We start from the raw sequence: 57,671 nt of genomic DNA on the forward strand, positions 1-57,671 counted from the left end.
TGGGCACTTTTCTGAAAAGTGCCCAGGTTTAGCCAAATTGGAGCGCCTACCGTTAGGCGACTAAACGCCGCCAGGTATTCGCGTAGGCGAGAACTTCTTCGCCCTGCCGTGCGGGAGGTATCAGCGCTGGCTCCACGAACGACCACTGGCGGCTGTCCTGGCCAAGAATCGCCGTGCCTTGCGTTGTTCCTGTACTGTCGGTACTGCCATACACGTTCTGAGCATGTTCGCTTCGCAGTGTCGCTAATACGTGCATATAGATCTTGTTGCCCGCAAAAGCGCCCTCCACAATGATGTCGCCTACTTGGCCTAACAAACTCAGACAATAGTCCGTCATTAACGCGCAGTAGACCGAGGCCAAGGCTGTTTTACCCGCGCCATTCAGCCGTTCGATTGGGCCGACGATCCGGCCGGTGCGGTGGCGAAAAGGGCCGCCCTGATCAACGAACGAGGGCAACGCAAATACCTCCTGGTCCATGACACGCTTCAGATCGACCAGCTCACCGTTAGCATCTCCACGTAACGTCTCCCACTCGCGCCCTCCCATAAAGCGAATGGTGGGCACAGGGGCACCGAAAGCGCTTACGTTGATCAGCATGTCGCGGGCCTCATCCAGCCCGTTAATGGCAGCACCAACCCCGCAGATAACGGTCCAGGTGCCGCTTGAAACAACGGCAAAAGGCGCTGCACGGTTCAAAAGATGGGGCACCAGCGAAGCGTTACTATCGTGAATACCGTTCAACACCTGGCAGCTATCCGGCAAACCGAGTGACTCGGCTAGCTCAGGCCGAACCGGGCCAAGCGATGCTCCTGTCGGTAAAATCGTAGGCAGCAGTGCTCGCCAGCCAAGCCGCTCTACCAGCGACGAGTAGTCACTTTTATGGGGGTTCCAAAGATCCGTATGGCAGCCGATCGACGTGGCCTCCCCGGCTTTTATACCGGTTAACCGCCACCCCCAGTATTGGGGATACATCAAGATATCCGTGACCTGCTCAAAGTCTTCGGGCCACGCCTGTGAAAGCCAGTACAACTGACGCCCCAGGTTGAGCCCACCCGCCAAATCAGGACTGCCTGTCTCCGCGAAAGGTGGCCGCACGCCGCGGTAGTCATTATTCAGCGCCGCGCACAGGTCGCTCTCATAATCAGGGATCGGCAGCGCCAGCTCATTGCCCACCATACACGCCGCCGTAGCGCCATGAGTAGTCACGCCGATGGAAACGACATGATAGTCATGAGCCAGGTCAGCCAGGGCTGCTTTCAGCCAGTCCCAGATAGCCTCCGTATCGATATGTGGGTAGCGGCCGTTCCGACAAATCTCATTGCCCCGGCGCTTTTCCACCAACACTTTACCGCCATTTTCTCCAAGGCTGAGCGCGCAGAGTTTGATGTTGGTCTTGCCGATATCAAGTACCGCCAGTACCGCCAGTACCGATTGATGCTGTTGTTGAGTCATGGCAGGTAGAAAACCTCGGTTAGCGGCTGTGCTTCCGGCTCAACAGAGTCGCGCTGGGTTTCCATAATGTCCGCCATGTATGCCCACCACCGCTGCATTACCGGGTGCGCTTTTAGCACTGCTTCATCTAGCGGGCCTTCCGTTTCAAAGCTGGCAAACAGTTGCAGCGTTTGGGGATGTAGAAAGATGTAGTAGTTGAAGATACCGCAGGCTTTCAAATGTGCTTGAAGTTCAGGCCAGAGGGCATCGTGGCGGGCGCGATATTCGGCTTCGCAACCTTGATGTAGCTGCATAACAGAGGCGTGGATCATTTGCGTTGCTCCCGCGCTGCCTGCAACCGCCCCGCCACCAGCGGAATACTGATCACGCAAATCAACATGGCGCCGATAATAATCGTCATCACGATACCCGGCACATTGAGCAGACCAAGCCCGAAGGTCACAAGGCCCATCAAGAAGACGGCAATGACGACGCCCACCATGCTGCCAGAGCCACCTAGAATACTTACCCCACCAAGCACGACCATCGTGATGATGCTCAGCTCCCAGCCAAAGGCGATAGAAGGTCGCGTGCTTCCTAAACGCGACGTCAGCAACACCGAGGCAAGCCCCGATATAGCCCCTACCATGACAAACAGAATCAGCTTGTGCTTGTTGACCTTAATTCCGGAATAGAGAGCCGCCGTTGGGTTATTACCGATGGCGTAAGTACGGCGGCCAAAATTGGTGTGATGTAGCAACCCATAAAATATCAGCGCCATCCCCATGAAAAGGGTGAATTCAAAGGAGAACACCCAGTAAACGTAGCCCTGACCGAAGAATTCAAAACCACTGGGGTAGTTAGTGAATGCGCCATCGCCAAGAATGACGTAGGTAATACCTCGATAGAGGCTCATGGTACCAATGGTGACGACAATGGAGGGTATACCGAAGTGGGTGACCACTAAACCATTAAACAACCCGCAGATAACGCCCACTGAAACGGCCACAAACACCAGCCCGCCCGGCCCCATGCCCGCTTCGGCAGCCAGCCCCATGCTCACCGAGGAGAGCGCAATGATCGAGGCGACAGACAGGTCTATCTCCCGGCAGATAATCAACATGGCCATGGGCAAGGCGATGATGGCTTTTTCAGTAAAGTTAAAAGTAGCGTCTGAGAGGTTCCAGGGATCAAGAAAATAGGGCGTGGCAAGGCTGTTAAACAGAAACACCAATACCGTTACCAATAATAAAAAAGTTTCCCAGCGCAACAGATGACGCAGCCAATGGTTGGACAAGCGGTTAGGCACAGCCGTTTGAGTCATGGTATTTGCCATTGGTCAAGCCTCCTGATGCTGAGCGGGCGTGGCGCGTTTACTCACCGCCCGGCGCAAAATAATACGCCCCTTGCTTCGCTCAGCCATTGAGTTGGCAATGACGGCGATGATGATAACGGCGCCAGAAATAGCCATCTGCCAAAACGGTGAAACACCCAGCACCGGCAAAGCATTATTGATGACACCCAGAAACAGAGCTCCCAGCGCGCAGCCGAGTACGGTGCCGACCCCACCCATAATGCTGATACCGCCAATCACACACGCCGCAATCACCTGTAGTTCGAAACCGTTCGCGACATCCACATAGGCAACCGCGTAGCGCGACACCCAAAGGTAACCACACAGTCCCGCCAGCATTCCAGATACCACAAAGGCCTTGAATTGCACTTTGCCAACGCTCACGCCGGTGTAGAAAGCAGCGACAGGATTTCCGCCAGACGTAAAGAAGTCCCGCCCGACACGCAAATGGCGAGTAGCGAAATAGAAAGTAGCGACCACGATGATACCGATCCAACCCATCATCGGCATGCCCAACACCACCGTGCGCGGCAAGCTGATAAAGCCGGCGCTCATCTGGTGGGCGTTCACCCAGGCACCATCTGAAAGCAGAAAGATAGTGCCGCGATAGATACTCATCGTACCCAGTGTTACGACAATGGCGGGCACCCCAACTATCCAAACAAAGAACCCATTAATGGCACCAAGACAAGCGCCCATTGCCATGGCAAAAAGTATCAACAAGGGTATTGGCACGCCGGGAAAAGCGGCATTGATCATGCCCACGACCATTCCCGTTAAAGCCAGGTTGGCGGCTACCGACAAGTCGATACAGCGGGTCAGGATAACCAGCATCTGGCCCATCGCCAGAATCATCAGGATAGAGGTATCGTTGAAGGCACTGACCAGGCTGTTCGGGCTTAGAAACGAGGGCGTGATAGCGCCCACCACTAATATCAACGCCAGGATTACCAGCGCCAGAAAACGCTCACGATGTTTAAGTAACGCGGACATCATGCGGCCATTCCTCCAGTAGCTGCACCCACCACAGCTTCAGGCGTGGCAGTTGCGCGAGTAAATTCACGCACCATCAGGCCTTCGTGCATCACAATAATGCGGTCGGCCATACCGAGCACTTCAGGCAATTCTGAGCTGACCATAATGACCGCCAGGCCATCGTTAACCAGCTCTGACATAAAGTGATGCACCGCCGCTTTGGAACCGATATCAATACCTTTGGTGGGCTCATCAAGGACAATGATCTTTGGCCGTGTCGCGAGCCATTTGCCGATAACAACTTTTTGCTGGTTACCGCCTGACAAATTGCCTACTTTTTGATCCCAGCTTGAGGTCTTGACGTTAAGACGCTCGCCATAAGCCCGTGCCACGTCATATTCACGCGTCTCATTTAGTAAGCCCCAGCGGTTAAGCCGCCCAAGCTGTGGCAAGCTGATGTTTTGAAAGATGGGGAGGTCCAAAATGACGCCCTGCTGTTGGCGCTCTTCCGGCACGTAAACAAGGCCTGCCTTGATTGCGTCAGCGGGCGAGCGGATAGTCACCGCTTCGCCATTAATGTGCACATTGCCGGTTGCTGCCTTCGACAGGCCAAAAAGTGCCTGCATAATTTCAGTACGGCCAGACCCTACCAGTCCGTAAAAACACAGAATTTCACCCGCACGCACTTCAAAATCAATGTCGGCAAACTCGGTCGGGTGGTTCAAATTTTCTACCGTCATCATCGGTTCGCCGATAGCCACGGTCTGCTTGGGAAAGGTTTCGCTGACACTGCGCGCTACCATCAACTCAACCAGTTCTGCTTCAGTAACATCGCTGATCATGCCTTCGCCAGCAAAGGTGCCATCGCGATAAACGACATAGCGGTCGGCGATGGTAAAAATCTCATCAAACTTGTGCGTAATAAAAAGAATGGCCTTACCCGCCTTTTTGAGCCGCTCAACGATGCCGTATAGCTCTTTGATCTCGTGGTGTGATAATGCGGCCGTTGGTTCATCAAGAACCACCACGCGGGCATCTACCGAGAGCGCCCGGGCAATGGCCACCATGTGCTTCTGGCCAATGCTTAACCCTCTCAAGCGGGCTTTGGGATCCAGGGGGGCATCAATATCAGCGAGGATTTCGCGAGTGCGCTCATGCATGGCGGGCCAATCAAGCCGCCCCAAGCGACCGCGCGTCAGGTAGTTACCTGCGAATATGTTCTCAGTAACGGTCAGCTCGTCGAACAGCACCGTTTCTTGATGGATAGCCGTGATGCCCAACTGGCGCGCCGCTTCAGGATCATCAATGCAAACCACTTCGCCAGCGACCTGAATTTCTCCGCCATCGGGCTGATAGATGCCGGTCATGGTTTTGACCAACGTGGATTTTCCGGCGCCGTTCTCACCTACCAAGGCAGTCACCTGACCGGGATAGAGATCAAGCTTAACCCTGTCGAGAGCCGTCACGCCGGGAAACGTTTTGGTGACGTTTTTCAGCGCGAACACTGCTGTACTTTGTGTCATGGCTATTATCTTTGTTATTGGATGTATTTTTTTGGTCAGGCGCTGCCGTAACAGCGCCAGCCCGATTTCGCGATTAAAAAATATCGGCGAAATCCTGAACATTGGTAGCGTCGTAGATGAAAGGCTCTGCCATGGCGGCACTGCCGTTCTCATCAAGCTGTGCAGTACCCATACGGCCCATGTCTACACTGGTTTCTGTTGCATTATCCATCACCAGGTTATAAGCGATGGTCGTTGCGGCGTAGCCCAAATCAACAGGATTCCAAATCGCAAAGTTATGCATGGCACCGCTCTCAACGTGGCCAGCAAGCTCCGACGGCAGCCCCAAACCGGTGACATAAACCTCACCAACACGGCCTTCATCGCTCACCGCTTGCGCCGCGGCCAAAATACCGACCGTGGTTGGGGCGACGATAACGTCCAGATCAGGATGGTTACGCATTAGCGCTACCGCTTCGCGATAACTCTTGTCTGCCAAGTCGTCACCATAAACGGTGTCTACAAACTCAAGCTGGGGAAATTCCGGTAGCACCTTTTTCATCTCTTCAATCCAGACATTCTGGTTGGTCGAGGTAGGTGTCGCACTGAGAATAGCCATCTGACCCGAGCTAACGCCTTTGGCTTCTAACGCATCGGCCGCTAGCTGTACATTCATTCGGCCAATCAAATCATCACTGGAGGGACTTAAGTGCACGCTGCGGCCCTCGGGTGCGACCCCAGAGTCCCAGGAAATCACTTTGATACCGCGCTGCTGGGCGCGGCTCAGGATAGGTACCAGCGCGTCCTGGTCGTTGGCGGAAACCGCGATAGCATCGACACGCTGGGCAATCAGCGAGCTGATTACCTCAATCTGGCCTTCAGCGGTTGTCGTGGTTGGGCCGGTGTAAATGATTTCTACATTACCCAGCTCTTCGGCTGCTTCCTGGGCACCTTCATTGGCGGCCTCAAAGAAACCGATACCCATTGCCTTGACCACAAGGGCGATGCGTACATCATCTTCAGCATGGGCGGGTGCTAAGTAAGCAATCGACAGTAAAGCAATCGACATCATTGCCGTTAGGGCTGGGAAGAGTTTTTTGAACATCGTGCGCTCCAATTTTGTTGTTATGCCCCGACCCTGCTTTGAGCATCAGCCGGGGGCGGTCGTTTCAAGGCCTTGATTGACGATAATCAGCTGACAACCCGCATCTTCGATCATTTGTCGCCTTGAGGGGTCAATACCATCGTCGGTAATGACGATATCGACATGAGATAATGGGCAGACGATGAGATTACTGCGGTTTTCAAACTTACTGGAATCGACCAGTAATACTCGCTGATCGGCCTGGTCCAGAAGCTTCATTACCGCCTGAACAATCTGAGGATCTGCCTCCATCACCCCCTGAGGACCTACTCCCTGCGCCCCGATGAACAGCATCGAGGCATAAAACTGACTGGAAACATCATTCGGAAACGGACTCAAGATAATGTTCTGTTCCCGATATACGTTACCGCCTGGTAGCATCACCATGCACTTGCTGCGTTTTAATAACTGCTCGGCAATCACGAACGAATTCGTCAGCACCTGCAATTTGCATGAGCGCATGAACTCCGCCATGAAGTAGGTTGTCGTCCCGCCACTAATGGTGACTGACATCCCATCTCCCAACAGACCCACCGCTTCCTTTGCAATGGCGCGCTTGGCCTTGGCGTTAATCAGTTGATTAACCGAGTAAGGCCGCCCTACCAGGGAGGTGTTAGCAGGTGGATGCAAGGCTTCCGCTCCGCCACGTACCTTTTTCAATTTTCCCTGTCGCTGCAGTTCGTTGATGTCTCGCCGAACGGTCGCTTCCGAAGCGCCCAATAAATTTACCAAGTACCCGAGGGTAGCAATGGGCTTTTCTTCAACTTCCGCCAAGATGATTCGATGGCGTTCAACTTCATGCATTCGTTATCCTCATTCATCACTATATTTCATAATCGATCATCTGCAAGCCAATTTTGAATATTTATGATTGATATTGACAGATAAAAATCTCGGATCGATACTTTTCTACAGACTAGACTCATAACTCGTCAAAATCGATCAAAAAAGGTCGCAGCCAGACCTTTCAACACAATAGCTTTCACAATAATAAGCACTCAACGCTATCAGTCCGGCTGCCGCTGCCCAATCACATCATAACAATACCCGAGGTATCTCATGCCCCAACAGCCCGCCAACCAGATCAATAATCGCTGGGATGACCGCCTGGCAGCCTCCATGAGCGAAGCCGAACAGCTGCATTACCGCTCCAATCTGCTCGGTGCCGACAAGCGTGTCACCAACTATGGCGGCGGCAATACCTCTGCCAAAATCATCCAGGCAGACCCGCTAACCGGTGAAAATATTCGGGTGCTTTGGGTTAAAGGCTCAGGTGGTGACATCGGCAGTATGGGGCTTGATGGCTTTGCAACCCTTTATCAGGACAAGCTTGAAACGCTTAAACAATTTTATAAAGGTGAGGCGCATGAAGATGAGATGGTGGGCGCACTTCTCCACTGCACCTTTAACCTGAACAGCCGCGCAGCCAGTATCGATACCCCGCTACACGCCTACTTGCCCTATACCCATGTTGACCACTTACATCCAGACGCTGTTATCGCCATTGCTGCGTCAAAGAATAGCCGTGAGCTCACCCAGGTTATCTACGGCGGCGACATTGGTTGGCTGCCTTGGCGCAGGCCGGGCTTCCAATTGGGCCTTGAGCTTGAAAAGATCGCCCGAGAGCAGCCGAATCTAAAAGGTGTGCTGCTTGAAGCGCACGGCCTGTTCACCTGGGGTGAAACAGCCAAAGAGTGCTACCAAACCTCGCTGGATATTATTAACAAGGCCCAGAGCTGGCTGGACGAACAGCTCAAGGACAAGGCAGCCTTTTCCGGCCCTCGCGTTACCAGCCTAAGTGCCGATAAACGCAAGGCCATCGCCGCTAAACTAATGCCGATTATTCGCGGTAAAACCAGTGACCATCAGCGTCAAGTCGGCCATTTTAACGACGCCCCTGAAGTTCTCGAATTCGTCAATTCCAATGACCTTGAAGCCTTGGCGGAGCTAGGCACTTCCTGCCCGGATCATTTTCTTCGCACCAAAATTAAGCCACTAATCGTTGGCTACGACCCCGAAACCGACAACCTTGATGCTGTTATCGCTGGCCTGGATGAACAGTTAGCCGACTACAACCGCGACTACGCGGCCTACTATGAGCGTTGCAAGCGGCCAGACAGCCCCGCAATGCGTGACTCCAACCCCGTCGTTTATCTGCTACCGGGCGTGGGCATGATCACCTTCGCCAAGGACAAAGCGACTGCACGCATCGCCAGTGAGTTTTATCTCAACGCCATTAACGTTATGCGGGGTGCGTCCGGGGTTAGCGAATACATGGGCTTGCCCGACCAGGAAGCCTTTGATATTGAGTACTGGCTACTTGAAGAGGCCAAGCTGCAACGGATGCCTAAACCAAAGGCACTGGCTGGACGCATCGCGTTAGTGACCGGAGGTGCCGGTGGCATAGGCCAGGCCACCGCGGCTAGAATGGCCAACGAAGGTGCCTGTGTGATGCTGCTCGATATTGACGCAGAAGGCCTGGAAACGGCGCAACAAGCGCTCGCTGACACGTTCAGTGCCGACATTGTTTCCACCTGCCTGATGGATGTCACCGACGAGCATCAGGTCGAGGCGGCTATCGCCCAGGCCTGCGTTGCCTTCGGCGGGGTCGACATTTTAGTCTCTAACGCAGGCATCGCCTCCTCAGCACCCATTGATGAGACAAGCCTGGAGCTTTGGAACCGTAACCAGGCAATTCTTTCGACAGGTTACTTTCTGGTCACGCGTGAAACGTTCAAAGTGCTCAAGCAGCAAAAAACGGGCGGTAATATTGTCTTCGTTGCCAGTAAAAATGGCCTGGTGGCTTCTGCTAATGCAAGCGCTTACTGCACCGCCAAAGCGGCAGAGATTCATTTGGCACGCAGTGTAGCACTGGAAGGTGCCCCGCTTGGCATTCGCGCCAATGTGGTTAACCCGGACGCCGTACTACGCGGCTCGAAAATCTGGACTGGCAAATGGAAAGAAGAGCGTGCCAGCGCCTACGACCTGGACACGGATGAGCTTGAGGATCATTACCGCCAACGCAGCCTGCTAAAGCTCAGCGTACTGCCTGAAGACATCGCTGAAGCTATCTACTTTTTTGTTAGCGACGCCTCAGCCAAATCAACCGGTAACATTCTTAATGTGGATGCGGGACACGCCCCTTCCTTTACACGCTGAGCCCCGCTTTAACTAACGCATAACTGGTGAAAGTATGACAAAAACAATGATCAATGCTGACCGCATCCATAGTGATAACGAGCAGCGAGCGGCCGACCTTGACCGCGACTATCAGTACCTTGGCGAAAGGCTTGCCCGTACCGACATTAGCATCGATACATTAACCAAACAGGCGCGCGGTCTGGAAATTGCCCTGCCCTCCTGGGGCGTGGGCACCGGTGGCACGCGTTTCGCGCGCTTTCCCGGTGAAGGCGAGCCACGTAATATTTTTGAAAAACTGGACGACTGCGCCGTCATCCAGCAGCTGGCTACCATGACACCGCGCGTCTCGCTGCATATCCCTTGGGATAGACCTTCTGATCCCAGCGAGCTTCGAGACTACGCTCTTGAGCGTGGGCTAGGCTTTGATGCCATGAACTCTAATACCTTTCAGGATGAGGCGGGTCAGAAGCTCTCCTATAAATACGGCAGCCTTACGCATACCGATGAAGCGACGCGCCGCCAGGCCATCGAGCACAACATTGAAGTGATCGAACTAGGTAAGCAGCTAGGCTCGAAAGCGCTTTCAGTCTGGATTGGCGATGGCTCCAATTTTCCCGGTCAACAGCATTTTTCCGACAGCTTCGCACGCTACCTGGACAGCGCCAAAGCGATCTATTCAGCGCTGCCCAACGATTGGAACATGCTAATCGAGCACAAGGTCTTTGAGCCCGCTTTTTACTCGACTGTGATTCAGGACTGGGGCTCGAACTACCTGGCCGCCAAGGAAACCGGCGAGCGCTGTCTCTGCCTGGTCGATTTGGGGCACCACGCGCCCAACGTCAACATTGAGATGATCGTTGCTCGTCTAGCCCAATTCGGAAAGCTGGGTGGGTTCCACTTCAACGACAGCAAGTATGGCGATGATGACCTGGACGCGGGTTCCATCGATCCTTATCAGCTATTTCTGGTGTTTAACGAGTTGGTTGATGTCCAGCGTAGAAACTCGCAGTTCGCGCCTTTCCACATGCTTGACCAATCGCACAATGTTACCGACCCCATTGAAAGCCTCATCTACAGCGCCGGGGAAGTACGACGCGCCTTCGTCAAGTCACTGCTGGTCGACCGCGAAGCCTTGGCACACCACCAACAGAACAACGATGCACTGATGGCCCAAGCAACGCTTAAAGCCGCGTTCAACCAGGATGTTGAGCCTATCCTGCAACAAGCGCGGCGCCTGGATGGTGGGGCTATCAACCCCATCGCCAGCTACCGCGCCTCAGGCTACCGGCAAACCTGCGGCGAGCAACGCCCAGCCGATGCAAACCGGAGTGGCTCAGGCATTGTTTAACTCGTAGGAAAAGCGCCAGCGGCATAGCCTGCTGTGTTTTTATTAGTAAAAGCAGGTGCTACGTTAATAGCGGCAACGACTCGCCGCTATTAACTATTTCAGTGTGATGTTGTCGGTTATAAGCGAATAGGAAGGTTAAGGCCGTATTGATCCCTTTTATTGGCCGGTTGCCTTACACCAAGTGGCAATTTTCGTTGTCGACCTCGCCAATACGGTTATTGAGCATGCGTAGCCTCTGGTCTCTCTGAACATGCAGTTTTCTATGCTTCTCGCCCTTGTTAATTTCGGGGGAAAGGTCAGCTGCCACGCTGATGTTTAACCGCCGCCCAATCATCAGGCTGCGCCTGTCATTGCGTTTCGCCATTAGGCGCAACCAGTCGCATGGGCGTACCCAGCGCATCCGTGACGAAAGCACTAAGCACTTGGCCTTGTTGGCTATCATCAATACGCAGCATGGGCACAAAGCTGCCCGGCTCGTACACGATGGTCGAGCGCTGGCTCTCGCTTTCTTTGCGCACGATGCGGTCGCCATCCCAGCCGTAGTGGGTGGTGGCGGTGGTGCCGTCCACCTAGCGCACGGTCTTGTTGATCCGGCGGCCCAGGCCGTCGTAGCGGTAGGTGGCCTCCGTGGTATGGCCATAGGCGCTGGTGTGGGTGAGCTGTACCAGGCGGTTGGCGCCGTCGAACGGTAGCAGGTGCCGTTGAGTTGGCCGAGGCAGTTGTCGGAGAGCGCCTGCTGGCCGTCCAGGCGGTTACCGGCGGCATCGCAATCACTTGGAAGTGATCGCCTTGTGGAGCGCGAAGCTCATCCGGGCCAGGGCTGCAACTGTTTATTGAATCCAAGTTTTGAAGCTATCATAGCTTATCTATGAATCCTGAAGATTGCTGACAGTCTTCCAGACATATACTGCACAAATAATTACCATTATATAAATCAAAATTACTGAATAAGTTGTTTTTTCAAATAACAGCTCGCCATCTACCGCTCCTCCAATTAGAAATATGAAAAAAAACATCGCTGAGTAGGATAGCAAAGTTATATTTTTACCTAGTCTCCTTGTATTTTCTTTTAGCAATTTAGCTATCAAAAAAACCATGAAAGATATAATTGACAATATAACGTCTATCATCTCTGGCACTCCTTATTACTTTCCATATAATTATTAATTCCACTAAAAGTGCCCATGCCCGCAGAGCCAGCTTCAATAGTTAGACCCGTTGTTGTTGCGCTTTGATAAGCTGGAATGAAGTCTTCAGGTAATCTTCGAAATAGCTGAAAAGTCCCAGGTTTCTGTATCGGCCTTAGAAGCCCGCCAACAGAAGTACCTAAATTCGCCCCATCTATGGCTAGATTTCCCCATTGTTCGCCCAACTGCTTGACGGCTGCTTCGCGTGCAAAACCTCTCCCATTTTCAGAGAAACCTTCTTGAATATTACTAACGCCAAGACCTGCAATAGGCGCGCCCGCTACACAACCTACTACTGTCTTACAGAGAGCCCCTCCCAATAAGACTTGACCACCGCCACCAACAACGGTAGCGGTACGTGTCAACACATCCATGCCCTCGTCTCGGATGAAGCGAGGTATCATTTTAGAATGAAACTTGATGGCTTCCCAAGCATTTAACCCTAGCGGATCCACCATCCCTGCTGGATTCGCCACATATCCATACAAATTAATCCCACCCAACAACCCAATCGGATCCTGGCTGATGTACCTGCCTTGCTGCGGATCGTAATATCGGTGGCGGTTGTAATAGAGCCCGCTTTCTTCATCGTGCCACTGTCCCTGAAAGCGGATCGGCTGCGCTGTGCTGCCGCGCTGATGTTTCACCGCCGCCCAATCATCGGGCTGCGCCTGCCATTTCGTTTCACCGTTGGGTGCCACCAGTTGTATAGGCGTACCCAATGCATCCGTGACGAAAGCGCTAAGCACCCGACCTTGCTGCGTATCATCAATACGCAGCATGGGCACGAAGCTGCCCGGCTCGTAGACAATGGTTGAGCGTTGATTTTCGGACTCTTCGCGCACGATGCGGTCACCGTCCCAGCCGTAGTGGATGGTGGCGGTGGTACCGTTGGTGTGGCGGACGGTCTTGTTGATCCGGCGGCCCAGGCCATCGTAGCGGTAGGCGGCCTCCGTGGTATGGCCGTAGGCGCTGGTGTGGGTGAGCTGTACCAGACGGTTGGCACCATCGTAGCCCATCGTCAGGCGCTCACCGTTGGGCTGTTGCCGTTCGATCATATTGCCCGCGCCATCGTAGCGGTAGCGGGTGCCGTTGAGTTGGCCCAGGCGGTTGTCGGAGAGGGCCTGTTGGCCATCCAGGCGGTTACCGGCGGCATCCACGGCGTAGCGGTGGGCCTGGTCGCCGTGCTGGCTGCCGGTCAGGCGCCCAGCGGCATCATAGCTGTACGCAATCACTTTGGAGTGCTCGCCTTGCAGGGCGCGGAAGCTCATGCGACCCAGAGCATCGTACTGGTACTGCTGGCCGCCGTTGGCCTGCGCGCCGCGCAGGGTGAGATGATCCAACTGGCCGAGGTTCGTATAGCCACGCTCCAGAATCAGCGGTTGGGTCTGGTCGCCACTGCCGAGGCTGACGCGGCGCTGAGTCTCGCGGTGCAGGGCATCCGGTATCAGGTCGATGTCAAGGTTCAGGTCCGGCGCGCTCAGGCCGTGCAGGTGGCCACTGCCGTAGGTGTGCCAGTTGAGCGCGGGCAGCTCGCCGAACTGGCTCTGCTGCGGGGCACCGTTGGCGGTGAGGGTGTGGTGCTGCTGCCACTGCCAGCCGCTGTTTCCCTCCATACCGGCATGCCGCTGCTGTTCGCCGGTTAGTCGCTGGGCGTGGTCGTAGCTGAATGTGACTTCGCCGTGGCTGTTAGTCACGCTGGCCAGTTGACCATTGGCGCCCCAGCGGTAGTGTTCGCTGCTGGCCGGGGCGTGTTCGGTGGCCGGTAGATGGCGAGCGGTCAGGCGGCCAGCAGTGTCGTAGTCGTAGCGCGTAGCCAGCGGCTGGCCGTCCGGGCCTGATCGGTTGGTTTCAATACGCTCGGTCAACTGGCCCGCGTCGTCGTAGCGATACTGCTGCTCGCGGCCGTCCGGGCCGGTCTCGCTGGCCAGGCGGTCCATCTCATCATAGGCAAAGCGGTAGACCGCGCCGTTGCCCAGCGTGAGTTCGTTCAGGCGGCCGATGTCATCAAACGCTGTGGTCTGGTGGCTGCCGTCAGCCTCGATACGCTGCACCGGGCGGCCGTGGTCGTCAAAGAAGAACTGCTGGCGAAAGCCTTGCGGGCCTTCCAGCTCGACCAGCCGGCCCTGCGGGTCATAGTGGTGGTGCCAGTGGGTGCCATCGGGCTGTTGAGTGGCAATACGGCGCCCTAACTCATCGTGCTGGGTGCGCGTGGTTTCCCCCAGGGCGTTGGTGACACTGGCGAGAAAACCGTGACGATCATAGTCGTACGCGGTGCGCTGCTGCGAACAGTCGACCTGGGCGGTGACCTGGCCCAGAGCGCTCCATTCGCGCTGGTGGGTCGCGCCCACCGCATCGGTGACCGTGGTGGGGCGGTCAGGCAGCTGCGCATTGTCATAGGCGAAGGCGATGGTGCCTTCCGGCCCGGTGACCTCCAACGGCTGGCCGCGTTCGTTGCGTGTAATTTGCCAGCGCTGGTGCTTGGGGCCTTCTACGCTGGTCGTATCGCCCATGGCGTCGCGCTTAAGGGTCCAGCGCTGACCATCCGGTGTGACCTGACCGATCACCTGGCCGTTCTCGTCGCGCTCGATCAGCGTCTCGCGGCCGAGCGGGTCGAGGGTGGCAACCTTGCGCCCAGAGCGGTCGTAGCGGAACTCGATGCGTGAGCCGTCAGCACGGGTGTGGGCAGTCCAGCGCTGGCCGGGGCCACTGCCCACGAAGTAGTACTGCTCTTCACGGCCCAGGCTGTCGGTGACCTGGGTGTGATCAACGTGATAGGTGTAGCGTCGGGCGAGGCCGCCGGCTTCCTGTTGGCCGACCACGCGGCCGTCCGGGGCATGGCGGTCCCAGGTGTAGTGGGCTTCCATACCGCCGGGCACACGGTGGGCGGTCAGCATGTGATCCTGCCACTCGAACTCGCGCACCACTTCGCCATGGCGGTGGCGCACGGCGAGCAGGTCACCGGCTGCGCTGAACGAGTAGCGCACCAGCCAGTCATCCTGCACGCTGCCGTCATGGTCCTGCACCAGCTTGACGCCGGTCAGGCGCTGGCCAGCATCGTCGGCCTGCCTGGGCAGCAGGGCATCGTAGACGAACTGATAATGACGCCCGGCGCTGTCGATGGCGCGTACCAACACGCCATTGTCCCACTGGTACGCCGTGGTATAGCCGTTGCGGTCGCGCTCTTCGATTAGCGGCCAGCGTGTGCTGGCCGCCTCGGGGCGGGCAAACACGTAGTAAAGACCGCTGGTATCGCTGAGCACGATGCGTTCGGGGTCGTCGCGCAGCGTCTCGTCCAGTGCTTGCCAGCGGATGTCTTCATCCACCACGTTGTCTTGAGGCGCTGATGCCCCTCCGCGGCGTATCCACAGCTGTTCGGTAGGCGAGAAGCGCGCCTGCCCCGGTGCGAGTGATCCAAAGGTAATTTGTCGCCCTTGGGCGTCGTGGATAACGCAGGCGTCATCTTCCAGGGTAATGGCCAGACTTTCGCCGGGCAGTGACCAGCCCTGGCCGAGTACGCCGATCCGCGCGTTGCTGGAAAGGTAGCCCCGGCTGAACACAAAGGGACGCGGTGCGGGCAGCGCAAAATCGGTCTCGGCGGGGAGCAACTTGGCGCCCAGCAGCGGGTTCACCGGGCTGCCGACGGCGGGTTCACAGGCGCTACAGTCGTCGGCCAGGCCATCGGTGATGTCGATGTCCTCCAGCGCCAGAGGCGTGGCCGCGGCAATGTCGCTGCTCAGCAGTGGCGTCTGGTGCGGCTCGAGGGTAACGTCTTCGCTCTCTTCCGGCTCCGCTTCGCCCGGCAGGTTAGGCAGCACGATCGCCTGCCCCTGGCCACGGCCCGGGCTGCCGCCGGAGTTGATTTTTACCTGCGAACCCACAATGGTCACACCGCTCGGGTCGAGTTTTACAAAACTGCCGCCGGCCTTGAGGGTGATCTCCGCGCCGGCCTCAATCACGACCTGAGAACCTGCCTTGTAGTGTACCTCGCGGCCGGCTTCCAACAGCTGCGAATCGCCGTAGAACTCGTGGCGGGTCTGATCCACCTGAAGATGAGCATCGCCCTTGATGTGGGTAAAGCGGTCGTTATGTACCGTCAGGTGGTCGTCGTTGTGAATCTCGGTCAAACGATTGCGGTGCAGTTTCAGATGGCTGTCGTTCTGGATCTCTTCGGTACGGTCGTTGAGCGTTAACAGCTCCAGGTCTTTCTGGGCGTGGAGCCAGATCTGCTCTTCGCCCGCTTCATCTTCAAAGCGCAGTTCGTTGAAGCCATCGGCCTTGTGGCTCTGGGTGCGAATGACCGTACGCGTCTTGTGTTCGGGCAGCGGGTACGGGGCGGTGTTGACGGCGTGATAGGTACGCCCGGTGACCAGCGGCTGGTCCGGATCGCCTTCGAGGAAGGAAACGATCACCTCGTGGCCGATGCGCGGTATGGCAATGCTGCCGTAGCCACCACCCGCCCAGCCCTGAGCCACGCGCACCCAGCAGCTGGCGGTTTCATTGGGTTCGGCGTAGCGGTCCCAGAGGAACTGAACCTTCACCCGGCCGTGCTCATCGCAGTAAATTTCCTCGCCTTCCGGGCCGACCACAAACGCCACCTGGGGGCCATCGACTCGCGGTTTGGGGTTGGGCGTAGCGCGCCAGGGGGCGTCGCCGGGTATGAGGGTGACCTGGTTGGCGTAGCGTGTCATGCCGCCCGATTCGCTACTGCTGATGCTGTCCTCTTCCAGCGCCTGGGGCTGCTCGCCCGTGTGGTGTACGGCCACCACCTGCCAGTCGCGGTTGAGGCTTTGCGTGTCGTGGTCGGTCAGGCTAAAGCGCACGCCGGGGGCAAGTTCGGGCAGGTCGCTTTCGGCATTCGCGGTGATCGCTTCGCGGCGCAGCTCTTCCAGGCGGATGCGGGTAAACGGCTGGCCGGAGGCGTCCTGCTTGTAGCGGCCGGGGTAATCGAAGTGCTCGTAATCCGTCTGCTGGCCGTGGGTTTCCACGTCGCGGCCCAGGTGTTCGTGCAGTTGGGCGTAGGCCGGGTTCTTGAAGCTGTAGTCTTTCAGGGTGGCAGTGGCCGCTGCCACACGGGCGGTGTGGCTGAGCTTGCGCACATGGCGGGTGGGCGCGGTGCCGCCGGCGCGGCTGTGGTAAGTGCGCTCGCCTACATTCGCCAGCACTTGAGGGTCATCGGCGAATACCAGCCGGTGGGCGCTCTCTTCAAATTCATGGAAGTAGAACAGCCCTTCTTCGGCAGCCAGGCGCTCGATAAATGCCAGGTCGGTCTCGCGGTACTGCACGCAGTATTCGCGCTCGGGCAGCTCGCGGGTGACGGCGAAGGCCACGTCGGTAATGCCACGTTCATCGCACAAGGTATTGATGATGGTTAGCGGATCGACTTTCTGGAAAATACGCGAGTTGTGACGCAGCGAAAGCCGCCAGAGCGCTGGGCGCAGCACCAGGGAGTAGAAGGTACGGCGGTGGCCGCGGTCGCCGCGACCAAACTCGCTAACGATACCGTGCACGTGACGCAATGCTTCACCATCCTGCCAAACGGTCAGAGTGGCTTCGCGGTCCAGCAGCTCGGCGGCATCCAGGCGGCCATCGCGGCTGGCCAGGTTGAGCACCAATTCAAAAGGCTGGGAGAGCGCTTCGCGGTGGGTAAAATCGATCACCGCGATATCATCAACGCCGGGCAGCGTTAGGGTGAATTGTAGGCCCTTACCGTTTGCCATCGTGCCACTCCCTGGAACGTAATAAAAAGACAAACGTCCAGAGTAGCGGTAACTCACTGAAGAGCAACCCTTTAAGCGCGCAAAGCGACAATATCCTACAAAAAAGTAAGAGATCTCTTACAAAAGCAGGATAAAACTGACGTACTAAAGAAAAACGTGCTGCTACTTAATTAGGTAATCTCTGCACCAACCCATGGCGCACATACCAAACGTGCTCGGCACGTTCCGCTACGTCTTGGCTAAACCAGCCGTTTAAATCACGCAGGCGGCGTTGGTGGCGCTCGATGGGCACAATGCCTCGGCCGATATCGCTGGCGATAATAACCAGCGCTGTTTGCTGCGCCTTGGCAGATTGCAGAAGCTCGTTTAAATCATCGCACCATTGTGACCGCCAGCCATCGCTTCCTGCATCTGAGTCCATGGAGGCTGAGAGCCACTCCAGTACGCCATGCAGTATTAATGGTGTGCTGGGCAACATTATCCCGGCGCACTCACGTAAGCGCTGCCCAGGCGCTAACCGCCACCAGACAGCACTTGGAAAACGTGTTTTTACAAGGCTTCGCTTACCGGCACAGGCACCGCCGATGAACAGTTGCATAGCCACTCTCCTTTTCCACAATCGCCGGGGTGATACGTCAATTGCCAGCGTCTTCCCTGGGCCTGAGTCACCGCGCCATCCCAAAACTCAATCGTTTCAAAGCGGCGACGAAGCTCGCGGATAACGCCGCCATGCGTCACGACCAGAATCTTGTGATACCCATGCGCCAAGGCATCTTTCGCTACATCGGCAAGCCAAAGCGCCAAGCGCTCACGTAACTGAGCCGCGGACTCGCCACCGGGAATTTGTAGCTCGCCGACACTATCCACCCAGGCTCGATAATGCGGCAAGTCCTTAAGTTCATCGTAAACCTTGCCTTCATAATCGCCAAAATTGAGTTCTTGTAGGCGAGACTCCAAACGTAGCGGCACCCCCGGTTTGGCCGCTTGAATCCATTCAAGCGTTTGTTGACAGCGGTGAAGGTCACTTGAATAGATCGCGTCAAAACGCTCGCTTGCTAGCGCTTCGCGAAGTGCTAAAAGCCCCTCTTCAGCATCAGGAAATAACAACGGAATATCGCGCTGTCCCTGATAGCGGCGCTCTACATTCCAGGCGGTGATGCCATGGCGTACCACCACCAGCTCAACATTAACCCCATCAGCCACAACTCACCCCCTTCTATCGTCGCGCCCACCATATCACCATTAATACCCTGGAACAGTGTCATCAGCGCCCATCGGCTGGCGACTACAAATAAGCCCGTCGCAAGACACATTGCCATAATGCCCGGCCAAAAAAGCGCGAGCAGCAGCAAAGGTACCAGCGCCAGCAGTACATCACGCAGGCCAAGCGACTGTTTCCAGGCCCAGGCCAGCCCTGTTTGTTGAGCACATGGCGTGAATACCAGTAGCATCGCGCCCCCCCACCGCCCCAGCGCGGGGAGTACCACCAACCACCAGAGCGGGGCGTCGTATTGCAGCAATGCCCAAAGCAGGACGCCTTTCCAGGCAAGCAAAAAAAGCAGCGCCAAGATGCCGAAACTGCCAATGAGGGGGTCTTTCATGATTTCCCAGCGGCGCGCCAGCGGCTGATTGCTGCCCAGTGCATCGGCTAAATCCATTACCCCATCCAGGTGCAAGCCACCGCTCAAGCCCACCCATAGGCTGAGCAGCGCAAGCGCGGCAATTGGCGTGGGCGCGTTTTGAAGCAACAGCGCCAGCAGCGTTAACAAACTACCCAACAATAGCCCCACCAGGGGATAGGCACGGATAGCCCAGCGGCGGGTTTTAGGTGTCCAGGGGCAAGCAATCGGTACCGGTAAGCGGGTTAAAAACTGCAGGGCAAGCGCACCACCATAAAAAGCATTTTTCATGAAGGGTCACTCTTGGGTTTCCACTCAATGGCATGCCCAGCCACCACTTCAAGCACCGAGTTTGCCTCAGCCGCCAGCCAGCAATGCAGTGACTGTAAAAATGTCAGGAAACTCCAGAGTTCTTTATCAGGTGAAGGCAGATCCTCATTGAGGTCGTTGGAAACCAGCACCAGGTGAATGCCTCGCGAGCGCGCATCTTGTACGCTCTTTTGTAAGAGCGCCTTGCCTTGGGAGTCAGTTAAACCACCCGCGTAACGCACCTGACTGGCCCAGAGTGTCAGGCAGTCCAACAATACAGCGGCGCCATCGGGCACTTGTGCGATAGCTTGGTCAATGGCAATGGGTGCTTCCATCGTGATCCAACGCGTATCCCGTGCGCTTTGATGGCGTGCCACTCGAGCCGCCATCTCTGCGTCATAAACCTCCGCAGTAGCAATGTAGTAGCAACTGCTCCCCTTGGCGGCTTTTATTACCTGCTGCTCGGCCACTGCGCTTTTCCCCGAGCGAGCGCCGCCACTAACAAAGACAATCATTCAGTACCTTTAATAATCGTTGGTTCGCTGTTGCGCCACGCAGGGCAATGCGCACCCAATCACCGTCCAGACCTGCAAAGTTATGCGTATGACGAACCAGTATGCCGTTTCGCAACAGATGCTCAAAAAGTACGTTACTGGTAAGCCCCCTTTCACGCAAAGTGTTATTAGGCCTTACCAGAAAAAAATTCGTCGTGCTGGTGACGACATCAAGCCCTTTTGTAGGCAGAGATGCCGCCATCAGCGGATGCTGCTGGTTTAGCCAGCTGCGAGTTTGCTCAGCAAACACCGCATCCCGAAGGAGCGGCGCCACCAGCGCAGCCGCCATCTGATTTACGCTCCAGGGAGGTTGATGCACCACCAGCGTTTGAATGATCGCCGAAGACGCCAGCACGTAGCCTACGCGTAACCCCGGCAACGTATAAAACTTGGTCATCGAGCGTAGCAGTAGCAAATGCGGATACTCGGCCAACAGGGGCGTTAACGACGCTCTTTCCCCCACCTGCACGGTCATATCGACAAACGCTTCATCAACCACCACATCGCAACCTATCGCTGCCGTGCGGGCCAATAACGCCTGCATGATACTCAGTGGAATCAACGTAGCGGTAGGGTTATTGGGGCGGCATAAAAACAGTACGCTGATGCCTTTTAGTGATGCCATTAACGCGTCGAGATCAAGCTCAAACGTTGGAGCGGATAACGCAACATAAGTAATTGGCAAACGATGTGCGCGGCAGGCGCGCGCATACTCTCCAAAGCCAGGCGTCACGATGGCGGCGCGCTTGCCCGCATACCGGGCTGCCGCTAAAAAAATCGCCTCGGCGCCCCCGTTGGTCAGCAGTACCTGCTCGGGCGTAACGCCGTGGTAGGCGGCTATCGCCTCTCGAGCCACGCGATAATCAGGTGCCGGATAATGGGCAAGCGACGCAATCGACGTAGTGAGCGCGTTTGCCACCCACTCAGGCGGGCCAAGCGGATTAAGGTTGGCACTAAAGTCTTCTATCGGGTGCGCATCGGGTAGCCCAAAGCGCTTTAAAAGTGCGGCTGGCTGGCCACCATGGCTTGGCCAGTGAGAGGCGCACTGATCTGAGTTATAGCTCACCTTACCCCCACCCATAGCAACCCCATCAGCCCCATAAACAGCAGCCACCCTACATGCATTAGTTGAATGGTCGCCCCAATGTGCGTCACGTTTAGTGGCGCCAGTGGCTCGCCAAGCGTTGCGCGCCGAGAAATAGCGCCTTGATAGGTATTATGCCCACCCAACTGCACACCCAATAGCCTGGCAACCATGGCCTCTGGCCAACCGGCATTGGGGCTTGGGTGACGCAGGGCCTCTTGGCAAGTGGCACGTAGCGCGCCTCGCCAGCGTAGCGGCTTGTTGGCCACCAAGGCCAATAAAATGCCGCCTAACCAAAGGCAACACGCGGTGATTCGGGCAGGCAGCCAGTTGGCAATATCGTCCAGCTTGGCCGAGGCAAAGCCAAACTTTTCAAAGCGCTCGTTACGGTAACCTACCATGGAGTCCAGCGTATTAATCGCCTTATACGCCAGAGCTAACGGCGCCCCGCCTATCACGGCAAAAAACAGCGGTGCGGTAATACCATCCACGGTATTTTCAGCCACGGTTTCTACCGTCGCCCGAGTGATTTCAGCCTCATCGAGCGCTACCGTATCGCGCCCTACAATCATGGAAAGCGCTTGGCGTGCGCCCGGCAAATCACCGTTAGCCAGCGGTACCGCGACGGCTCGGCCTGCATCCGCCAACCCTTTAATGGCAAGCGTTGTAGCCAGCAGCCAGAGCTCTGCAACTAACCCAAGCCAAACGTTAATCGCCGTTAACAGCGCAAGCACTGACCAGCTAACACCCCATACGCCAATGACGACGGTTGCGGTGAGTAGAAATCCCCGGCGCTTTCGCTGTGAATCAGTGCCTCGATTCCAGCGTTTTTCCAAAAAGCTGATCATGCGGCCAATGAAAACGACCGGGTGCGGCAACGAGCGAGGGTCACCTATTAGTAAATCCAACCCGATAGCGAATGTAATAAGCAGTAGCAGGGTCACGCTGTTTTGTCCGCGATACCGGCGGAGGTAAACGTCGCCATTTCAGCCATCATGGCGGTAGCCGCCTGGAGCAAAGGGAAAGCCAACGCGGCACCGCTGCCTTCCCCCAAGCGCATGCCCAGCGCGAGTAACGGTGTTGCCTCCAGCGCTTCCAGCGCTGCCCCGTGGCCTGGCTCTTCAGAGCGATGACCGAATACAAGATAGCCGCTTACAGCGGGGCAAATTCGGCAGGCAGTCAGTGCGGCCACGCTCGCAATAAAACCATCGACAATGACGGGCAGGCGATAAGCGGCTGCAGCCAAATAGGCGCCGGCCATCGCGGCTATTTCAAGCCCACCCAAGGCGGTCAGTACGCTTAGCGGTTGATCCGCCTCAAAATGCCGCGCCGCAAGCGCCCGTTCAATAACATTCACCTTATGGGTTTGCTGCTGGCTGTTAAGCCCTGTGCCTGCGCCCACCACCTGAGCCACCGGCGTACCGGTCAAGGCCGCTAACATGGCGCTACTTGCGGTGGTGTTGGCAATGCCCATCTCGCCTACTATCACACTACGACAACCCGCCTGGTGAGCGCGCCTCACGGCATTAATGCCTGCCTCAATTGCTGCTTGGGCTTGCTCAGGGAGCATGGCATTTTCAATAGCAATATTTCCCGAGGCACGGCGTATCTTATTGACGACCACGCCCGGCATATCAACATCGCTTACGACCCCCACATCGACGATTTCAAGCCTGGCGTTCACCTGCCGGGCAAACACGTTGATTGCCGCACCTCCGCTGGCGAAGTTGGCGACCATCTGTGCCGTAACCGCTTGGGGAAAGGCAGAAACGCCTTCGGCGGCAACGCCATGGTCCGCGGCAAACACCACAACCCCAGGCGGCGTAAGGGTAGGCGCACGTTCACCGCTAATTTCGCTAAGCTGAATCGCTAACTGCTCTAGCATCCCAAGGCTTCCAGGCGGCTTGGTCAGCGTGTCCAGATACGCCCTTGCCCTATCACCAGCAGCGTAATCAACAGGTTGTATCTGGGCAATAAGGGAATGCATAGCGGGCTCCAGTAGCGTAAAAGAAAACAGACAGTTAAGCCTTAAATAGTAACAAACGTTGGGGCTTTAACGTTGCTCTTTCATCGCCGCGCATCTGGCTTTTTAGCCGTTACGCTGGTGCTATTGCAGTGTTGCCGGAGGATTGGCCTGCCACCCGCCGCCCAAGGCTTTAAATAACGTCGCTGCCGCCGCCAATCGTTCGCGCTGCACATCCGCACGGTCAAGCTCAGCTGAAAGCAGCGAACGATCAGCGTCGAGTCGTTCCAGCATGCTGACTTGCCCTTGCTCATGCATCAGCACCGCAAGCTCCTGCGCCCGCTCTACCGCCTCAAGCTGGTCATTGACCGCCTCGACGCGCTGCTGACTGATATCGTAGTTATACAGCGCATCGCGTACTTCGTTGAAGGCGGTCAACACGGTTAGTCGATACTGCGCATCGGCTTGTTCGACCAGCGCTTCCGCGCTTTCCACATTGGCACGGCTGCGCCCGAAATCCAGAAGCGGCCCAACAATTGATGCACCAAGCCCCCAAGAGCGTGCATTATCAGTAAACAGGTCGCTGGTATTGGCCGCCACGCTTGCTAGGGAAGCATTGAGGTTCAGCGATGGCAAACGGCCAGCTTCGGCCACGCCAACCTGGGCGTTAGCGGCGATCAGCTCAGCCTCCGCTGCCCGTAGGTCTGGCCGCCGCTGAAGCAGCTCTGAAGGGAGTAAATGCGGAATACGCGCAGGCTCAGCAATTTCGCGTAGATGCGTGTCGCCAAAATCAAGCTCGCCCATTAGTTCGCGCGGTGACATCCCCACCAGCACGGCCAAGGCGCCTCTCAGCGTCTCTACCCGCTGAGTAACCTGCGGGAGTTCAGTGCGCGCGCCCTGCCACTCAGCTTCAGCCTGGCGCACCTCAAGTTCACTGCTTTCACCCAACTCGAACCGCAGTTGTTGCAGTCGGTACGTCTCTTCGTAAGCGGCCTGCGTCTCTTCAAGTATCGCCTGCTGGTACTGGGCGCTTTTAAGGTCGAAATAAGTAGTGACAACATCCGCAATGACGCCAATTTCAGCGGCATCATGGGCAAACTGACTCTCTTCAAACATGGCGATGGCGGCCTCGCGTTGGCGCGCCAACCGTCCCCAAAGGTCAAATTCATACTCAAGGCTACCCGCGAGGGAGTATTGATTACTGGTCGAGGTGAGCAAGTCTTGCACCGGCTCAATATCGATGGGTATGGAAGCCCCGGGCATGCGTTCGCGGTTAGCTTCAGCCTGGTAACCAACGCTTGGGAATAGCTCGGCATCGGCCAACCCCAACTGTGCTCGGGCCTCTTGAATACGGCCCAGTTGAACGGCCAATTCGAGATTATCTTGCGTGGCACGGGCAACCAGCGCATTTAAGGCGGGATCATTGAACTGCTTCCACCAATCGCGCCATTCGCTGCGCTCTGCCTGGCTGAGCGTAATACGCTCAGGCCAGGTATCCGGTAGCGCTATTTCAGGACGCTGATAATCAGGCCCTACCGTACAGCCACTTAATAAAGCGACAAGCGCCACCCCTAACCAACGGCGTTTGACGTTCCCCTTGTACATCTGCACTCCTTTGCATTCTTCTACAGTGTTTGCCACCGTTGAGCTATTCATCCACTCAGATAATTATCTCAGGATAAAATTAAACAACCGTTCGTCGCACTCCCCGCTAACTACTATAGTTCTAACAGCTATGGCTCTAACGACGATGGTTCTAACGACTATGATTCTAACGACTATAGTTGCTAGCTTGCATAACGACACCCTGGTTATAAAGATACCCTGGTGATAATAATACGTTAGTTAAAAATGGATTTGACCGCTTGCATGGAGGCAGCTAATGAGGCCGGGCTTTTTATGGATTTTTTTGGTGCTCACCCCCTTATTAACCGTGGGTTGTGGCAACGATGATGAAACGCAACCTAACCCGACCCAAGTTGTGAAGCTCTATGAAACAAGCCAGCAAGAGGTCTACCCAAGCCGCAGATTTGTAGGCCGCGTGGATGCACTGAGCACGGTGAACCTGGCCTTTCAGGTAGGCGGGCGCATTGAGGCGCTTCCCGCCGTTCAAGGTGCAACGATTCCACGCGGCGAGTTAATCGCCCGGCTCGACCAGACCGACTATGCCTTACAGGTTCGCAGCGCCGAAGCCGAGTACGAGCAAGCTCGCCGCCACTTGGTAAGACAGCGCAACCTGCGGGCCCATGACGCCGTTTCCCAATCCGCATTGGATAGCGCCCAAACGGAGGCCGAGCTTGCCGAAACCCAGCTTGAGAGCGCGCGTCAGGAACTTGCCTACACCACCCTTAATGCGCCGTTCGATGCGCTCGTATCCCGGCGTTTAGTCGAGAATCATACAACGGTCCCACCCAATACAGAGGTGGTGCGCATTCAGGATATCTCCGAGCTGCGGGTACGCTTTAACGTGCCCCAAGCGTTAATGCAGCACCTTGAAAGAGACCATCACTTTAAGGTCGAGGCCGAGATTGCCACCCTACCGGGGCAGCGCTTCTCGCTTGAGTATCGGGAACATGCCACCGAACCTGACGAAATCGCCCAGACCTATGAAGTAGAGTATGCCCCAACCCCGGACGTCCCGTTGATCGCCCTCCCCGGCACGACCGCCAGCGTTTTTATCGCGTTTAAAAACACCCTTGAGACACCGCTGATCATGGTGCCCAGCAGCGCCTTGGACAACGATGAACAAGGCGAATTTCAGGTGTGGATTTACGACGGCGATGAAGGCACGGTATCGCCGCAACGCGTTACCCCCGGCGACATCGTCGGTGACCAGGTGATTATTACAGCGGGCCTTGAAGACGGTGCGTCTATTGTTGCAGCGGGTGTTCATTTGCTACGTGATGGCATGCAGGTCAAACCGCTTGAAGCATCGCTATAAGGGGCGTGGTCATGAATATTGCGAAGCTTTCAATCGAGCGGCCCATCAACACCTGGCTGATTGTTGTACTTTGTCTGTTTGGGGGTATTTGGGGGTTTAATGCGGTGGGCAAGTTGGAGGATCCATCGTTCACCATTCCCTACGCGATCATCAACACTCCCTACCCTGGCGCCACTGCTGAAGAGGTTGAGGAAGAGGTTACCGAGCGCTTGGAACGCGCCATTCAGGAAATGCCGCAAATAGACGTGCTTGATTCCAAATCGGTGCCCAACCGCTCAGAAATCCAGGTAGAAGTACGCTCTACTTATGGTAGTGACGAACTGCCACAAATCTGGGATGAGTTGCGCCGCAAGGTTAATGACACCCAAGCCGACCTGCCGCAAGGCGCCCAACCTTCTCAGGTCAACGACGACTTCGGTGAAGTATATGGGCTGTTTTATGCCGTCACCGCCGACGGTTTTTCTACCCGTGAGATTCGCGATATTTCAACTTTTCTTCAGCGCGAACTACTGGCGGTACCGGGTGTTGCCCGCGTCACTAGCGCAGGCGAACGCGAAGAGACGATTTATCTCGATATTTCCAATGAGCGGCTAACCACGCTCGGCATTCCCATCGAGCAGGTAATCAATACTATTCAAACCGAAAACGCCGTCGAAGACGCCGGAGTACTGCGGGTGGGTGATCGACAGGTACGCCTTGTCGCGCGCTCGAACATCGACAGCACCGCGCTACTGGAATCGATCCGCATTGGTGCGCCAGGCACAACCGACCAGGTAGCGCTGGCCGATATCGCAACGATTTATCGACAGCCCACTGAAATCCCCGACCAGGTCATCCGTTATAACGGTCAAACCGCGTTTACGCTGGGTATCTCGGGCATCGAAACCGAGAATATCATTGAGGTCGGTGACGCTGTTGAAGCGCGTATGGAGCAGCTGCAAAGCCGTATTCCGCTCGGTGTTGAACTTCACCCGCTTTATGAGCAGCACGATGTCGTTAACGACGCCATCAATGACTTCCTGATTAATTTGCTGATGTCGGTGAGTATCGTTATCGGCGTACTGTGCCTGGTCATGGGCTGGCGGATTGGCGTGGTCGTAGGCAGCACGTTGCTGCTGACCGTACTCGGCACGCTGATGTTTATGGCCATTTTCAATATCGAGATGGAGCGCATTTCACTCGGCGCGCTGATTATCGCCATGGGCATGCTGGTGGATAACTCCATCGTGGTGGCAGAAGGCATGGTCACCAATATAAAGCGCGGTATGAAGGCCAAGGAGGCGGCCAGCGCATCCGCACAACGCACTCAGATACCGCTATTAGGTGCCACTATTATCGGCATTATGGCGTTTGCAGGCATTGGCCTTTCCGATGATGTAACCGGTGAGTTCATGTTCTCGCTGTTTATCGTCATTCTGGTGTCGTTAATGTTGAGCTGGCTGCTGGCCCTCACCGTTACCCCGCTGTTCGGCTTCTACCTGCTGCGCAAGAAAGGTGAAGAGGATGAAGAAGAGAATAATCAGGATGACGAAGAGGATTTATACGGCGGCCTGATGTATCGCAGCTACCGCAAGGTGCTCTTGATGGCGCTTAAGCTGCGCATTATTACCGTCGCGGCGCTGGTGGTGATTACTGGAGCCTGCATGTGGGCTTTTACGCTAGTGCCTCAATCCTTCTTCCCTGATTCAAATACACCTATATTCTTTATCAACTACGAGCTCCCTCAAGGCACCGACATTCGCGCCACGCTACGCGATGTCGAAGAGATAGAAGCTTACCTTCTCGAACAGGACGATGTGGTATCGGTGGCAAGTTTTGTGGGCAGTGGGGCAACGCGCTTTATGCTGACCTACTCACCCGAGCAGCCCAATACCGCTTACGCACAATTCATCGTGCGTACGGCAGAGCTCGACGCTATTCCCGCGCTGGACCGACAGTTTTACCGCGATTTAAATGAACACTTCCCTAATGCCCAAATACGTACCCAGCGCCTGCAGTTTGGGCCCGGCGACGGCGCTGATATAGAGGCACGTTTTCAGGGCGCCTCCGCCAGCGTGCTGCGTGGGTTAGCCGCTGAAGCCGAAGCACGTATGGCGACCAATTCCTTTCTCATTGACGAGCGCACCGACTGGCGCCAACAGGAGCTGATCGTCGCACCAGTGATTAATGAGGAGCGCGCGCGTATTGCCGGCGTCACACGCGATGATATTACTCAGGCACTTCAGTTTGCCACGTCAGGCATTCAAGCGGGCACCTATCGTGAAGGCGAGCATTTGGTGCCTATTGTGGCTCGAGCGCCTCAAGCGGAGCGAGATGACGTGGCGCTGCTGCCTGATCGGCAGGTATGGAGTGAAGCGCAAGAGCAGTTCATCCCTATTACGCAGGTGGTGGATGCCTTTGAGACGCGCAGTGAAGAGGCCTTGATTCAGCGGCGTAACCGCGTGCGTACACTCACCGTGGGCGCCGAGCCAGGAGCAGGCTACACGGCGGCCCAGGCCTTCGAGGAGATCCGCGCTGAGATTGAAGCCATCCCGCTACCGCCGGGCTATACGTTGGAATGGGGCGGCGAGCACGAAGACTCCGGCGACGCTCAAGCATCACTGGCGCAGCAGCTGCCTATCAGTTTCTTAATCATGGTACTGACGACCATTCTGCTTTTCGGAAAACTCAGGCAACCGTTAATTATCTGGCTGGTGGTCCCCATGTCGGTATGCGGTGTCGTTATAGGCCTGCTGGCGACCGGCCTGGCCTTCTCGTTTACTGCCCTGCTCGGCATGTTAAGCCTTTCTGGCATGCTGATGAAAAATGCCATTGTGTTGGTCGATGAAATTGATGAGCAGATTCGTCAGGGCACGGCACGTTTCCAGGCACTGCTTGAGGCCAGCATTAGCCGCCTGCGCCCGGTGCTCTTGGCGGCAGGCACCACCATTCTGGGCATGATCCCGCTGCTGACCGATGCGTTCTTCAACAGCATGGCGGTCACTATTATGGGCGGGCTAGCATTCGCTTCGCTTCTCACTCTGGTCGCGGTACCCACGCTTTATGCGCTGTTCTTCAGTATTAAACGGGACGAGGTTGAAAACGAGTAATTATCGAGCGCCCCATCCGCTACGACAGGCGACGTTCGGTACGGGCCAATTGAATTATACTAGGCTTGTGTCTATGAGCCTCTGAGCGGCTTTAGCGCTGCATGGAGGCAAGGAAGCAAAAGACGCAAGACCTTGGATATAGTAATAAAACCAAATGAATAACCTGTTTTATTATTTATTTACTTTAAATAGTATAAAAATATGTAAAATAACTACACAAACCGTGCCGTTTCTATCATGCAGAGGTCATTATGCCGAGCCCAACACCTGCTACGTTAAATCCTACCGTTGCCAAGGTTACTCAACGTATCCGTGAACGTTCTCGGCAGCGGCGTGCGCTCTACGAAGCGCATATGGCGGACCAACATAAGCAAGGCGTTCATCGTGGCGAGCTTTCCTGCGGGAACCTGGCGCACGGCTTTGCCGGCTGCGATGTGCCTGTCGACAAGGGACGACTCAAGTTAACCAATAGCGCCAACGTGGGCATCGTATCGTCCTATAACGATATGCTTTCTGCTCACCGGCCTTTCGAAGACTACCCTGCGGTTATTAAAGAAGCCGCGCGGGGCATGGGTTCAACCGCACAGTTCGCAGGTGGCGTACCCGCCATGTGCGACGGCGTGACCCAGGGGCAGCCCGGCATGGAGCTGTCGCTGTTCTCCCGCGATGTGATTGCCATGGCGACGGCGGTCGCACTTTCTCACAACATGTTTGATGCAACGCTGTACCTGGGTATCTGCGATAAAATTGTGCCGGGGCTATTTATTGGCGCTGCACGCTTTGGCCATCTACCGGCTATGTTTGTGCCTGGTGGCCCCATGACCACCGGCCTTCCGAATGACGAAAAAGCCCGCGTTCGCCAGCTTTATGCTGAAGGCAAGGTTGGCCGAGACGAGCTGTTGGAATCCGAATCCCAGTCCTATCATAGCCCTGGCACCTGCACGTTTTACGGTACCGCCAATTCCAACCAGTTAATGATGGAAATGATGGGGCTCCATCTGCCCGGTGCCTCCTTTGTTAACCCCGGCACCCCGCTGCGTGAAGCGCTCACCCGCTACGCCACTGAACAGGCCATTCGCAATACCGAACAAAGCGGCAACTACCGCCCGTTCTATAAGCAAATTGATGAGCGAGCAATTGTTAACGCAATTGTCGGCCTACTGGCCTCCGGCGGCTCAACCAACCACACGCTGCACCTGGTGGCCATGGCAGCCGCGGCGGGCATTACCATTAACTGGGACGACTTCACCGAGCTTTCCGCTGTGGTACCCAGCATGACCCGCATTTACCCCAACGGCCAGGCGGATGTTAACCACTTCCAAGCAGCGGGCGGTATGAGTCTGCTGATTCGTGAATTGCTCCAAGCGGGTCTTATGCATGGCGACATTCCTACCGTTTTTGGTACGGACATGACCGCCTACACGCAAGAGCCTTTCCTTGAAGATGGCAAGCTCACTTGGCGCGAAGGCCCTGAATCCAGCCTCGATTCAGAGGTACTCCGTCCGGTCAGCAATCCTTTCTCGCCAACTGGCGGACTTACCGTACTCGACGGCAATCTGGGCCGCGGCGTGATTAAAATTTCCGCAGTGAAGCAGGCACACCGCATCGTTGAGGCGCCTGTTCAGCTATTTGATGATCAAAACCAGGTAAAAGCGGCGTTTGAATCGGGTCAGTTGGATCGCGATGTCATCGTAGTGGTGCGCTTCCAAGGCCCTAAAGCCAATGGCATGCCCGAACTGCACAAGCTCACGCCGTTTTTAGGCGTGCTACAAGACCGTGGCTTTAAAGTGGCCCTGGTGACCGATGGCCGCATGTCGGGCGCTTCAGGCAAAGTGCCTGCCGCTATCCATGTCACGCCTGAAGCCATTGACCGTGGTCCTCTATCCAAACTACAGGATGGTGACATTGTGCGCCTGGATGCCGAAACCGGCGAACTTAACGTACTGATGGATGCCGCCACGTTTGATGCCAGACCTTGCGCGCAGGCCAATCTTGAGCAGAACCACTTTGGCATGGGTCGCGAGCTATTTGGCGGCTTCCGCCATTTGGCCACTAAAGCCGAAGAAGGCGCAGGCGTGTTTGGCGGCTTTGAAGCTGACGTTCTTTCCCGGGAGCTGGAAAAAATCGAGCAGGAGGACCAATGAGCCGACCTGCTCTCATTGGCGACATCGGGGGAACCAATGCCCGCTTTGCGTTAGTCACCCCGGGGGAGAAAACGCCCCAACACATTCTCAACCTACCCTGCGCCGACTACCCGGGGGTGGTGGAAGCCGCCCAGGACTATTTGAGCCAAGTGGGCGCGACCGGCAGTAACGCGCCCACCGAGGCCTGCTTAGCGTTTGCCTGCCCGGTGCATGCCGAGCAGGTCAAAATGACCAACAACCACTGGCAGTTTTTAAAAAGCGAGGTTCAGCAGACGCTGAACCTTTCGCTGTTTAAAGTTATTAATGATTTCACCGCTCAGGCATTGGGCATCCCCCACGTGCCAGATCACGACCTGGTGGAAGTGAAGCCCGGCACGCCTCAAGCACATGCAGCGCGCCTGGTAATTGGCCCGGGCACGGGGCTGGGCGTGGCGGGCGTTTTCCCTGGCCTGCACGCATGGATTCCGCTGCCCACCGAAGGCGGCCATGTTACGTTTGCCCCCACCGATATTCGAGAGCGTGAACTGCTGGATGAGCTACACAAGCACTACCCGCGCGTCAGCGTAGAGCGCCTATTGTGTGGCCAGGGCATTGTTGACCTGTATACGGCTGACTGCGCCCTTGAAGGCATAGCGCCAGCGTTTACCACTGCGGCCGAGGTGACTCAGGCTGCCCAGCAGGGTGATGAAATAGCCAGCCGCACGCTGCTGCGGTTTCTAAAAATCCTGGGGGATGTGTGTGGCGACGCAACACTGACGATGGGCGCTCGCGGGGGCGTTTATCTATGTGGCGGCATTGTTCCACGCCTACTGGACTGGCTGCCCAACAGCGAGCTACATACGGCCTTTATCAATAAAGGGCGTATGCACACCTATAATGCGGATATTCCTATCTGGGTCGTTACTCACCCATGGACAGGCCTGCTAGGCGCTGCCGAAGCGCTACATAACGAAGAAGTGTTTTAACGCGCAGGGCGGCAGCAACCTCAAAACAACAAGGACAACCCATGATTTCTGTTATTGCGTTTGGCGAAGCGCTGGTGGATATGCTTTCAAGCCGCTTAGGCGATGCTAACGACCGTCAGGAAACCTTTACTCCTTACGCTGGCGGTGCGCCCGCTAATGTTGCCGTCGCTTGTGCTCGACTTGGGGTGCCTAGCCACTTTTTAGGTATGGTCGGCGATGACACATTTGGCCATTTTTTGATTCGGGAACTGAATAGCCACGGTGTTAATACCGATGGCGTTATGCGGACTAAGATGGCCCGTACGGCACTCGCGTTTGTCTCCCGAGATGCCCTCGGCGAACGCACCTTTGACTTCTACCGCCCACCGGCCGCTGACCTGCTCTATCGCATTCATCATTTGCCCCAAGGAGTATTTGAAACGCCAGCCATCGTGCATCTGTGCAGCAATAGCCTAACCGACCCTGACATTGCCGAAACCACCCTCGCCTTGGCAAACATGGCCAAGCAGTCTGGCTGTCTGGTGAGCGTTGACGCCAATCTGCGACATAATTTGTGGGCAGATGCCGCCGCCGACATTGGCCTGGTGATGCAGCTTTTAGACACTGCCGAGCTGCTCAAGATATCGCTTGAGGAGCTGGATTACCTGCGCGGCGAGCAGTCCCAGGACACCTGGCTTAACCAGCGTTTGGCCGCAGGCGTCAACGTCATTTTGATTACTGACGGCCCTAACGATGTGGTGCTTAAAAGTGCTGCCATGGCACAGCACATTGCGCCGCCCAGTGTACAAGCGGTGGACACGACAGCGGGTGGCGATGCGTTTATTGGTGGCCTGCTGGCAGAGCTTTCTCGCCACGGCATTGCCCCAGGTTGGAACGAGGATAACGCCTTCTTAAGCGCTGCCGTGGAGACTGCCTGCCGCTGCGGGGCTCATGCCGTTACTCGGCCTGGCGCGTACGCCGCGCTACCCACTCAGGATGATATTGCCGCACTTCGGGCGCGTTAAAAGCAGTTTCCAAGACTCGTCCTTTTAAAAACGGTACTTTACAAACAGTCCTTTTAAAAAAGACCCACCTAAAACCAACTTTCGTCTGGTTGTTAAAATGTCTGACATTTAATAAGCTCACGCTATTACCGTCATTCATAGAGACATCCCATGACGCTGGATACCCTGCCCGCCCACCACGGTGGCGCTGAACACTTGGCACGCTTACTGGCCAGGGCACTATTAACCGGCCACTGGCAGCCCGGTGACGTCTTTCCCAAGGAGCTGGATATCGGCAAGCACTTTGCCGTCAGCCGCAATCAGGTACGCAACGCGTTAGCAAGCCTAACGGCCGCCGGGCTTATAGAGCGCACGGCGGGCCGAGGCACGCTGGTTCGTGAAATGAGTGAATGGCACCTGCTTGACCCATTGATGAGCGAATGGATGACAGGGCTCGTCAACCTGGACCCTCAGCTCGTGCGCGCAATTTACGCTTTTCGATTCTCAGCAGAGCCCACGGTTGCGAGATTAGCGGCCCAAGCGGCCACCGGTGATGACATTACACGTCTGGAAGCGGCATTTGAAGGCATGCGCTGTTCGGCAGGCACCCCTGACGCGCGCGCCCAGCACATTGAGTTCGATGTTGCCTTTCACGATGTGATCTACCAAGCGACGCATAACCTGGTGTGGCGGCAAATGGGCCATTTATTACGCCCTTCAATCATGGCGCTGGTATATCGCTCGCAACACGATATTAAAACACTCGATGACAGTTTGACCCGGCACCGCCACGTACTGGATGCGATTAAAGCCGGCGACATTAACGCGGCTGACACCGCTGCGCGCGAGGTATTGCGGCGCACCGCTATCGATCTGGGCATCGTCTAGCTGGGCTAAAACAAACTTCTGCAGTAACGCTTGCCGTACCCACTCGGCTAACCGTGAGGATTATATCGTATGAAAATTACGCGTCTTAAAACATGGCAAGTCCCTCCCCGCTGGCTGTTTCTTAAAATCGAAACCGATGAAGGCTGTTATGGCTGGGGCGAGCCGGTCATCGAAGGCCGTGCCGCAACGGTAGAAGCGGCCGTTCATGAACTTTCCGACTACCTGATTGGCCAAGACCCTCATCGGATCGAACACCTTTGGAACACGCTCTATCGTGCTGGGTTCTATCGCGGCGGCCCCATTTTGATGAGCGCTATTGCGGGTATTGACCAGGCACTGTGGGACCTTAAAGGGCGTGATTTGGGTGTTCCCGTTCACCAACTCTTGGGGGGAGCAGTGCGCGATAAAATGCGCATGTATGCCTGGACCGGGGGCGACCGCCCAAGCGATGTGGGCGCCGGTGCCAAGGCGCTGGTCGAAAAAGGCTTTACCGCGTTCAAGATGAATGGCACGCCCGAAATACAAATCGTCGACTCTCATCGCAAGGTCGATGAAGCCGTGGCCCGAGTGCGTGAGGCGCGCGAGGCCGTTGGGCCGGATGTGGGTATCGGTATCGACTTTCATGGCCGCGTCCATCGCCCCATGGCCAAAGCATTACTGCGTGAGCTTGAGCCTTACCATCCCATGTTTGTTGAAGAGCCCGTTGCACCGGAACACTTGCCTTGCTTGAAAGATATTGCGGGCGGGTTGAGCTACCCCTTGGCGACCGGCGAACGCTTACATACCCGCTTTCAGTTCCGCGATCTGCTGGCCGATGGCATGATCGACATTATCCAGCCGGATATTTCCCACTGTGGCGGCATTAGCGAAGGGCTGAAAATCGCCACCCTCGCCTCTGCCTACGATGTGGCGCTGGCGCCCCACTGCCCGCTTGGGCCGTTAACCCTGGCCGCTTCACTTCAACTGGATGCTGTCTGCCATAACGCCTTCATTCAAGAACAAAGCATGGGGATTCACTACAACCAGGGCAATGACGTGCTGGACTACCTGGTAGACAAAACAGCCCTAAGTATCACCGACGGTTTTTGCGCTATCCCCCAAGGCCCCGGTCTGGGTGTAGAAATTGATGAAGCCTATGTTGAAGAGCGCGCAAAAACAGGCCACCGCTGGCGCAACCCGGTATGGACGCACGACGACGGTTCTATCGCTGAGTGGTAAGCCCTGCTTTCTTAATCGTGGAGAACCTTATTCGTGGGGAGATATCGTCACATGCGTACCGATTCTGATGCGTTACCGCAAACGCTCGCCTGGATCGCGGTGGACTGGGGCTCCAGCAACCTGCGTGCTTGGGGGCTCGATAAGCAACACCAGGTGATCGCCAACGCCAGCAGCGATAAGGGCATGCTTTCGCTCACGCCGGATGAATACGAGGCTGAACTGTTGCGCCTGGTGGGCGATTGGCTACCTGCCAACGGCCACATAGCGGTAATGGTGTGCGGCATGGCAGGCGCTCGACAAGGCTGGCTGGAAGCCGCTTACCTGCCGGTGCCTATCTCGCTTGACCAGCTTAGCCATGGCGCGGTGATGCCTCGGCTGGTAGGTGGCCAGCTGCGTGTGCATCTGCTGCCCGGTCTGAGCCAAACCCACAGCGCGGCTCAGCATTTTGATGTCATGCGCGGAGAAGAGACCCAGCTTGCTGGCCTGGCGGCCGAAGCGCCCGATTTTTCAGGCCGGGTCTGCCTGCCGGGCACCCATTCCAAATGGGCGAGCATTGAGTCAGGCGCGGTAACACAGTTCACCACCTATCTAACAGGCGAGCTTTATCAGCTGCTGGCCAATCAGTCGGTCCTAAAGCACTCCATTGGCAGCGATGCGCTAAACGAGCCCGCCTGCCGCGATGCGTTCATCGCCGCCGTCAGCGAGATAAGAGCAGCCCCAGAGACGTTTAGCAGCCGCCTGTTCGGCCTGCGGGCGCAGGATTTACTGGATAGCCGCCTGCCCATGGGTAACACCCGGGCAAGCGTGCTCTCGGCACGGCTTTCTGGCCTTGCGATTGGCCTTGAGCTAGCGGGCGCCTGCCAATCATTATCTACCGATGAAACGGTTACCTTGATTGGTAATCCAGCGCTTTGTCATCGTTACCATTTGGCCCTTAACGCGCTCGACTTTCAGACCCATCACGTTGAGGGCGACACCGCCGTACTGGCAGGTCTTCGACTCGCCCACCAGGCGCTAACAAATAATGCAGAGAGAGCTCTATGACGTTACCCCTGATCGGAATTTTGCGAGGCGTAACGCCCGATGACGTTATCGACGTTGCTGATGCGGTGCTTAACGCAGGCATCACCCAGATTGAAGTGCCGCTGAACTCGCCGGAGCCACTAGAGAGCATTCGCCGCTTAGTTAACGCCTTTGGCGAGCAGGCGGTCATTGGCGCGGGCACCGTGCTTACCCCCGCACAAGTGCGAGGCGTTCATGCCGCTGGTGGGCGTTTAATTGTCTCGCCTAATTGTCGCCCCAGCGTGATTGAAGAAACGCATCGTCTTGAGATGGCGAGCTGGCCTGGCATTGTTACCCCTTCCGAAGCATTCGATGCACTTGACGCTGGCGCGACAGGGCTTAAGCTTTTTCCTGCCGTCCAAGTCGGGCTGGAAGGTATGAAAGCCGTACGCGCCGTACTGCCTGAAGGCACTCGTTTGTACGCCGTAGGCGGTGTTGGAATCGATAACTTCGCCACTTGGCGGGCAGCCGGTGTAGATGGTGCTGGCCTGGGCAGCGCACTTTATAAACCCGGGCAAAGCGCCAAGGCGGTTGCCCAACAGGCGATTGCGTTAGTTAACGCCTGGAAAAAAGCCGGAGAAGAATAATGTCATTACCCACATGGCAGGCAACTGTCGCAGTAGATAGCGGCTGCCTGCTTGGAGAAGGCCCGCAGTGGCAAGCCAGTAGCGGACGGCTTTACTGGTGCGATATTATTGGCAAGCGCTTGCACTGGTTCTCTCACGCCAGCCAGCGGCATGACCAAATAGCGCTAGACGATATGGTTTCCTTGGCCGCGCCACTTGAAGATGGCCGCCTGTTACTAGTGGGTGAGCGCTCATTGAGCCACTTCGATCCTGAAAGTGGCAGCATCACTCATTTTGCCGACGCTGAAGCCGACAACCCTGTTACGCGCAGTAATGACGCACGTGTGGACAGGCATGGCAGCCTGTGGTTTTCAAGCATGGGAAAACAGGCTGAGCACCAGGCGGGCAGCCTCTACCGACTGCATCGCGGCACGCTTAGCCAACTGCGTACTGGGCTTAGCATTCCTAATGCGTTGTGCTTTTCACCCGATGGCACCACCGCTTACTTTACGGATACACCAACCGGCGTAGTGATGCGCTGGGCGCTGGATGACCAAGGCTGGCCGCTCGGAGAACCCGAGCCTTTTGCGGATTTTTCCGGTCATATTGGCAGCCCCGACGGCGCCGTGATGGATAACCAGGGCTGCCTATGGCTAGCGCTTTGGGGTGCTGGCGAGGTTGTGCGCTTAAACGCTGACGGTGAGATCATTGGCCGAGTGCATCTATCAGCCAGCCAACCCTCTTGCCCGGTGTTTGCAGGCCCAGAGCTTAAAACGCTGTATATCACGACGGCTCAAGAGGGATTTACCCCGGACCAGCTTGCTAAAGAGCCGAACGCTGGCGCGCTATTTTCCGTGCAAATCGACATAGCCGGGCTCGCCGAACCGCCGCTACGGCTTGCATAAATTCAACAACAGCCGCTAAAACGATAAGGCCCCGCTAGTTGATACTAACGGGGCCTTTCTGTTACTGGGCTATTGATGACAGCGCTATTGCTAACAGGGCTAGCTTTCAGCGCCTAATCGACAATTATCCAGCAAAGCTTATATAAATAATGATCACTAAAATGATCAGCGCGACACCTGAGGGTAGTGCACCTTTCCAGGGCGTTAGATCAACACCACCGACATGCTCCTGCACCCAGTCCGTTTCGCGCGGACGTAGCTTACCAACAATCAGCATCATCACCACTAACAAGGCAAACACCAATGCGACGAAGTGGAACTCATTCATAATCTCAGGCAAGAGATTAAATGGCGGCACAAAGTAACCAGCCGCGATCAATAAACAGCCGCCCACCAGCGCTATTTTGGCGGCCATGGGAGGTACCCGTTTGGTCAGTAGCCCCACCAGCACAACAGCCAGAATAGGAATAAAGTAAATGGCGTTCATCTTCTGCAGGTAGCCGAATAGACTATCCTGCCCGGCCAGCAGTGGCGCGATAATCATGGTAATAATCGCCATGATCCAGCCAAAGATCTTGCCCGATTTAACAACCTCCTGCTCAGTAGCGTCTTTATTCAGCACGCCTTTATAAATACCCAGGCTGAAAATGGTGGTGGTACTGTTAAGCGCGGAGTTAAACGAGGACAGAATCGCCCCGACCATAACCGCCGCAAAGAAACCCGTTAAATAAGGCGGTAGAACGTTAAACACCAAGTGCCCATAGGCTTCATCAGCCTGCACACCCTGATCAGCATAGAGGTTATAGGCAATAATACCTGGTAGCACGAGATACAGCGGGCCAAGCAGTTTAAAAAGCCCTGTCAGCAGCACACCCTTTTGGCCTTCGGCCAGGTTTTTGGCGGCAAGCGTTCGCTGGATAATCTGCTGATTCGTGCTCCAATAAAACAAGTTAATCAGAAAGACCCCAGTAAACAGCGTGAAGAACGGCACCTGCTGCTCTGAGCCACCAATCGAGTTGAGCTTATCCGGGTCGCTCTGCTTAAGAATGCTCCAGCCTTCCATGATGCCCGTACCGCCACTCACCGCTTGAAGGCCAAAATAGACGACCACAAAACCGCCCACTAACAGCCCAATACCGTTCAGCGTGTCGGAAACGGCAACCGTACGTAGCCCGCCAAATAGGGCATAGATCGCACCGATAATGCCCACGATCCATACGGTTAGCCAAAGCAGTGTGCTTGATGACTGAATACCGGTTAGCCCTTGCAGATCCAGCATCCCCTGCAAGCCAATCGCACCAGAATAGAGAATGATCGGCAGCAAAATAACGGCATAGGCAATAAGGAAAATGACGTTGGTGATCAGCTGGGTGCCTTTATCAAAGCGGATTTCCAGCAATTGCGGCAGTGTAGTAATACCGCTTTTTAAAAAGCGCGGCAGGAAAAACAGCGCCAGCGCGACCAACGCGATAACTGCAACGACTTCCCATGCCATAACGCTTAGCCCATCGGCAAACGCAGCCCCGTTTAGGCCTACCATCTGCTCAGTGGAGAGGTTGGTCATTAGCAACGAACCCGCAATCAGCGGGAAGGTCAGCGAGCGCCCTGCCAGGAAATAACCAGTGGTACTGGAGTGATCATCCCGGCGTGTGATACGCCACGTAATAAAAGCGACCAGCCCTGTAAAAAACAGGAAAGACGCCAGGGTCAGCATATGCATGTTGGCTTGCTCCATTATTTAGTCATCGTGTTGTACATGCGCAGTGCGAATAAATGTCTGACATATCTCCGCAGAGATTCTAACGGAGCGGTGGATTAACGTTTATCCCCCTTTGGTCTTACCTAACGTGTTATTTTACATAAAAAAACCGGGCAACATGACGTTGCCCGGTGATTGGACAGGAAGACCTTTAGAAATCGCCTAGACCTGTGGATAGCCCTTGAAATAGCCTTGGGCGTACAAACCCAGGCGCTCCATTAATGATGAAAACGTTCGGCGGCTTCCTGAGCCAATTTGCGAATGCCTTCCCAATCTTCGGCTTCAACCAACCTGGCGGGCGTGAGCCAGGAGCCACCTACGCACATGACGTTGGGCAGTGACAGGTAGGATGCCGCATTCTCGACCGTGATGCCGCCCGTGGGGCAGAATTTCGCGCCAGGGATCGGAGCACCAAAGGCCTTGAGTGCTTTAACGCCACCGCTGGACTCCGCCGGGAAGAACTTGAAGCGGCGATAACCGAACTGCCAGCCGGTCATCAGCTCTGATATGGTCGAAACGCCCGGCAGCATGGGTACTGAGCTTTCGATACCGTAACGATAAAGTGCCTCGGTCGTGCCCGGCGTTACGACAAAGTCAGCGCCTACTTCTTCGGCCTGGCGATATTGAGCAGGGGTGAGTACGGTACCCACACCAATGCTTGCTCCGGGCAACGCTTCACGCATGCGCTTAATGGCTTCCAGCGCACAGTCGGTACGCAGGGTGACTTCGAGAACTGTTAAACCACCCTCTACCAGGGCCTTTCCAAGCGGCACGGCATCTTCAAGGCGATCAATGGTGATCACCGGAATCACTTCCGCTTTAAGGCAAATGCTGTCAAGTTCAGCGGTGCGCGTTGAAGGTAACTGTTTATCTATCGACATCGTAAGTCTCCGGAAATCTATTATTAATTGATTGTTAAGGTGCCCAGTAAATAGCCAAGGGGCATGACAAAAAGGCACGTATTGGCAGTTGCCGCACATCATCGCCGTTCAAGGCATTGGCCAGTACGGCACGCTTATCGTCACCGGTAATATGTAAAATATGCCGATGTGCCTGGTGTAGCCGGGAAGCTGAAAAGGTAATCCGCGGCTGTGGTTGACTAGGGGTTCTCACCGCCACCAACGGCTCATCCGTAGAAAGCGCTAACCCGAGTTCCTGGCTATCCGGGAACAGCGAGGCTGTATGGCCATCCCCGCCCATACCAAGTATCACCACGCTGGCTGGCCAGCTAAGCGATGCGGTCTGTTCGGCTACCGCCGCGACGCCCTCTTCCGGCGTTGAAGCTTCTGCGGTTAGGGGCACGAAACGCGCCGCGGCGGCAGCGCCTTGCAGCAGGTTTTCACGCACCAGCCTGGCGTTGCTGTCGCTGCTTTGTTCATCCACCCAGCGCTCATCTGCCAGCGTGATATCGATACGCGACCAGGCTAGCGGCTTGGCAGCCAGGGCTTTAAAAAAAGGCACCGGGGTCGAGCCACCGGACACGACCAGAAGCACGCGCTCCTGGCGGTCTAGATCTTCACTCAAGGCCTGCGCGACCGCTTCGGCTAGCTGCTCCGCTAGCTTTTGACGTTGTTGGCTCATGTTAATAATCCTCGTACCAGCTGCGGCCATCCTGGGTAATCATCGCAATGGAGGCAACCGGCCCCCAGGAGCCCGCCGGATAGCGCCTCGGTGGGGTCTCACGACTCTGCCAACCGGCAATTAACTGGTCGCACCAGCGCCAAGCGTGTTCCACCTCATCACGGCGTACAAACAGATACTGCTGGCCCTTCATGACTTCAAGCAAGAGGCGCTCATAAGCATCGGGAATACGTGATTTAGGGAAGGCACTATTAAAATCAAGATGTAAGGGCCCTGGGCGCAAACGCATGCCTTTATCCAGGCCACTGTCTTTGGTAAGTACTTGTAGGGCAATTCCCTCTTCCGGCTGAAGGCGAATAATTAACTTGTTAGAAGCAATATCGCGCTGGTCCGGATCAAAGATATAGTGCGGCTGCTGGCGGAAATGGATCACAATTTGCGACAGCTTTTCGGGCATCCGCTTACCGGTGCGAAGATAAAAAGGCACGCCCGCCCAACGCCAGTTAGACACCTCGGTTTTCATCGCAACAAAGGTTTCCGTCTGGCTCTGGGTATTAGCGCCCTCTTCCTCCAGGTAACCAGGCACCGCTTGGCCATCGCTGGTGCCGGCAATATATTGCCCGCGTACCACATCGCGCCCTAACGCCTCCCCTGTAAAAGGTTTCAGCGCTTTCAACACTTTTACCTTTTCATCACGAATGGCATCCGCATCCAGGTTAGAGGGCGGGTCCATGGCGATCAGACATAACAGCTGCAGCAGGTGGTTCTGCACCATGTCACGCAGCTGGCCGGCATCATCAAAATAGCCCCAACGCCCCTCAATACCGACCTTTTCGGCCACGGTAATCTCAACGTGGGAAATATGATTCTGGTTCCACTGAGTGCCGAAGAGCGGATTGGCAAAGCGCAGCGCAATCAGGTTCTGAACCGTTTCTTTACCCAAGTAGTGGTCAATGCGGTATACCCGTGACTCAGGAAATACAGCACCAATGGCATTGTTGATCTGTTCAGACGATGCCAGATCGTAGCCAATCGGTTTTTCAACAACGACGCGGGAGTCTTCGTCCAGACTTCCACTGGCCTGAAGATGGTGACAAATATCGCCATAAATACGAGCGGCAACAGAAAGGTACACCACCATCGGTTGTTTTGAGCCTTCTCGCCATTCGCGAATGGCTTCAAAGCCCTCTGCTGTTGAAAAGTCGAGCTGACGATAATCCAGACGATTTAGAAAGCGCTCAAAGCTTGAGTCCTCTAGTTCGCTGCTTTTGAGCCGTTTACGCAATGCGCCGCCTACCAGTTGCCTGAACGACGCCACATCATGCTCCTGACGCGCCAGCCCCATAATGCGGGTGCTTTCGGGCATCAGACCTTCACGGTCAAGATGATATAAAGCAGGAAACAGCTTGCGCATGGCGAGGTCGCCCAACGCCCCGAAAAGCGCTAGATCAATGGCATGGTCACGTTCACCTAATGGGGCGCCTGGGGAGGCATATGACTGGCTCATCTCTGCTCCTATTTATTATCCACGACCATCTACGTGGTTAGATTACCTAAAATCTATCTAAAAAAAGGCATCATGCGCAATATTTAATGTAATTTTACTACAATAAAATATTTTTGGAGCGATTCGACGCGCTTTTATTTCGCTATAAACACACTCTACGTGCTTGATAGCACCTGCCGCTACCACTGGATACCCCCACTGATGCCGCCACCATAGGAAGAATGACCTCCATAGCTGGGGCACTTATGCGCTGGCTCGCTTGCCAGCCATAGGCCTCTTAGTGCGGCATGACTGAAGGATGCAATCAGCGCTGCGCCTAGTGCGGTACGCGTGAAATGATGAGTGGTCATTTTCGGTCTCCTTGAGGATTATTATCAACCGCCGTAAATAGTGGCTGTATAGGGGATACACGCGAGGAGACGTTTTGAATGCAGTCCTGTTAAAAAAAGATTCTTTTTATTAAAAATAAAGGCCGAAAATAAATTTTCGGCCTTTAAATCAAACATTAACAGCGCACTTCAAAAATAACTATTTTGCGGTTGCCTGCATCGCAATGGCGGTATCCAGCATACGGTTGGAGAAACCCCACTCGTTGTCGTACCACGCCATTACTTTCACCAAACGGCCATTCACACGAGTGTGATTGGCATCAAACGTTGATGAATGCGCGTCATGGTTAAAGTCAATGGATACCAGCGGTTGAGCATTGACAGCCAGTACGCTCGAATTGGCAGCGGCCTTTTCGAGGATCTGGTTGATCTCTTCCTTGCTGGTATCGCGCCCTGCGTTAAAGGTTAGATCCACCAACGACACGTTAATCACCGGTACGCGCACGGCCAGCCCATCCAGCTTACCTTCCAGCTCAGGCAGCACCAAACCCACCGCAGCGGCGGCTCCGGTTTTGGTCGGGATCATGGAGTGAGTGGCGCTGCGTGCGCGGTACGGGTCGGTATGATAAACATCCGAAAGATTCTGGTCATTGGTATAAGCGTGAACGGTCGTCATCAGGCCGTTTTCGATACCTATAGTGTCGTTCAGCGCTTTGGCGACCGGTGCCAGGCAATTAGTCGTGCAGGAGGCATTGGAGACAACCTTATGCTCAGCAGTCAGCACGTCATCATTAACACCGTAGACAATCGTTGCATCCGCATCCGGGCTGGGTGCCGAAATCAGTACTCGTTTAGCGCCCGCTTCCAAATGCTTGGCAGCGGCTTCTCGCTTGGTAAATAGCCCCGTGCACTCCATGACCAAATCGATATTCATGGATGCCCAGGGGAGGCTGGCAGGGTCGCGCTCGGAAGAGATCGCAATCCGGTCGCCGTCAACGCTGATACTTTCTGCGTCGTGCTCTACAGTGAAGGGGAAATGCCCATGCACCGTATCGTGGCGTAGTAAATGCGAATTTAGCGAAGGATCGCCAAGGTCATTAATCGCCACTACCTGAATTTTGTCACGGTAATCGTTTTCATACAGGGCGCGTAAGACGTTACGGCCGATCCGTCCAAACCCATTAATAGCAACTCTGATCGTCATGCTGACACCTCATGCTCGGTGGTGGATGGCTTCATTCAAGTAAAAAAATTACCAAAAAGACACGTAAAAGCGTTTTAAAAAGAACAAAATCGCTTACAACGCTGCTTTGCTGGCTATCGAATAACCTATTTGTAGTAAAATTACTATATTATCACTATGGTCGTCTACACTTCACGCCGACAATTAAGCAGTCACCTTGCAGTCTGACAACACTGGTTTTTTGCTTTTTTTTAATATTTAAGGAGAGCCTGCTCATGAGCCTATCGAATTCACCTTTGCCGCTTCGCCGTACCAAAATTGTTGCCACACTAGGCCCTGCCAGCGACCAGCCAGGTATTCTTGAGGCGATGATCACGGCAGGCGTCGATGTCGTTCGACTTAACTTCTCCCACGGTTCTGCCGATGATCATCGCCGACGCCTACAGGATGTTCGCGATATCGCCCAGCGCTTAGGTAAATGTGTTGCTGCACTAGGCGATTTACAAGGTCCTAAAATTCGCATCGCGCGTTTTGCTGAAGGCCCTATTCATTTATCAGTAGGCGAAGCGTTTATTCTAGACATGGCGCTGGATACCAATGCGGGCAACAGTGAACGCGTTGGTTGTGACTACCCATCACTTATTGATGATGTAGCCCCCGGCGACCGGCTGCTGCTGGATGACGGCCGCGTTGTCCTGGATGTGACCTCCATTGCGGGCCAGGAAATACACACGAGTGTTCATGTGGGTGGCAAGCTCTCCAACAACAAGGGCATCAACAAACAGGGCGGCGGTCTTTCTGCTCCCGCCTTAACCGACAAAGACAAGGCCGATTTAAAAACGGCAGTGGAAATCGGCGTGGATTATCTGGCGGTCTCCTTTCCGCGTTCAGCAGACGATATGCGGGAAGCACGCGCACTGCTGGGCGAAGAAGGCAAAGAGATTGGCCTGGTCGCCAAGCTGGAGCGTGCCGAGGCAGTGGCAGATGATGAAACGCTGGACGGCATCATTATTGCCTCTGAGGCCGTTATGGTGGCGCGTGGCGACCTGGGTGTAGAAATTGGCGATGAAGCACTCATTGGCACCCAAAAGCGCATCATCAAACACGCCCGCTCACTTAACCGCGCCGTGATTACTGCCACCCAAATGATGGAGTCAATGATCGAATCCCCGCTGCCCACACGCGCTGAGGTGTTCGATGTGGCCAATGCGGTGCTGGATGCGACCGACGCCGTTATGCTTTCAGCAGAAACGGCAGCCGGTGAATTTCCGGTAGAAACCGTTGAAGCCATGGACCGCGTTTGCTTAGGCGCCGAGCGCGAGCGGCTGGCACAGTCGTCTGGCCACCGCATGCATGAAGGCTTTGAGCGCATGGATGAAACCATCGCCCTTTCGGCCATGTACGCCGCGAACCATTTAACCGGCGTTAGCGCGATTGCCTGCATGACATCGACCGGTTACACACCGCTGATTGCCTCGCGCATTCGTTCTGGCCTGCCAATTGTTGGCTTGGCGCATAGTCCCGTTGCCCAGCGCCGCATGGCACTTTACCGTGGCGTGGTATCGCTCCCCTTCAACACCACCGAAATGGAGCCCACTGAAGTAAACCAGCAGGCCCTGAAATTGCTTAAAGCCTATGGCCTAGCACGCCCAGGCGGGCATATCATTCTGACTCGCGGCGATCATATGAACGCTCATGGCGGCACCAACACCATGAAGATTATCGCTATTGAGCAGGAAACATCAGGAGAATAAACAATGAACGATGCCCGACCGCCTCGCCAAGCGCTACGTACCTTACCCGCTCAAAAGCGTATTGCACTTATCGCCCACGATGGCAAAAAGAGTAAACTACTGGAGTGGGCGGAACGCTGGCAGGAGACGCTGCGCCAGCATCACTTAATGGGTACGGGCACCACCGCAGGCCGGTTAACTCAGCAACTGGGCTTGAGCGTTGAAGGGTTAATGAGCGGGCCGCTAGGCGGCGACCAGCAGATAGGCGCACGCATCGCCGAGCAAAAGCTCGATATATTGGTGTTCTTCTGGGACCCGTTTGCTCCACAGCCCCACGACCCCGATGTTAAAGCGCTGCTACGCCTTGCCACGCTGTGGAATGTACCTGTCGCCAACAACGCAGCCAGTGCGGACTTCCTGCTCTCATCGCCCTATCTAAGTGAGCGCTACGATATGTCGATACCCGATGCTAACGCCTGGGCCAGCGCCAGGGTTTAACTTAAGGATTTAGCGCCCTTACCCACGCTGAAAAAGATGCCGCTTAACGACCTGCTGCCCGACGCCCCCCTGGCCTCGGGCAGTTTTTAGCGCACTGTTAAGCGTCAATTCTGCTATCCGATCATAATCCTGGTGCACCGAATTAATCGGCTGAGGCAAAAAATCCAGCAGGCGGTGATCACCAAAAGTGGCAAGCCGGATATGCCTGGAAAGCCCTCCACGTTCTAAAAACGCATCTAAAACGCCCTCCATCAAGGTATACGATGCGGTCACCAGTGCATCCAGCCCCTTGGGCTCGCTAAGCAGCTGTTGGGCAAGTTCCATCGCCTCACTACGCTCGTAGCGCTCAGCGCTCAAATACACTTCCTCGATATCGCGATCTTTTAACGCGGCCTCAAAACCGGCCCGGCGCTCACGACTAATAGACAACTCAGGCATGGCATCAAGCCAGGCAACTCGCCGCGTATCCTGGTTAAGTACCGAGAGCGTTAAACGCTCAGCGGCATCGTGATCATCACTAACAACACTGGAAAAGTAGTGGCTATCCAGCCCTCGGTCCATGCCCACCACGGCCCAGCCGTCGTTAACCAATTCCCTATAAAATGGGTCAACGTCGGCCAGGCAGCTGGCAGTAATCAGTACTTCACAGCGCTGAGCACGCAGGGCAAGCGCCAGGGCGCGCTCACTTTCGGCACAGTCATCCGAGCTTACAATCAGCAGCCGATATCCTTGCTCGCGCGCACCACGCTCCAAGCGCTTCGCCAAGCGTGCATAGCTGATGTTTTCAAGGTCAGGCACGATTAAACCAATCAGCCGACTGGCACCTCGGCGCAGCGCCGCCGCCTGTGGATCAATCTGATATTGATGCTCACGAACAACGCTCATGACCTTTTCAATCGTGGCGGCACTGATACGACGCTGTTCAGCCTGCCCATTAATGACATAACTGGCCGTGGTGCGTGAAACACCTGCAAGCCGCGCAATATCGGCTAATGTCATGTTTTTTCTCCTTATAAGCCTGCAAAGTGTAACAGCGCCTTGACGAGACCCCCACCAAAGTCTAAAAACACACCCCTTGCGCCTTTAGCTGAATCGTTTCAGCATTATCATCATAGACGGTAGGCATCGATCAATACCGTTACTCGGCATTTGTGTCCTTTACGTCGCCGTCGAGCCGTTACCGGACTCGTCCTTACAGGAGAATTGCATGCTCACACTCGGTCCTAATGACATCTTGCTTGACCGCCACGCCAACAATTGGCAAGCGGCGCTGGATGAGGCCGCCCGGGTACTGGCTGACGCGGGGCTGGTTGATCCTGCCTATCGCGAGGGCCTGCATGCCCGTGAGGCGCAGTCATCTACCTATCTGGGTAATGCTATCGCCATTCCCCACGGCACGCCCGAAAGCCGCCAGCATGTTAAGCGGACTGGCGTTCGAGTACTGCAATTTCCAGAAGGCATCGAATGGCACGATGGCAACCGCGTCTATGTACTGGTGACGATTGCCGCACAAAATGATGAACATTTGGATATTTTGCGCGCCCTAACACACGTACTGGACCGTGACGGCGTTGCTGAAGCGCTTGCCGCAGCCCGCTCCACCGAGGACGTCGCTCGCCTGCTGTCTAAATCTGCCCCAACGTCCAAACTGGATAGCGACACGCTTTGCCTACAGTTTCCCGCACAGAGTGTTCAGGAACTGGCCCTGGCAGCGGCCGCCCGCTTACGCCAAAGTGGCTGCGTGGATAACCACTTTATTGCCGATATTGCGGCGAAACCGCCGGTTTGGCTGGGCGATGGTTTTTGGCTTGCCAGCAGCGCCAGCGGCGTCCAACAGCCTGCCCTGAGCGTGGCGACACCGGTCGAAGCACGCATGGAAGAGAACGGCCATGCTGTTCACGGCCTGTTTTGCCTGGCAGCACAGGGAAGCGCGCACACCTCCCTGTTGGAGCAACTTCAGAAGGTGCTCGAAAACACCCCAAGCCACGCGTTACTAAAGGCAGATACCGCCCAAGTACTGGCTCAGCTTGCAGGTGAAACGGCCAATACGCATACCCAGCGCGTGCGTGTATTAAACCCCCACGGCCTGCACGCCCGTCCGGCTAAACGGTTGGTACAGGTAGCTCGAGCACAGGCCGTTGCGATTAACGTTCGCCTGGAAGAAGGCAGCCCCGCCAGCGTTTCCGCAGCGAGTCTGACCAAAGTCATCGGCTTGGGCGCACGCCGTGGCCAGTGGCTGGTACTTTCTGGCGAAGGCAGTGAAGCGCCACAGGCACTGGCCAACGTCACGGATGCGATTGAAGGCGGCTTGGGTGAAAAGGTAGCGCCTTTTGACAGCGGCCGAGAGCAGTTGGCGCCCCACCCTGCTCATAAGGAAACCGTTAAACCTTTGACGGCCGATACACCGCATACGGCGATTGCCGCCTCCCCTGGGCTTGCGATTGCGCCGGTGTTTGTTATTCGCCCTCAGCACTTTGACTACCCGGAACAGGCTGATAATCCCGACCGTGAACTGACCCGGCTGCACAATGCCATCCAGGAGGGCATTGCCCAGCTGGAAACCCTGGTGCGCAATGCGCCGGGTGGCGAAGTGGCCGATATCCTCTCCATGCATGAAGAGATGCTGGATGACCCCGAGCTGCACCGCGCCGCCGAAGATGCCATTCGTGAAGGCCGTTCAGCAGAGGCGGCCTGGTGGGAAGCGATTGAAACCGCCGCCCACGCGCAGGAAATGCTTGCCGACCGCCTGCTTGCCGAGCGTGCCGCCGACCTGCGTGATGTGGGTCGCCGCGTACTGAGTGTTTTGTGCGACACCCAACTCCCCGAGCCACCCAATCATCCCTACATCCTGGTGATGGACGATATTGGTCCTTCCGACGTAGCGCGCTTGGATACCTCCCGCGTGCGCGGACTTTTGACCGAACGTGGCGGCGCCACTGCCCACAGCGCTATTCTGGCCCGTGCGCTGGGTATACCGGCGGTGGTGGGCGCGGGCAAAGCGGTAATGGCCTTAGCCAATGCCAGCATGATGATTCTGGACGGTGAACGAGGCCGCGTCATTCCTTCGCCTTCTGAGCAGCGCTTACGCCGCGCCGAGCAGCACTTGCTTGATTTACAGACGCGTGAAGCCGATGCCTGGGAACGCCGTTATGAACGCGCCCAAACCCGCGACGGCCACTACGTGGAGGTGGCTGCTAACCTGGGCAACACCGCCCATGCAGAAGATGCGGTTGAGCGCGGCGCTGAGGGCGTTGGCCTGCTGCGCACTGAGTTCCTGTTTATGGCCCACTCAAGCGCACCCGACCTTGCCACGCAAACCGCCGAGTATCGGCAGGCCATCGACGCCCTGAATGGCCGCCCGTTAGTGGCGCGGACCCTAGACGTGGGTGGCGACAAGCCCCTGCCCTACTGGCCAGTCCCCCAGGAAGACAACCCGTTTTTGGGTCTGCGTGGCATTCGCTTGGCGTTAACCGAGCCCGACGTACTCGAAACCCAACTGCGCGCGCTACTCATGGCAGCCGCCCCGGTAGCGGGTTCAGAAGAGACGCCCAGGCCGCTGCGGATTATGCTGCCAATGGTCAAGGACGTGGCTGAATTTCGCGCCGCCAAAGCCATTTTTGACCGTTTGCTTGCGGAAATTCCCGCGGATGAGCGCGCAAGCGACGTGCAGCTAGGCGTGATGATTGAGATTCCCTCCAGCGCATTGCTGGCGCCAACGCTTGCCGCCGAGGTGGACTTCTTCTCGGTTGGCACCAACGATTTAACCCAGTACACGCTGGCGATTGACCGCGGTCATCCAGAGCTCTCTGCCCAGGCAGATGGCCTGCACCCGGCGGTTCTGCGTTTGATCCAGATGACCGTTGACGCCGCTCATGCCCAAGGTAAATGGGTCGGCGTTTGCGGTGAACTAGCCTCGGATACGGCGGCTATTCCCGTATTGGTTGGGTTAGGCGTTGATGAGCTTTCAGTTAGCGCCCGGCAAATTCCGTTGGTGAAAGCTCGCCTGCGCGAGTTCGATTTGGCCGATGCCCAGGCCAGTGCGCAACTGGCCCTAAGCCAGGCGACCAGCGCCGCTGTCCGCGACGCGCTGGAGGCACACTAATGGCCCGGGTTATTACCGTTACGCTTAACCCGGCGCTGGATTTAGCGTTTGATCTTGAAGAGTTAACGCTGGGCACGGTTAACCGCCCCAGGAACGCGCAGCTGGAAGCCGCGGGCAAAGGCGTTAACGTTGCACGAGTGCTGGCCTCGCTGGGCCATCACGTGGTGGTGAGCGGATTTCTCGGGTGCGATAACGATGGCCCCTTCCAACGGGCGTTTACGCAGCTAGGCGTTACGGATGCCTTTGTCCGCGTGCCGGGGGAAACCCGTATTAATGCCAAGCTGGCGGAAAAAAGCGGCCGGGTGACCGACATTAACGGCCCCGGTATCGGCGTAGATGCCACGCAAGTCGCCGCGCTTCTGAACAGCATTAAACAGCAGCTAAACAACGAGCCGGCCGATGCCATTCTTGTGGCAGGTAGCCTACCCCCTGGCTTAAGCCTGACAAGCTTTGCCACGTTGCTGACTGAACTAAAAGCCACCGGGGTGCCGTTATGGGTGGATACCAGTGGCGAAGCCCTGCTGTGCGCGATTGAAGCAGCCCCCGAAGCCGTTAAACCCAATGAATTGGAACTTGCCAGCTGGGCCGGTGAGGCACTGGATAATCACGCCAAGCGAGTAAGCGCCACCCGCCGCCTTTATCAGGCAGGTATCGGCCAAGCGCTACTTTCTGCCGGGGCCGACGGCGTTATTTGGGTGAACGCCAAGGGCACCTGGCAGTCAACGCCGCCCCGTGTTCAGACAGCCAATACCGTGGGTGCGGGCGATACCTTTGTGGCTGGCATGCTCCACGGCCTGCTCAGCCAGCAAAGTGACGAGGAAACACTGCGTTTTGCCACGGCGCTTTCCGCCGAATCTGTTCGCCATGTTGGCGTGGGCAATGCCCACGCGGACGACTTTGCCGTACTCCTACAACATACTCAGGTCCAGCGCCTGCACGCCAGCCGCACCGAGGGAACGTCACAATGAATATTATTCTAATTACAGCCTGCCCCAGCGGCATGGCAACGACTTTTTTGGCCGCCCGTCGCCTTGAACAAGCCGCTCAGCGCTTGGGTTGGAAAGTGCATGTAGAAATGCACGGAGAACTAGCACCGGTCGAGGCCGCCAATGCCGAACAAATTGCCCATGCCGATTTAATTGTCGTAGCCGCCGAGCACGTACCCGCATCGGAGCGATTTGAAGGCAAACGCCTTTACCAGGCACCGATTGCTCAAGCGTTGCCTGACCCGGACGCGTTTTTAACCACCGCTAAACGCGAAGCACCGTTGTATAGCGCCCCGGCGGCTACCTCTCAAACAAAAGCGCCAGCCGCTGCCGGCGGCCAAACCATTGTGGCCGTCACCGCCTGCCCCACCGGTGTTGCTCATACCTTTATGGCCGCAGAAGCGCTGGCTGAGGCGGGCAACGCCATGGGCCACTCAATACGTGTGGAAACCCAGGGCTCAGTCGGCGCCCAGGACAAGCTAACGGAAGACGAAATCGCCGCCGCCGACGTTGTCATTCTGGCCTGCGATATTGAAGTTGATCCAACGCGTTTTTCCGGTAAACGCGTGTACCGCACCTCGACCGGTACGGCGCTTAAAAAATCTCAGGCAACGATTGAAAACGCCTTGGCCCAAGCCAGTGTGGAAAGTGCAGGCACGGCTAATACGGCTTCAAATGAAAGCAAAAGCCTGAAAGAGAAAGGCGTGTATAAACACCTGCTCACCGGCGTGTCGTTTATGCTGCCCATGGTGGTGGCGGGCGGGCTACTAATCGCCCTGTCGTTTATGTTCGGCATCGAGGCGTTCGAGCAGAAAGGCACCCTGGCCGCTGCGTTGATGCAGATTGGCGGCGGCACTGCCTTCGCGTTGATGATTCCGGTATTAGCAGGCTATATCGCTTACTCAATTGCCGACCGCCCTGGTATTGCGCCGGGTATGATTGGCGGCATGCTGGCGGCGGACATTGGCTCGGGGTTTATTGGCGGTATTCTGGCAGGCTTTCTAGCCGGTTACGTAGCCCTTGCGGTCACTCGCCATGTGAAGCTGCCTTCGAGCATCGAGTCACTTAAGCCCATCCTGATTATTCCGCTGATCGCGAGCCTTGTGACTGGCCTGGTCATGATTTACATCGTGGGCGAACCGGTTGCTGCGCTGCTTAATGCGTTAACCAACTTCCTCGCGTCGATGGACTCCACCAATGCTGTATTGCTGGGTATTTTGCTGGGCACCATGATGTGCTTTGACTTGGGCGGCCCGGTTAACAAGGCGGCCTACACCTTTGGTGTGGGCCTCTTGGCCTCAGGCACCTACGGCCCCATGGCCGCGATTATGGCGGCAGGCATGGTACCGGCCATTGGCATGGGTATCGCAAGCTTCGTGGCACGCAATAAGTTCTCCGAGCCGGAACGTGAAGCCGGCAAGGCTTCGTTCGTACTGGGGTTGTGCTTTATTAGTGAAGGCGCGATTCCGTTCGCGGCCAAAGATCCGCTGCGCGTTATTCCCGCTTGTATCGCTGGGGGCGCCGTTACGGGTGCACTTTCGATGCTGGTGGGTGCCCAATTAATGGCCCCGCACGGGGGTATTTTTGTCCTGCTGATTCCTAATGCAATCACCCCGCCACTGCTTTACTTGGGCGCCATTGTGGCAGGCTCACTCATCACTGGCCTGAGCTACGCCTTTATTAAACGCGGCGCCGCTCAAGTGGCCGTCGCCAGCTAAGTGTTAGCTCAACACGAGCAGGCGCAATGCCTGCTCGTGGTTAGCCCAGTATAAAAGCTGCTGACGTCATTGCTGTTTTATTACCTGTTTTATCGCCACGCTCAACCGATAGTTGCCCTTATCACTTTTTTATGTAGTATTTTTACATAATCGATATCACCGCCATTTACCCCAGTTAACATTTGCCACTCAACAACAACGGACACGCGCTCTATGTTTCAACTCACCCGTAGCGTTACGTGGCAGGCGCTTGAACGCCTGCGCGACAACACCCATAACGACCGCATCCGGGACTACTTCACTAACGACCCAAAGCGCTTTGAGAAGATGAACCTCAAGGTAGGCGGTCTGTTTCTGGACTATTCAAAGCACCATGTTTCCGACGCAGTGCTCACCAAACTGATAGAGCTTGCTGACCACTCCGCACTGGTGCAGCGCCGGGCACAAATGTTTTCTGGCGATATTATCAACGTTACCGAAAACCGCCCGGTACTGCATACCGCGCTGCGTAACCTGAGTGACGAACCGGTGTATGTCGACGGCGAAGACGTCATGCCGGAAATTACCCGCACCCGCGAACAGATCAAACAGTTTTCTGAAACGGTACGCAGCGGAGAATGGAAAGGCTACAGCGGCCAATCGATCAAGGATGTCGTTAATATCGGGATTGGCGGCTCGGACCTTGGCCCCAACATGGCGGTGCGCGCGCTACTTAAATATCGTCATCCGGAGATGCACTTTCACTTTGTATCCAACGTGGACGGCACGCATATCCAGAAGGTGCTTTCGCGCTTGGACCCGGCCACCACGCTGTTTATCGTCTCGACCAAAACGTTCTCCACCCAGGAAACGCTGCTCAATGCAAAAACAGCGCGGCGCTGGTTCCTGGAGAACGCCGGAAGCGACGCGGATGTAGGTGCCCACTTTGTCGCCGCTTCTACCAACCGCAAAGCGGCTATGGAATTCGGCATTCGTGAAGAGAACGTGTTCGAGTTCTGGGCGTGGGTGGGTGGACGCTACTCCATGTGGTCCTCAATCGGCTTACCGATTGCCTTATCTATCGGTTTTGAAGGGTTTATTGAGCTGCTGGAAGGTGCTCACGAGATGGACCGCCACTTTATCGAGGCGCCTTTCTCGGAAAACATGCCGGTACTCATGGCGCTTATCGGCATCTGGTATATCAATTTTATTGGCGCAGAAACCCAAGCCATCGTGCCTTACGACCAGGCGCTTAACCAGTTGCCCTCCTTCCTGCAACAGCTGGATATGGAGTCCAACGGCAAATCGGTGGATATTTTCGGCCACCCGGTCAACTATAAAACCGGCCCGATTGTATGGGGTCAAACCGGCTCCAATGGTCAACACGCCTTCTTCCAACTGCTGCACCAGGGCACGCGCTACGTACCTATCGACTTTATCGCCTCGCTCAAGCCGGAGCCTGGCATGGAAGACCACCACTTTGCGCTATTAACCAACATGCTCGCCCAGGCCAACGCTTTTATGGAAGGCAGCCAGGGCGATGGTAAAGAGTTAAGCCAGCACGACCCCTACAGCTGCCCCGGCAACCGTCCATCCAGCACATTACTGTTGGATGAACTCACTCCCCGCAATCTCGGCGCGCTAATCGCACTCTACGAGCACAAGGTCTTTGTTCAAGGCGTGATCTGGAACATCAACTCGTTTGATCAATGGGGTGTTCAGCTAGGCAAGCGCATCGCCGGTGAAATCAGCGAGCGTATTGATACGAACGCAGCCGACTTTGATGCCTCAACGCAAGGATTGTTGAAATTGGTGCGCGCGCATTTTCCGGGTGGCGACACCAACAGCCAACACACTGAAAGCGCCAAAAAAGCGACCAGGAAAAAGAGTTAGCGGGTTTAATAAACAGAGAAAAGCGTTTATTCAAAGCCCTGGCGTAATAGCCGGGGCTTTTTATACGTAATCTGTATTGATTGATGCTGTATCGACGAAAACAGCGTGTTAGTTCGCTTCCATCCAGTACTGCGTTGATGTCTCACCGCATATTGTAAAACCCAACCGCTCGTACCAGGCGATGGCCAAGCTCTTCTTTAAAACACGAAGCCGTAAAGGCACGCCCAGCTCTCTTGCCTTTTCAAGCTCCTGACGCACAACGTGCGAACCAACTCCCCTCATTGTCCAGGCCCGGCCATCATTGAAGCTACGATGGTTATTCGCCATGCTCTTCTCGCCACAACAGCGGGTAGTTAGATACAAAACCTGATGACGTTACCGTTAACTCCGTTTCAAATGCTCCGCCACTGGATGAGTAGTGAAATATTGATTCTGATAGCCATGTGTAGCGTTGAGGGAGCTTTTCTAACGTCATCTCTGGAAATGTTAACCAAGCAGCGACTGCCTGCTCGGAGTCTCCTATAGCCATATTGCATCGTCTGATAGGCAGCAAATTCGTCGCTGGTGAAAAGGCGAGATCAACGTCAATACACCCTTCAACCTGAGGTTGCTCAACCCCGTTCAACGTCCACACATTGCCAGGCTCGACCATAAGTACCACATCAATCGGCTCATCATTAATGTTACCGACCACATGCACTTCTTGCGTTTTCCAAGCCGCATCGCACACGACTCTGTAGGAGAGCAAGCACTTGTGTCCCTTGGCTACGAAGATGGAAGATCCTGTCAGCAGGTGGCCTTTTTCGCCGCTGCTCACGCTACATAACTCATGTCCTGGCAGGTCCAACCGCTGCCAGACAATCGTATCGTTGGTTGGCATCGTCATAAATTCCGAACCTTACTCCTATCAATCACCCTATGCGGCGGTATCCCTCAAGCCAGTTCAACCTTACTAAAGTTAACTTATAAATGGCCGATAACGTCTATTAATAACAACGAAGGATCGACCATGAAGATCGGATTTTCCAATTTTATGTTGATAGGTACCCGTCACGAATCGTCTTCCGCTTTGAAGGTGTCTCGGGTCGCGAGCCAAAAGAGCCCGATGGTGGCAGCACCGGATGCTGACGATGCACTGACTAAACGCCTTAAAAAGCAGAAAGAGGCGTTTGAGCAACTGGCGGCCCTGCCCAGCCCGAAAGAGTCAGCGATGCAAAATGCTTCGCAGAAAGTCGGCTTTTTAAAGCAGCGGCTGGAAACGCTTAAAGCGATGATGCGCTTTGCATCACCAGAACAGCTCAAATCCATGGCTAAAGAGCTTAAAAGCATTGCCCGCGAGCTAGGTGTGGCAGCGCGGCAATTAAATGATAGCGGCGGTGGTAGCGCTGGCCCCTCTGTCACGCCTACGGTAACGAGCGCCCAGCCAACAAGTGTCACCCCTACCGCGTCTTCTGACAGTGCTGAAAACGGCAGCGCCGATGCACAAGCTGACGCTCAAGCCGCCAACGCGACGCTCGCCAGTGCGGAGGCGGCCATGGCGAACCAAGAGGATGAGCAGAGCGAGCATGCCCAAGATGCAGCCACCACGACCAATAACGCGCCAAACGAGCCGGCCGTAATCATCACTTCGCAACCGCAGGATGATCGCTGTTCTCAAGGAATTAGTGCCAGCGAACACGCTCTACGCAGTATTTTGATCGACACAAAAAAAGAGCTTCAGGAAGCGATGAATGAGCTAAAGATTCGCCTACGTCAAGAGGATAAAGAAGCCCGCCGAGAACTAAAAAAGGCGGAAGAAGATATGAGAAAACTTGACCGGACACTGGCCCAGTCAACCTCCAATGCACTCTACTCTTCGCTAGGCCAAATGCTACCTACTACCGTGAACAGTGCCAGCGTAGTCACGGGTAGCATTAGCGTGGAAGTGTGACCATTCGCTCCATTACTCGAAATACTTCAACCTTCTATACAGCTTGGCTAGAAAGCGAGCGCCAACTATTAGGCCAATGCTGAGCACCACCGCTGCTAGCGAACCATAGGCCACTATGCCTCCCCATGCCCATTGGCCTATCGCTGTGCTTAAATGCTGAACGAAAAGATACACACCGATCAAGAAGCTGCCTGCGCGTACCAGGCCCTCCTCGGAAATCGTTAAAGCAGGCTCATCTCCAAGAAATTTATTGGCCAGCGTTACCGCAGAAAACCACAGTACGATACCCGCGATGATAGGAATAACAGCAGTGGCTGCGAGCCATGGCAGCCACTGGGCTAGCTCCGCATCGTAGCCGGGGCTAAACAGCAGCGGCGATA

The 57,671-nt window shown here is 55.8% G+C and carries 47 protein-coding genes and 1 pseudogene (1 of these 48 running past the window's edge); 19 read left to right on the plus strand and 29 right to left on the minus strand.

Going from position 1 to position 57,671, the window contains the following annotated elements; translation table 11 throughout:
* Nucleotides 1–52: 52 nt before the first annotated feature.
* The 7 genes from ACT3TY_RS11345 to ACT3TY_RS11375 all read right to left on the minus strand — a co-directional run bounded on the left by ACT3TY_RS11345 (nt 53) and on the right by ACT3TY_RS11375 (nt 7,211).
* The gene (locus tag ACT3TY_RS11345; RefSeq protein WP_444628273.1) at nt 53–1,453 is read right to left on the minus strand and encodes an FGGY-family carbohydrate kinase; all 1,401 of its coding nucleotides are present in this window, start codon (nt 1,451–1,453) and stop codon (nt 53–55) included.
* Nucleotides 1,450–1,764, minus strand: a complete 315-nt coding sequence (locus tag ACT3TY_RS11350) for an L-rhamnose mutarotase (protein WP_444628275.1) — start codon at nt 1,762–1,764, stop codon at nt 1,450–1,452. The genes ACT3TY_RS11345 and ACT3TY_RS11350 overlap by 4 nt, the downstream gene beginning before the upstream one ends.
* Nucleotides 1,761–2,768, minus strand: coding sequence for an ABC transporter permease (locus ACT3TY_RS11355; protein ID WP_444628277.1), 1,008 nt, complete (start codon nt 2,766–2,768; stop codon nt 1,761–1,763). The genes ACT3TY_RS11350 and ACT3TY_RS11355 overlap by 4 nt, the downstream gene beginning before the upstream one ends.
* A 3-nt stretch (nt 2,769–2,771) precedes the next feature.
* The gene (locus ACT3TY_RS11360) at nt 2,772–3,782 is read right to left on the minus strand and encodes an ABC transporter permease (RefSeq protein WP_444628279.1); all 1,011 of its coding nucleotides are present in this window, start codon (nt 3,780–3,782) and stop codon (nt 2,772–2,774) included.
* Nucleotides 3,779–5,284: a sugar ABC transporter ATP-binding protein gene (locus ACT3TY_RS11365; protein ID WP_444628280.1), complete on the minus strand. Its 1,506-nt coding sequence runs from the start codon at nt 5,282–5,284 to the stop codon at nt 3,779–3,781. The genes ACT3TY_RS11360 and ACT3TY_RS11365 overlap by 4 nt, the downstream gene beginning before the upstream one ends.
* A 73-nt stretch (nt 5,285–5,357) precedes the next feature.
* Nucleotides 5,358–6,368 (minus strand): rhamnose ABC transporter substrate-binding protein, encoded by a 1,011-nt coding sequence (rhaS, locus tag ACT3TY_RS11370; RefSeq protein ID WP_444628282.1) that lies wholly within the window; start codon nt 6,366–6,368, stop codon nt 5,358–5,360.
* Between the two features lie 45 nt (nt 6,369–6,413).
* The gene (locus ACT3TY_RS11375) at nt 6,414–7,211 is read right to left on the minus strand and encodes a DeoR/GlpR family DNA-binding transcription regulator (RefSeq protein WP_444628283.1); all 798 of its coding nucleotides are present in this window, start codon (nt 7,209–7,211) and stop codon (nt 6,414–6,416) included.
* Between the two features lie 255 nt (nt 7,212–7,466).
* Between ACT3TY_RS11375 and ACT3TY_RS11380 the strand changes: the two genes are divergently transcribed.
* On the plus strand, nt 7,467–9,566 hold the full coding sequence (locus tag ACT3TY_RS11380; RefSeq protein ID WP_444628284.1) for a bifunctional rhamnulose-1-phosphate aldolase/short-chain dehydrogenase: 2,100 nt from the start codon (nt 7,467–7,469) through the stop codon (nt 9,564–9,566).
* Nucleotides 9,567–9,600: 34 nt separating this feature from the next.
* Nucleotides 9,601–10,896, plus strand: coding sequence for an L-rhamnose catabolism isomerase (gene rhaI / locus ACT3TY_RS11385; RefSeq protein WP_444628286.1), 1,296 nt, complete (start codon nt 9,601–9,603; stop codon nt 10,894–10,896).
* Between the two features lie 172 nt (nt 10,897–11,068).
* Here the strand turns inward: rhaI and ACT3TY_RS11390 are convergent, their stop codons facing one another.
* The 12 genes and pseudogenes from ACT3TY_RS11390 to ACT3TY_RS11445 all read right to left on the minus strand — a co-directional run bounded on the left by ACT3TY_RS11390 (nt 11,069) and on the right by ACT3TY_RS11445 (nt 24,937).
* The gene (locus ACT3TY_RS11390; protein WP_193053356.1) at nt 11,069–11,260 is read right to left on the minus strand and encodes a hypothetical protein; all 192 of its coding nucleotides are present in this window, start codon (nt 11,258–11,260) and stop codon (nt 11,069–11,071) included.
* Complete coding sequence (locus tag ACT3TY_RS11395; RefSeq protein ID WP_444628288.1) at nt 11,244–11,465, minus strand: hypothetical protein; 222 nt, start codon at nt 11,463–11,465, stop codon at nt 11,244–11,246. Before ACT3TY_RS11395 ends, ACT3TY_RS11390 begins: the two co-directional genes overlap by 17 nt.
* A gap of 557 nt (nt 11,466–12,022) precedes the next feature.
* Nucleotides 12,023–15,715 (minus strand): RHS repeat-associated core domain-containing protein, encoded by a 3,693-nt coding sequence (locus tag ACT3TY_RS11400; protein WP_444628341.1) that lies wholly within the window; start codon nt 15,713–15,715, stop codon nt 12,023–12,025.
* 99 nt (nt 15,716–15,814) lie between these two features.
* Nucleotides 15,815–17,803 (minus strand): annotated as a pseudogene (locus ACT3TY_RS11405) (type VI secretion system Vgr family protein); the annotation flags it as partial.
* Between the two features lie 166 nt (nt 17,804–17,969).
* A complete protein-coding gene (locus ACT3TY_RS11410; RefSeq protein ID WP_444628290.1) occupies nt 17,970–18,401 on the minus strand; it encodes a bifunctional adenosylcobinamide kinase/adenosylcobinamide-phosphate guanylyltransferase in 432 nt (143 codons plus the stop codon).
* The gene (locus ACT3TY_RS11415) at nt 18,353–19,006 is read right to left on the minus strand and encodes a histidine phosphatase family protein (protein WP_172118263.1); all 654 of its coding nucleotides are present in this window, start codon (nt 19,004–19,006) and stop codon (nt 18,353–18,355) included. The genes ACT3TY_RS11410 and ACT3TY_RS11415 overlap by 49 nt, the downstream gene beginning before the upstream one ends.
* The gene (gene cobS, locus ACT3TY_RS11420; RefSeq protein ID WP_444628292.1) at nt 18,943–19,713 is read right to left on the minus strand and encodes an adenosylcobinamide-GDP ribazoletransferase; all 771 of its coding nucleotides are present in this window, start codon (nt 19,711–19,713) and stop codon (nt 18,943–18,945) included. Before cobS ends, ACT3TY_RS11415 begins: the two co-directional genes overlap by 64 nt.
* Complete coding sequence (locus ACT3TY_RS11425) at nt 19,710–20,246, minus strand: bifunctional adenosylcobinamide kinase/adenosylcobinamide-phosphate guanylyltransferase (RefSeq protein ID WP_444628293.1); 537 nt, start codon at nt 20,244–20,246, stop codon at nt 19,710–19,712. Before ACT3TY_RS11425 ends, cobS begins: the two co-directional genes overlap by 4 nt.
* Entirely contained in the window at nt 20,230–21,351 is a 1,122-nt protein-coding gene (gene cobD / locus ACT3TY_RS11430; protein ID WP_444628295.1) for a threonine-phosphate decarboxylase CobD, read from the minus strand. The genes ACT3TY_RS11425 and cobD overlap by 17 nt, the downstream gene beginning before the upstream one ends.
* Complete coding sequence (gene cbiB / locus ACT3TY_RS11435) at nt 21,348–22,313, minus strand: adenosylcobinamide-phosphate synthase CbiB (RefSeq protein WP_444628296.1); 966 nt, start codon at nt 22,311–22,313, stop codon at nt 21,348–21,350. The genes cobD and cbiB overlap by 4 nt, the downstream gene beginning before the upstream one ends.
* Nucleotides 22,310–23,356, minus strand: coding sequence for a nicotinate-nucleotide--dimethylbenzimidazole phosphoribosyltransferase (gene cobT / locus ACT3TY_RS11440; RefSeq protein ID WP_444628298.1), 1,047 nt, complete (start codon nt 23,354–23,356; stop codon nt 22,310–22,312). Before cobT ends, cbiB begins: the two co-directional genes overlap by 4 nt.
* A gap of 120 nt (nt 23,357–23,476) precedes the next feature.
* Entirely contained in the window at nt 23,477–24,937 is a 1,461-nt protein-coding gene (locus tag ACT3TY_RS11445) for an efflux transporter outer membrane subunit (RefSeq protein WP_444628300.1), read from the minus strand.
* Between the two features lie 277 nt (nt 24,938–25,214).
* On the opposite strand from ACT3TY_RS11445, the gene ACT3TY_RS11450 reads away from it, so the two are divergent.
* From ACT3TY_RS11450 to ACT3TY_RS11495, 10 genes are all read left to right on the plus strand, one after another.
* A complete protein-coding gene (locus tag ACT3TY_RS11450; RefSeq protein WP_444628301.1) occupies nt 25,215–26,273 on the plus strand; it encodes an efflux RND transporter periplasmic adaptor subunit in 1,059 nt (352 codons plus the stop codon).
* Between the two features lie 11 nt (nt 26,274–26,284).
* Nucleotides 26,285–29,362: an efflux RND transporter permease subunit gene (locus tag ACT3TY_RS11455; RefSeq protein ID WP_444628303.1), complete on the plus strand. Its 3,078-nt coding sequence runs from the start codon at nt 26,285–26,287 to the stop codon at nt 29,360–29,362.
* A 251-nt stretch (nt 29,363–29,613) separates the two neighbouring features.
* Nucleotides 29,614–31,506, plus strand: coding sequence for a phosphogluconate dehydratase (edd, locus tag ACT3TY_RS11460; RefSeq protein ID WP_193055080.1), 1,893 nt, complete (start codon nt 29,614–29,616; stop codon nt 31,504–31,506).
* The gene (gene glk, locus ACT3TY_RS11465; protein ID WP_444628305.1) at nt 31,503–32,471 is read left to right on the plus strand and encodes a glucokinase; all 969 of its coding nucleotides are present in this window, start codon (nt 31,503–31,505) and stop codon (nt 32,469–32,471) included. The genes edd and glk overlap by 4 nt, the downstream gene beginning before the upstream one ends.
* 41 nt (nt 32,472–32,512) lie before the next feature.
* The gene (locus ACT3TY_RS11470; protein WP_444628307.1) at nt 32,513–33,475 is read left to right on the plus strand and encodes a carbohydrate kinase family protein; all 963 of its coding nucleotides are present in this window, start codon (nt 32,513–32,515) and stop codon (nt 33,473–33,475) included.
* A 150-nt stretch (nt 33,476–33,625) separates the two neighbouring features.
* Nucleotides 33,626–34,342: a FadR/GntR family transcriptional regulator gene (locus ACT3TY_RS11475; RefSeq protein ID WP_444628308.1), complete on the plus strand. Its 717-nt coding sequence runs from the start codon at nt 33,626–33,628 to the stop codon at nt 34,340–34,342.
* 69 nt (nt 34,343–34,411) lie between these two features.
* Nucleotides 34,412–35,560, plus strand: coding sequence for a galactonate dehydratase (gene dgoD / locus ACT3TY_RS11480; RefSeq protein WP_444628310.1), 1,149 nt, complete (start codon nt 34,412–34,414; stop codon nt 35,558–35,560).
* A gap of 51 nt (nt 35,561–35,611) precedes the next feature.
* Complete coding sequence (locus ACT3TY_RS11485) at nt 35,612–36,604, plus strand: 2-dehydro-3-deoxygalactonokinase (protein ID WP_444628311.1); 993 nt, start codon at nt 35,612–35,614, stop codon at nt 36,602–36,604.
* Nucleotides 36,601–37,209: a 2-dehydro-3-deoxy-6-phosphogalactonate aldolase gene (locus tag ACT3TY_RS11490; RefSeq protein ID WP_444628313.1), complete on the plus strand. Its 609-nt coding sequence runs from the start codon at nt 36,601–36,603 to the stop codon at nt 37,207–37,209. Before ACT3TY_RS11485 ends, ACT3TY_RS11490 begins: the two co-directional genes overlap by 4 nt.
* Entirely contained in the window at nt 37,209–38,093 is an 885-nt protein-coding gene (locus tag ACT3TY_RS11495) for an SMP-30/gluconolactonase/LRE family protein (protein ID WP_444628315.1), read from the plus strand. The genes ACT3TY_RS11490 and ACT3TY_RS11495 overlap by 1 nt, the downstream gene beginning before the upstream one ends.
* Before the next feature lie 124 nt (nt 38,094–38,217).
* Here the strand turns inward: ACT3TY_RS11495 and ACT3TY_RS11500 are convergent, their stop codons facing one another.
* The 6 genes from ACT3TY_RS11500 to gap all read right to left on the minus strand — a co-directional run bounded on the left by ACT3TY_RS11500 (nt 38,218) and on the right by gap (nt 44,473).
* Nucleotides 38,218–39,813 (minus strand): solute:sodium symporter family transporter, encoded by a 1,596-nt coding sequence (locus tag ACT3TY_RS11500; protein WP_172118280.1) that lies wholly within the window; start codon nt 39,811–39,813, stop codon nt 38,218–38,220.
* 257 nt (nt 39,814–40,070) lie between these two features.
* Nucleotides 40,071–40,733, minus strand: coding sequence for a bifunctional 4-hydroxy-2-oxoglutarate aldolase/2-dehydro-3-deoxy-phosphogluconate aldolase (locus tag ACT3TY_RS11505; RefSeq protein ID WP_172118281.1), 663 nt, complete (start codon nt 40,731–40,733; stop codon nt 40,071–40,073).
* Between the two features lie 34 nt (nt 40,734–40,767).
* Nucleotides 40,768–41,433, minus strand: coding sequence for a 6-phosphogluconolactonase (gene pgl / locus ACT3TY_RS11510; protein WP_441679274.1), 666 nt, complete (start codon nt 41,431–41,433; stop codon nt 40,768–40,770).
* 1 nt (nt 41,434) lies between these two features.
* Entirely contained in the window at nt 41,435–42,940 is a 1,506-nt protein-coding gene (gene zwf / locus ACT3TY_RS11515) for a glucose-6-phosphate dehydrogenase (protein WP_172118283.1), read from the minus strand.
* A 179-nt stretch (nt 42,941–43,119) separates the two neighbouring features.
* Nucleotides 43,120–43,290: a hypothetical protein gene (locus tag ACT3TY_RS11520; RefSeq protein ID WP_172118284.1), complete on the minus strand. Its 171-nt coding sequence runs from the start codon at nt 43,288–43,290 to the stop codon at nt 43,120–43,122.
* A gap of 178 nt (nt 43,291–43,468) precedes the next feature.
* On the minus strand, nt 43,469–44,473 hold the full coding sequence (gene gap, locus ACT3TY_RS11525) for a type I glyceraldehyde-3-phosphate dehydrogenase (RefSeq protein WP_444628317.1): 1,005 nt from the start codon (nt 44,471–44,473) through the stop codon (nt 43,469–43,471).
* A 254-nt stretch (nt 44,474–44,727) separates the two neighbouring features.
* On the opposite strand from gap, the gene pyk reads away from it, so the two are divergent.
* Both pyk and ACT3TY_RS11535 read left to right on the plus strand, forming a co-directional pair.
* Nucleotides 44,728–46,206 carry a pyruvate kinase gene (gene pyk / locus ACT3TY_RS11530; RefSeq protein ID WP_172118286.1) on the plus strand — a complete coding sequence of 493 codons (1,479 nt, stop codon included), beginning with the start codon at nt 44,728–44,730 and terminating at the stop codon, nt 46,204–46,206.
* A gap of 3 nt (nt 46,207–46,209) precedes the next feature.
* Nucleotides 46,210–46,683, plus strand: coding sequence for a methylglyoxal synthase (locus ACT3TY_RS11535; RefSeq protein ID WP_444628318.1), 474 nt, complete (start codon nt 46,210–46,212; stop codon nt 46,681–46,683).
* Between the two features lie 18 nt (nt 46,684–46,701).
* On the opposite strand, the gene cra is transcribed toward ACT3TY_RS11535, so the two are convergent.
* Nucleotides 46,702–47,682: a catabolite repressor/activator gene (cra, locus tag ACT3TY_RS11540; protein ID WP_444628320.1), complete on the minus strand. Its 981-nt coding sequence runs from the start codon at nt 47,680–47,682 to the stop codon at nt 46,702–46,704.
* 208 nt (nt 47,683–47,890) lie between these two features.
* Between cra and ptsP the strand changes: the two genes are divergently transcribed.
* The 4 genes from ptsP (at nt 47,891) to pgi (ending at nt 55,361) form a co-directional block, all read left to right on the plus strand.
* Entirely contained in the window at nt 47,891–50,785 is a 2,895-nt protein-coding gene (gene ptsP / locus ACT3TY_RS11545; RefSeq protein ID WP_444628322.1) for a phosphoenolpyruvate--protein phosphotransferase, read from the plus strand.
* On the plus strand, nt 50,785–51,753 hold the full coding sequence (gene pfkB / locus ACT3TY_RS11550; RefSeq protein WP_444628323.1) for a 1-phosphofructokinase: 969 nt from the start codon (nt 50,785–50,787) through the stop codon (nt 51,751–51,753). Before ptsP ends, pfkB begins: the two co-directional genes overlap by 1 nt.
* Entirely contained in the window at nt 51,750–53,489 is a 1,740-nt protein-coding gene (locus tag ACT3TY_RS11555; protein ID WP_444628324.1) for a PTS fructose-like transporter subunit IIB, read from the plus strand. Before pfkB ends, ACT3TY_RS11555 begins: the two co-directional genes overlap by 4 nt.
* Nucleotides 53,490–53,702: 213 nt before the next feature.
* Entirely contained in the window at nt 53,703–55,361 is a 1,659-nt protein-coding gene (gene pgi, locus ACT3TY_RS11560) for a glucose-6-phosphate isomerase (RefSeq protein ID WP_444628326.1), read from the plus strand.
* Between the two features lie 108 nt (nt 55,362–55,469).
* Here the strand turns inward: pgi and ACT3TY_RS11565 are convergent, their stop codons facing one another.
* Nucleotides 55,470–55,688, minus strand: coding sequence for a GNAT family N-acetyltransferase (locus tag ACT3TY_RS11565; RefSeq protein WP_172118293.1), 219 nt, complete (start codon nt 55,686–55,688; stop codon nt 55,470–55,472).
* A complete protein-coding gene (locus ACT3TY_RS11570) occupies nt 55,678–56,247 on the minus strand; it encodes a putative glycolipid-binding domain-containing protein (RefSeq protein ID WP_444628328.1) in 570 nt (189 codons plus the stop codon). Before ACT3TY_RS11570 ends, ACT3TY_RS11565 begins: the two co-directional genes overlap by 11 nt.
* A gap of 123 nt (nt 56,248–56,370) precedes the next feature.
* On the opposite strand from ACT3TY_RS11570, the gene ACT3TY_RS11575 reads away from it, so the two are divergent.
* Complete coding sequence (locus ACT3TY_RS11575; protein ID WP_444628329.1) at nt 56,371–57,291, plus strand: hypothetical protein; 921 nt, start codon at nt 56,371–56,373, stop codon at nt 57,289–57,291.
* 12 nt (nt 57,292–57,303) lie between these two features.
* Here the strand turns inward: ACT3TY_RS11575 and ACT3TY_RS11580 are convergent, their stop codons facing one another.
* Nucleotides 57,304–57,671: the 3' portion of a hypothetical protein gene (locus ACT3TY_RS11580; RefSeq protein ID WP_444628330.1), read on the minus strand. The gene runs 70 nt beyond the window's last position; the window shows 368 of its 438 coding nt (coding positions 71–438); its start codon lies off the right edge, out of view; its stop codon occupies nt 57,304–57,306.

The organism is Halomonas sp. AOP22-C1-8 (genome assembly GCF_052378905.1).
Lineage (GTDB): Bacteria > Pseudomonadota > Gammaproteobacteria > Pseudomonadales > Halomonadaceae > Vreelandella > Vreelandella citrativorans.

Coding starts and splice junctions, on each gene's coding strand:
- cobS (WP_444628292.1), bottom strand. CDS start 19,713: ATGAAAAATGCTTTTTATGGTGGTGCGCTTGCCCTGCAGTTTTTAACC.
- ACT3TY_RS11380 (WP_444628284.1), top strand. CDS start 7,467: ATGCCCCAACAGCCCGCCAACCAGATCAATAATCGCTGGGATGACCGC.
- dgoD (WP_444628310.1), top strand. CDS start 34,412: ATGAAAATTACGCGTCTTAAAACATGGCAAGTCCCTCCCCGCTGGCTG.
- gap (WP_444628317.1), bottom strand. CDS start 44,473: ATGACGATCAGAGTTGCTATTAATGGGTTTGGACGGATCGGCCGTAAC.
- ACT3TY_RS11375 (WP_444628283.1), bottom strand. CDS start 7,211: ATGCATGAAGTTGAACGCCATCGAATCATCTTGGCGGAAGTTGAAGAA.
- ACT3TY_RS11535 (WP_444628318.1), top strand. CDS start 46,210: ATGAACGATGCCCGACCGCCTCGCCAAGCGCTACGTACCTTACCCGCT.
- ACT3TY_RS11355 (WP_444628277.1), bottom strand. CDS start 2,768: ATGGCAAATACCATGACTCAAACGGCTGTGCCTAACCGCTTGTCCAAC.
- pyk (WP_172118286.1), top strand. CDS start 44,728: ATGAGCCTATCGAATTCACCTTTGCCGCTTCGCCGTACCAAAATTGTT.
- ACT3TY_RS11365 (WP_444628280.1), bottom strand. CDS start 5,284: ATGACACAAAGTACAGCAGTGTTCGCGCTGAAAAACGTCACCAAAACG.
- rhaI (WP_444628286.1), top strand. CDS start 9,601: ATGACAAAAACAATGATCAATGCTGACCGCATCCATAGTGATAACGAG.
- ACT3TY_RS11390 (WP_193053356.1), bottom strand. CDS start 11,260: ATGGCGAAACGCAATGACAGGCGCAGCCTGATGATTGGGCGGCGGTTA.
- ACT3TY_RS11555 (WP_444628324.1), top strand. CDS start 51,750: ATGAATATTATTCTAATTACAGCCTGCCCCAGCGGCATGGCAACGACT.
- ACT3TY_RS11345 (WP_444628273.1), bottom strand. CDS start 1,453: ATGACTCAACAACAGCATCAATCGGTACTGGCGGTACTGGCGGTACTT.
- cra (WP_444628320.1), bottom strand. CDS start 47,682: ATGACATTAGCCGATATTGCGCGGCTTGCAGGTGTTTCACGCACCACG.
- ptsP (WP_444628322.1), top strand. CDS start 47,891: ATGCTCACACTCGGTCCTAATGACATCTTGCTTGACCGCCACGCCAAC.
- ACT3TY_RS11470 (WP_444628307.1), top strand. CDS start 32,513: ATGATTTCTGTTATTGCGTTTGGCGAAGCGCTGGTGGATATGCTTTCA.
- zwf (WP_172118283.1), bottom strand. CDS start 42,940: ATGAGCCAGTCATATGCCTCCCCAGGCGCCCCATTAGGTGAACGTGAC.
- cobT (WP_444628298.1), bottom strand. CDS start 23,356: ATGCATTCCCTTATTGCCCAGATACAACCTGTTGATTACGCTGCTGGT.
- pgi (WP_444628326.1), top strand. CDS start 53,703: ATGTTTCAACTCACCCGTAGCGTTACGTGGCAGGCGCTTGAACGCCTG.
- ACT3TY_RS11350 (WP_444628275.1), bottom strand. CDS start 1,764: ATGATCCACGCCTCTGTTATGCAGCTACATCAAGGTTGCGAAGCCGAA.
- edd (WP_193055080.1), top strand. CDS start 29,614: ATGCCGAGCCCAACACCTGCTACGTTAAATCCTACCGTTGCCAAGGTT.
- ACT3TY_RS11455 (WP_444628303.1), top strand. CDS start 26,285: ATGAATATTGCGAAGCTTTCAATCGAGCGGCCCATCAACACCTGGCTG.
- ACT3TY_RS11575 (WP_444628329.1), top strand. CDS start 56,371: ATGAAGATCGGATTTTCCAATTTTATGTTGATAGGTACCCGTCACGAA.
- pgl (WP_441679274.1), bottom strand. CDS start 41,433: ATGAGCCAACAACGTCAAAAGCTAGCGGAGCAGCTAGCCGAAGCGGTC.
- ACT3TY_RS11495 (WP_444628315.1), top strand. CDS start 37,209: ATGTCATTACCCACATGGCAGGCAACTGTCGCAGTAGATAGCGGCTGC.
- ACT3TY_RS11360 (WP_444628279.1), bottom strand. CDS start 3,782: ATGATGTCCGCGTTACTTAAACATCGTGAGCGTTTTCTGGCGCTGGTA.
- ACT3TY_RS11490 (WP_444628313.1), top strand. CDS start 36,601: ATGACGTTACCCCTGATCGGAATTTTGCGAGGCGTAACGCCCGATGAC.
- ACT3TY_RS11485 (WP_444628311.1), top strand. CDS start 35,612: ATGCGTACCGATTCTGATGCGTTACCGCAAACGCTCGCCTGGATCGCG.
- ACT3TY_RS11425 (WP_444628293.1), bottom strand. CDS start 20,246: ATGATTGTCTTTGTTAGTGGCGGCGCTCGCTCGGGGAAAAGCGCAGTG.
- ACT3TY_RS11520 (WP_172118284.1), bottom strand. CDS start 43,290: ATGACCACTCATCATTTCACGCGTACCGCACTAGGCGCAGCGCTGATT.
- rhaS (WP_444628282.1), bottom strand. CDS start 6,368: ATGTTCAAAAAACTCTTCCCAGCCCTAACGGCAATGATGTCGATTGCT.
- glk (WP_444628305.1), top strand. CDS start 31,503: ATGAGCCGACCTGCTCTCATTGGCGACATCGGGGGAACCAATGCCCGC.
- ACT3TY_RS11570 (WP_444628328.1), bottom strand. CDS start 56,247: ATGACGATGCCAACCAACGATACGATTGTCTGGCAGCGGTTGGACCTG.
- ACT3TY_RS11410 (WP_444628290.1), bottom strand. CDS start 18,401: ATGCAACTGTTCATCGGCGGTGCCTGTGCCGGTAAGCGAAGCCTTGTA.
- ACT3TY_RS11475 (WP_444628308.1), top strand. CDS start 33,626: ATGACGCTGGATACCCTGCCCGCCCACCACGGTGGCGCTGAACACTTG.
- ACT3TY_RS11565 (WP_172118293.1), bottom strand. CDS start 55,688: ATGGCGAATAACCATCGTAGCTTCAATGATGGCCGGGCCTGGACAATG.
- ACT3TY_RS11500 (WP_172118280.1), bottom strand. CDS start 39,813: ATGCATATGCTGACCCTGGCGTCTTTCCTGTTTTTTACAGGGCTGGTC.
- pfkB (WP_444628323.1), top strand. CDS start 50,785: ATGGCCCGGGTTATTACCGTTACGCTTAACCCGGCGCTGGATTTAGCG.
- ACT3TY_RS11505 (WP_172118281.1), bottom strand. CDS start 40,733: ATGTCGATAGATAAACAGTTACCTTCAACGCGCACCGCTGAACTTGAC.
- ACT3TY_RS11445 (WP_444628300.1), bottom strand. CDS start 24,937: ATGTACAAGGGGAACGTCAAACGCCGTTGGTTAGGGGTGGCGCTTGTC.
- ACT3TY_RS11450 (WP_444628301.1), top strand. CDS start 25,215: ATGAGGCCGGGCTTTTTATGGATTTTTTTGGTGCTCACCCCCTTATTA.